The following is a 53,957-nucleotide window of genomic DNA, read 5'->3' as shown; positions in this document are numbered from 1 at the left end:
CTCGCAGGCCTGAACGCGGTCGCGAGTGTGGTGGCAGGTCTCGGGGCGGCGTACGCGGGGGTGGCATTGGCCGAGGCGTGGTGGGCCTGACCGGCTCCGCACTCAGGCCTCAGCCGGTAGATCCACCCGGGCCCTCAGTCGGCAGATCCCCCGGGCCCTCAGCCAGCAGGTCCCCCCGGCCCTCAGCCAGCAGATCCACCCGGAGCTCGCTCAACCGGCCCGGCTCGGCGATGACATCGATCCGGGAGACGTCCCCGCCCGTGGCCTCGAAGACCAGCGCGACCGCGAGCCGGCCCTGACGCACCATCACGAGCCCGGCGGAACCGTCGATCAGGGCCGTGCCCGTGAACCGTGCCCGGCCCATCGCGGCCATCGCACCCTCGGCGACCCGGCGGGTACCACGTACGACGACGGGTTCGGGCGTCGGGACGACGGCGGGGTCGGCGTGCAGGACGACGTCCGGGTGGAGGAGCGCGACGAGAGAGTCGAGATCGCCGTGACGCGTGGCGGCGAGGAACGCCTCGACGACCTCCCGCAGCCGCCGCGCATCGGTACCGGCACCCGTACCAGTACTGGAACCCGTACCCACTCCCGCACCGCCACCCGCCCCCGAACCGCCATCGCTCCCCCGGACCCGTCGCCGTGCCCGGCTCGCCAACTGCCGTGTGGCGTCCGGTGATCGCTCGACGAGAGCACTGATCTCGTCGAACGGCACGGCGAACAGATCGTGCAGCACGAACACCACCCGCTCGACCGGCCGCAGCGTGTCGAGCACGACGAGCAGCGCGTGCCCGACGGCATCGGCAAGCAGCGCCTCCTCCTCCGGACCCGACCCCCGCCCCTCGGCAACAAGCGGCGCACCCACCGACGTACCGACCGACGTACCGACCGATGTACCGACCGATGTACCCACCGATGTACCCACCGACGAACCCACCGACGAACCCGCGGGCGCACCCACCCCCGTACCGCCCGACACCTCGGCGTCCAGCGGCTCCTCGCGCCGCGCCTGCCGCGCCCGCAGCATGTTCAGGCACACCCGGGACACGACGGTGGTCAGCCAACCGCCGAGGTTGCGTACGGCGTCCACATCCGCCCGGTCGACCCGCAGCCAGGTCTCCTGCAAGGCGTCGTCGGCGTCACTGAGCGAACCGAGCATCCGGTACGCGACGGCCCTGAGCCGAGGCCGCTCCTCCTCGAACCGCCGCACCAGCACGTCATCCCGCATCCGGCGATTCTGCCCGAGCCGTACTCTTGGGGCGAGCGCCCAGGGGTGGGGAGGAATCGGCATGGTGGAGTGGCGGTACGTCTCCCGCGAGGCCAGGGCCGTCCCCCGACCGTGGGCCGCACCTTTCATCTGGACGGCGGCCTACGCGGGCGCGTTCGGCCTGGTCCACGTCCTCGACCTGCTCGGCGCCCTCGACAGCACGGGCCTCGCCCTCGCCGCGCTCTCCCTCTTCGCGGCCCTCCTCGGCGTCCGCGGCAGCTTCGTGGCGGCCCCGGGCACGGCCGTCCTGTGCTGGGGCTTCCTCAACTTCTTCGGCACGTACCCCACCGGCGAGATCTCCTGGGCAGGCGGCCGCGACCTGGAGTGGATGGCCTGCCTCCTCGCCGCGGCCCTCATCGGCACGACCACGGCCCGAGTCCTGCACGCCCGCGCCGCGTACCGCCGCATCACGCCGTACGAGAACTGACCAGGCCTCAGCGGCGCCAGCCTCTGGCCGGACAGCCGGACAGCCGGACAGCCGGTCAGCCGGTCAGCCGGTCAGCCGGTCAGCCGGACAGCCGGACAGCCGGTCAGCCGGATCGCCAGCCCGATCGCCGGATCGCCAGCCCGATCGCCGACCCCAACCGCTAGCCCGATCGCCGACCCCAACCGCTAGCCAGGATCGCCCCATTCGCATGCTAAACAACCCTTATGTCGCACCCGGGAACCCTCGTCCTGATCATGGCCATCGCCGTGCTCGCGCCGCTGCTGTCGTACGGGCTCGGGCGCTGGGTCCGGATTCCGCTCGTGATCTTCGAGATCGTCCTGGGTATCGTCATCGGCCCCGACGTACTCGGCTGGGCGCACCACGACCACGCCGTGGACATGCTGTCCGACCTCGGCCTCTCCATGCTGATCTTCCTCGCGGGGTACGAGATCGAGTTCGCGGCGGTACGCGGGGACACGCTGCGGCGGTCGGTGTGGGCGTGGCTCGTCTCGCTCGTCCTCGGCCTCGGCCTCGCCCTCGCTCTGACCGGCGCGGACGTCTCCAAGACGGTCGTCATCGGCACCGCCCTCACCAGCACCGCACTCGGCACGGTCCTGCCGATCCTGCGCGACAGCGGCGATCTCAAGGGCCGCTTCGGCACCGTGATGATGGCGTTCGGCGCGGTCGGCGAGTTCGGGCCGATCATCGCCATGGCGCTGCTGCTCAGCGGCCGCCAGCCGGGCCGGTCGGCCGCGGTTCTCCTGGTGTTCGCCGCGATCACCGCCGTCGCCGTCTTCTGGGCGCTGCGCCCGCGCCCACCGTGGTTCGCCGAGGTCATCGCCAACACCCTGCACTCCAGCGCCCAGTTCGCGATGCGGTTCGTGATGCTGCTGCTCGTCGCGATGCTCGCGCTCGCCGGGGCGTTCGGCCTGGACACGCTGCTCGGCGCGTTCGCCGCCGGCATCCTCACCCGCCTCGTCATGCACGGCGCGGCGCCGCAGAGCAGCCCGGAGATCCTCGGCAAGGTCGAGGCGATGGGCTTCGGCTTCTTCGTACCGGTCTTCTTCGTCGTCACCGGCATCGAGTTCGACCTCGCCTCGCTCCTCGACGGCGGCCGCGCCCTCGCCCTCCTCCCGGTGTTCCTGCTGCTCTTCCTCCTCGTACGCGGCCTGCCCGCCTACGCACTCGCCCCCCGCGACCTCACTCCGACCGACCGCCGGGCCCTCGCCCTGTACGCGTCGACCTGCCTCCCCCTGGTCGTCGCCATCACCACGATCGGCCTCGACGAGAAGGTCATCGGCCAGGGCGAGGCGGCAGCTCTGGTCGGCGCGGCCATGATCTCGGTGCTCGTCCTGCCGCTGGCCGCCCTGCGCTTGCGCACGCGCGGGGGCTCGGCGAAGCCGTCGAAGACCCCGGTGCAGGGGACGGAGGCCTGGTAGCCCGAGCCCCACGCGCCCGCTCCGCGAGCCCACGCCGCGAGGCCACGCCCTGCCGCCCCGGAATTCGTCATTGCCGCAGCGGGCGCCGGTCGGTCCTGTAAGGCTGAGAGCCGTGACGTACGCGGTGACGGTGGATACGAGGATTCCGAGCGGTGCGCCGGAGATGGACGAGCTGCAGGGGGTCGGCGCCGCGGCCCTGCTTGAGGAGGGGCTGCGGGGGATCGGACTGCTCGAAGGGCCGGACGGGGTGGAGGTGGAGGTCGACGACACGTTCGTGGGCGTCCATACCGGCGGGGCGCTGTTGAAGATCTTCGTCACGGCACCGGCCCTTGAGACAGCGGAGCGGACGGTGCGCTCGCTGGTGGAAGAGGTCCTGGAGAGTTCGGAGCTGCTCGCTGACTGGAGCGTCGAACGGTGCGAGGTCGAACTGCACCCTGACCTCGTCAAGGAGAGCCTGGACGCGGCCGACGGCCCGGAAGCGCCCCCGGCGGATGTGGCCGCCCGACGTGCCCGCCTGGCGGAGCCCGAGGGAGGGACCGCCGCCGACCCGGCCCGTGCCGCTGCCGCGTCGAGGGCCGCGGAGGCGCGGATGCGCGCACTCGCCGCCCAGTTGAGGGCTTTCGGGCCGGGCACGTTCGGTGCTGCCGACGAGGAGTGCGAGGTCCCCGAGACCCTTGAGGCCCCCGAGGCCCCCGAGGCCCCCGAGGTCCCCGAGGCCCGCGAGGCCCGCGAGGCCCCCGAGACCCCCGAGGCCCCCGAGACCCCCGAGATCCCCGAGGCCCCCGGGACCTCAGCCGCCTCGGTGTCGTCCGAGGACGCGGAGCTGGCCGCGGGAGCGCTGGTCCGGGCGGCGGACGTCGTCCTGGACGAGCTGTTCCAGGACGCCTTCACGCTCGACCAGGAGGAGACGAACGTCGCCGAGTGCGACGAGCTGCTGTGGCTCCTCGACGACCTGCCGCCGCGGTACGCCCTGCGCTACGACGCGCACTTCGCCCGCCGGTTCCTGGTGACGGCCGTGGCACTGACCACGCGCTTCACCGACGGCGGCTTCGTGCGGCTGAGCTGCGTCGCGGAGGAGCTGGCGCTGAGACTCCTGCTGAACACCGCGCGGGTCACCTTGGACACCTTCGGACTGCTGAGCGGCGGAGTCTCGTCGGCGTTGGAGCGCTTCTCGGAGGCGGTCCAGGAGGGCAGGGACCACACGTGGCTGTACGACGACACGCAGGACGGGACCGACGGGACCGACGGGAGCGCGGTGGGCGAGTACCTGCGTCGCAGGGCGACCGCGGGGCCGGGCACGTGGTTCACGCCGTTCGACGACGGCAGCTACGTGCATCCGTACGCGGCCGACGAGCCCGACGAGCTCGACGAGCCTGAGGAGGGCCGCGAGGGCTGACCGGAAGGCCGCGAGGGCTGACCGGAGGGCCGCGAGGGCTGACCCTGCTTGATCACGGCAGGTGACGGGACTGGCTCCCGGTCGTGGACCGGCCGACGAGGAGGTCGGTGACCAGGGCGAGGGGTGGCCAGTCCAGCCGGCCGTGGCGGGCCACGGCGTAGGAGCGCAGTTCGACGTCGGGGGCGGTGAGCGGGACGAGCCGCACCGCCGGGAACGTGGCGGTCCCCATGGGGAGCAGGCCCACGCCGAGCCCGGCGGTGATCATTCCCTGCACGAGGTCGAGGCTGTCGGCCTGGTGGGTGATGCGCGGGGTGAAGCCCGCCATGGAGGCGAGGGTGCGGATGACGGTCTCGTCCGCGGTGTTGCGCGAGTTGACGATCCAGTCCTGACCGGCGAGCTGGGCGAAGACCTCCAGCGTGCTGCCCGGGCGGATGTCGGCCCGCGCGGGGACGCCCAGGCCCCAGCGCGCAGTCCACAGGGCGGTGGCGCGCACCACGGGGTCCTCGGCCGCGGGTGCCAGGTTGTAGTCGTAGGTCAGGGCCAGGTCCGTCGCGTCCTCGGCCAGGAGCCGCAGTGCCTCGGCGGGTTCGTGTTCGCGGACCAGGATGCTCAGGCGGGGGTGGCTCGTGGTCAGGGCGGTGACGATGGGCAGCAGGTGGGCGCGTATGGCGGTGGCGAAGCCCGCGACGCGCAGGGTGCCGTTGGGCTCGCTCCCCGGGGCGAGGTCGTGGCGCGCCGTCTCGACGGCGGTGAGGATCGTCACCGCGTGCTCGGCAAGCCGGCGGCCGGCGGGCGTCAGCCGGACCAGGCGCCCGTGCGGTTCCGTCAGGGCGGTGCCCATGTCGTCCGCCAGGGCGGCCATCTGCTGCGAGACCGTCGAGGTGGTCGTGCCGAGCATGTCGGCCACCGCGCGCATGGACCCCAGGCGGGACAGTTCCACCAGCATGCGTAGGCGTCGGGTCTCCATGGCCTCATTGTCCATGATCTGCTGACGGATTGTTCAGGATCGGCACGTGGACGCGAACGGTCCGCGGCTCGTCTACTGGCCTCCATGAGCTTGCTCGAACACCGCGCACGTCTGCGCATGCCCTCGGCCACCACCGGAACCGTGATGGCCGTGGCCGCCATGTCCACCATCCAGCTCGGCCTCGCGCTGTCGGTCTCGCTGGTCGACCAGCTCGGAGCCCTGGGTACGACAGGGCTGCGCCTTGCGTGGGCCGGTGTGCTGCTGCTTGCCCTGGTACGGCCGCGCCTGCGGGACTTCAGCGGCCGCGACCTGTTCGCGTGCGCCCTGTTGGGCACGGTCAGCGCGGGCATGATGGTGTTCTTCATGCTCGCCGTGACCCGGCTGCCGCTCGGCACGGCCAGTGCGCTGGAGTTCCTCGGCCCGCTCGCCGTGTCCCTCTGCGGCCCGGGTCGCGGTCGTAAGCGCTGGACCTTGCTGGCCGCCATCGGTGTCGTGGCGCTGACCGAGCCGTGGCACGGTGGCATCGACGCGGTCGGCGCGGGCTACGCCCTGACCGCCGCGGCCTGCTGGGCGGCCTACATCGTGCTGACCCAGCGCGTGGGCGACTCCGTGACCGGTCTGAACGGGCTGGCCGTCTCCATGCCCGTCGCCGGGTGCATCGGCCTCCTCGTCGCGGCACCCTCCGACCTGGGACACGTCACGTGGAAGCTGCTCGGAGCCACTCTCGGGCTTGCGGCCCTGAGCGCCGTACTGCCCTTCGTCCTGGAGTTCCTCGCCCTGCGCCGCCTCACGGCCTCCGCGTTCGGCACCCTGATGAGCCTGGAACCGGCCATCGCGCTGCTCGCCGGGCTGCTGGTGCTCGGCCAGATACCCGGCTTCGCCGCCGCGGCCGGTGTCGCCTTCGTCGTGCTCGCCGGCATCGGCGCCACCCGCACCGGCGGCCGCCCCGCTCCGCCGCCCCCTGACCCCCGGCACGCCGTGGCGCCCGACGGCGAGCACACCGCCGCCCCACGCCCCACGGCGACCGGGAGCACGTGGTGAACTGCGGCATCTCCACCGCCAGTGCCGTGGCTCCGCACCACCGGCCCGGCACACCGAACGAACGGAAGGAATCGTGATGACGACCACGGCCCGGGCAACGGTGCAGCAGGACGACGCACGCGTACGTGTCACCCGATGGGACTTCGAGCCCGGAACCAGCACAGGCCCGCATCTGCACGAGTACGACTACGTCGTGGTGCCGCTCACCGACGGCACGACCAGGATCCTTTCCCCCGGCGGAGCAGAAGCCGTGTCAGAACTGCGGGCCGGTGAGTCCTACGCACGTCCCGCGGGGGCCGAGCACGAGGTCGTCAACGCGGGCGACTCCTTCCTGGCCTTCGTCGAGGTCGAGCTCAAGGAGCCCGCGGGGCAGGAACGTCCGCCTGTCGCCCCCTGAGGATTCCTGTCTACGGGGTGGGTGGTCCGGAGCCGCCCGAGGCAGCCGTCAGAGGCAGCCGTCAGAGGCAGCCGTCAGAGGCAGCCGTCAGAGGTGGCTGGCGATCGAGGGCATCAGGTCCTGGAAGGTACGGCCGGTCGCGGGCTCGCCGATGGCCTTCAACTGCCAGCCGCCGCCCACCCGATGGACCTTGGCCATGATCTGCGCGGTGTGGTTGCCGCCACCGGTGAGGGTGTAGCGGGCGAGTTCCTGGCCGTTGGTCTCGTCGACGAGGCGGCAGAAGGCGTTCTGGACCTCGGTGAAGGTCTGCCCGGTGAAGGAGTTCACGGTGAAGACGATCTGGTCCACGTGGACCGGGACCCGCGCCAGGTCGACGAGGATCGCCTCGTCGTCCCCGCCCTGGCCCGCGCCGCCCACGAGGTTGTCGCCGGTGTGGCGCACGGAACCGTCGTCGCTGACCAGGTGCTGGAAGAAGACGACGTCGACGGGCTTCTGTCCGGCGAAGAGGACGGCCGAGGCGTCCAGGTCGATCTCCCTGGCGCCGGTGAGCTTGGCGAGGAAGCCCTTGCGGGGCGCGGACTGCCAGCCGAGACCCATGCGTACGGCGGTCAGCGAGCTGCCGTCGGACTTGCTGAGGCTGATCTGCTGGCCCTTGCTGAGGTTCACTGACACGAGGGTGGGTCTCCTTGGCGGAATGAGCGGTGCTCAGGGCGAGTGGAGCGAGTGGACAGTTCGGCGCGAGGACATGGCAGCACGCCCAGCCTCGGCGGAGCCCGCTGCCACGCCATGGTCTCGCTCCCGCTGCCGCTCCCGCTGCCGATGCACGCGTCAGTAGTGGGTGAGCGTCAGAAGTTGACGAGCGTCATACGTTGACGAGAGTCAGTTGACGAGCGTCATACGTTGACGCCGAAGTCCTGGGCGATGCCGCGCAGTCCGGAGGCGTAGCCCTGGCCGACGGCGCGGAACTTCCACTCCGTGCCGTGCCGGTAGAGCTCGCCGAAGACCATGGCGGTCTCGGTTGAGGCGTCCTCGGACAGGTCGTAGCGGGCGATCTCCTGGTGGTCCGCCTGGTTCACGACACGGATGAAGGCGTTGCGGACCTGCCCGAAGGAGTGTCCGCGGTTCTCGGCGTCGTGGATCGAGACCGGTACGACGATCTTGGCGACCTCGGCGGGCACGCCGGCCAGGTCGACCTTGATGACCTCGTCGTCGCCCTCGCCCTCCCCGGTGAGGTTGTCGCCGGTGTGCTCGACCGAACCGTCCGGGCTCTTCAGGTTGTTGAAGAAGACGAAGTGCTGGTCGGACAGGACCCGGCCGGACTCGTCGCACAGGAGCGCCGAGGCGTCGAGGTCGTAGTCGGTGCCGGTGGTGGTGCGTACGTCCCAGCCCAGGCCGACCAGGACGGCGGTCAGCCCCGGGGCTTCCTTGCTGAGGGATACGTTGCCGCCCTTGGCGAGGGAAACTCCCACTGCTCTCCTCCTAGTTGCGTGATGACTCCCGGCCCGCCGCGGGGCCCGGGATCCAGAATCTACAGAAGTGTAGAAGATGCGGCTAGGGCGCGCCACGGCGCACGGGGGGCGGGCGCGAGGGCTGCCCGGACGGCCGCCCGGGTCGCGGCCCGCCCGGTGGAGACCTGTCAGGGCCATTACGATGAGCGCCGCCCGCGTGGAGCCGCGGGGGCGGCGCGGCCGGAGGGAGGCAGGGATGGCACACCGTGATCGGGGCGGCCGGGACGAGCAGCCGAGATCCCGGCGTGGGCAGGGGGAGCTGGAGGCGCAGGTGCTTTCGGCCCTGCGGCAGGCCCCGGGCCCGGTGACCGCCGGCTGGGTGCAGGAGCGGCTCGGCGCCGATCTCGCCTACACCACCGTGATGACGATCCTGACCCGTCTCCTCGCCAAGGAGGCCGTGTCCCGCAGGCGCGAGGGGCGCGCGTTCGTCTGGACCCCCGCCGCCGACGAGGCGGGGCTCGCGGCCCTGCGGATGCGCAAGGTCCTGGACGGGGAGAAGAACCGGGAAGCGGTCCTGGCCAGTTTCCTCACGGCACTCCCCGCGAGTGACGAACAGCTGCTGCGGGACCTGTTGAGCGCGGCCGAAGACGATCCGGAGGACTGACGCCCCGTGGGGATCTTCGTATTCCTGCCGCTCGTGCTGCCCCTGACCGCCTGACCGCCTGACCGCCTGACCCATCGCCCGACTCGCCGAGCAGCACGTGCATCCGCGTACCGCCACCCGCCTGCGTGCGGCGGTGCCCTACGACGAGATCGCGGGCCGGGCCTCGATCCCCGTTCTCATGCTCGTCGCCGCCGCCTGCGGCAGGACGCTGTGGCGCCACCGGCGGGTGCGCCGCGGGGCGTGGGCCGCGCTGTCCGGTCTTCCGGACTCGCCGGTGGCGGTCCTGCCGGACGAGGCCCCGTACGCGTACGCGCTGCCGGGCGCGGCCGCGCGAGGCGGCCGGATCATCGTGACGACGGGCATGCCGGCGTGCCTGAACTCCGTCGAGCGCCGCGCCCTGTTCGCCCACGAGCGGGTGCATGTCGAGGGGCGTCATCACCGGCACCTGCTGGCCGTGCGGTTGGCCGCCCACGCCAACCCCTCCTGCGCCCGCTGCGTACCGCGGTCTGCTGCACGGCGGAGCGCTGGGCCGACGAGGAGGCCGCCCGCGCGGGTGCGCAGCCGCAAGGTCGTGGCCCGTGCCATCGGCAAGGCGGCCGTGGTCTCGCGGGGGACGCCGGTCCGACGCGGTCGCCTTCGCCTCGCCCGGGCCGGTCCCGCGCAGGGTCGCGGCGCTGCTCGGGCCCGCGCCCGTCCAGCGGATCCGGCCGCCGGTCTGGACGGCGGCGGGCGGTACGGCGCTGTCCGCGATGTCCTCGGCGAACTCGGCGAACTCGGTGAACTCGGCGGTCACGCTGTTCCTCGTGCTGCACGCCGCGACGCCGCTGTAGCGGGAGCGGCGCCCTGACGCGTCCCGCCCGCGTCCGCTCAGAGGCCGATCTCATGGCAGAGGCCGAACTCGTGTCAGAGATCGAACTCGCGCGGCGGCAGGTCGAGGGCGTAGCAGGCTTCGCGTACGACCTGCTGCTCGTCCTTGTCGAAGTCGCCGTCGGCGCCGCCGATGACGATGCCGATCTGGATCACGGCGCGCGCCTCGGCGGGCTTCTTCCTCGCCTTGGCGACCTGCTGGAGGACGCCGACCTTGCCGAAGTCGAAGTCCGCCGCCAGCCTGTCGCAGTTGTCGTCGAAGCGGCGCTGCAGTTCCTCGGCCGGGAAGTTCGCCAAAACGTCGTTGGTGGCGATGAGTTGGGCGACCTTGCGGCGCTCGGATGGGTCGATGGTGCCGTCGGCGGCGGCGACCAGTGCGCACATCGCCATGCTCGCGTCCCTGAAGGCGCCGCTCTTGAGGTCGTTCTTCTTCGCCAGCAGCTGCGTCTGCATCTGTGCGGCGGACTCCTTGAAGCGGTCGAACAGGCCCATGAGAACTCCGTACGGGGTCGGGTGCGTCCGGGCCGGAGACTCCGGGCCCGGACGTTACTTCTACAGCAATGTAGAAGTTACCAGTTCCGAAGTCGCCGAAGGCTGGAGCCGTTCTTTGCGGTTCCTTTACAGTGGGTGTAGAAACACGTCGCCGCGCCACCGCGTCATCGTTCCGAGTACGAGAAGGAGCCACGGTCCCGCAATGGGTGAGCCTCCCAGTACCAGCCGTGCCACGTCCTGCCCGCACCACATGCGTGAGCGTCGGGGGGTGGCACGGTGACCGAGTTCCTGCTTCTCCTGCTCGCCCTGCTCCTCACGCTCGCGTGCGCGGTGTTCGTCGCGGCCGAGTTCTCCCTGACCACTGTCGAGCGCGGCGAGCTGCAGCGGGCCGTCGACGCGGGGGAGCGCGGAGCCGACGGCGCCCTGAAGGCGGCCCGCCGCCTGACCTTCCAGCTGTCCGGCGCCCAGCTCGGCATCACCGTGACCTCCCTGGTGATCGGCATGCTCGCCGAGCCGTCGCTCGCCGCGCTGCTGCGCGGGCCGCTGGAAGCCGTCGGCCTCGGCCCGGCCGCTCCGTCGGTGGCGACCGTCCTGGGCGTGGTCGTCTCCACGGTCGTGCTGATGGTGATCGGCGAGCTGGTGCCGAAGAACTGGGCCATCGCGCGGCCGCTGGCCGTCGCGAAGGTGGTGGCGGCCCCGCAGCGCGGCTTCACGGCAGCGTTCGCGCCGTTCATCCGGCACCTCAACAACACGGCCAACCGTTTCGTCCGCCGCTTCGGCCTGGAGCCCGCCGAGGAGCTGGCCTCCGCCCGCGGCCCCGAGGAACTCGTGGCGCTGGCCCGGCACTCGGCCGCGGAGGGCGCCATCGAGCAGGACTCGGCGGAACTGTTCGTACGCACCCTGTACCTCGGCGAGCTGACCGCGGAGAACGTGATGACGCCGCGCGTCGACGTCTGCGCCCTGGAGGCGCACGCCACCGCGGCCGACGCCGCCAACCTCAGCCACGCCACCGGGCTCTCCCGCTTCCCCGTCTACCGCGACAGCCTCGACGACGTCATCGGCACCGTCCACATACGCGACGTCCTCGCCCTGGAGCCCGAGAAGCGGGCCGTCACCCAGGTCACCGTCCTGGCCGGCGAGCCGCTGCGGGTCCCCGACAGCCTCACCGCGGACCGCCTCCTGGGCCGGCTCCGCGAGAGGCGCACCATGGCGATCGTCATCGACGAGTACGGCGGCACGGCGGGCGTGGCCACGGTGGAGGACATCGTCGAGGAGGTCGTCGGCGAGGTCCGCGACGAGCACGACCCCGTCGAGGCCCCCGACCTGCGGCCCGCCCCGCCCGCGCAGGACGGCCGGCCCGCCTGGGAGGCGGACGGCAGTGTCCGCACCGACCAGCTCGCCGCGATCGGGCTCGCGGTGCCGGACGGCCCGTACGAGACGGTGGCCGGACTGATCGCGACGCGGCTCGCCCGGATACCGGCCGAGGGCGACCACGTCCTGGTCGAGGGCTGGCGCCTGGACGTGCTCGACGTGGACCACCACCGCGCCGAGCGGGTCCACCTCACCGCGCCCGCCGCGACCCGCGCGCGCGTCCCGCAGCCCGAGCCGCACACGAAGGAAGCCGTCCGATGACCACGCTGCAGCTCCTCATCGGCGCCCTGACGCTGCTGACCAACGCGTTCTTCGTCGGCGCCGAGTTCGCGCTGATCTCCGTACGCCGCAGCCAGATCGAGCCGCGAGCCAAGGAGGGCAACCGCCGGGCGCGCATCACCCTGTGGGGCGTCGAGCACATCTCCGCGATGATGGCGACCGCCCAACTCGGCATCACCGCGTCCTCGTTGGTGCTCGGCGCCGTCGCGGAACCGGCCATCGCGCACCTCCTCGAACCCGGCTTCGAGGCCGCGCACGTGCCGCACGGCCTGGTGCACCCGATCGCGTTCGTCATCGCCCTGACCCTGGCGACCTACCTGCACATGCTGATCGGCGAGATGGTCCCGAAGAACATCGCGCTCGCCGCGCCGGTGCCGACGGCCCTGCTGCTCGGCCCGCCGCTGGTCGCCCTCACCCGCGCGCTCAAGCCGCTGATCTTCGGCATCAACGCGCTCGCCAACGCCCTCCTGAAGCTGCTCAGGGTCGAGCCGAGGGACGAGGTCGAGGCGGTCTTCACCGACGACCAGCTGGCCCGCATGGTCGAGGACTCCCGGCAGGCCGGGCTGCTCGCACCCGAGGACGGCGAACGCCTCCGGGACGCGCTTGAGCTGGGCACGCGCCCGGTCGGCGAGATCCTCGTCCCGGCGGGCGGCATGCGCACGGTCGACCACACCATCACCCCGGCCCGCCTCGAACGGGTGGCGGCGCAGGCAGGTTTCTCCCGCTTCCCGGTGACCGGCGAGAGCGGCGCCCTGCTCGGCTACCTGCACATCAAGGACACTCTCGGCGTGACCGACCGCGACCAGCCGTTCCCGCGCACGTCCCTGCACCCCGTCACGCGGGTACGGATCGACACCCCCCTTGACGACACCCTCACCGCGCTCCGGGCGGTCGGCAGCCACCTCGCGGCGGTCACCAGCGCGAGCGGCACCGTCCTCGGTTTCGTGACCATGGAGGACGTGCTGTCCGAACTGGTCGGCCCGACCCCGGCCACCGCCTGAGCCCCTCTACCCTCCACCTTCAATGATCGGAGCAGCCCGTGTCCGCCACATCGACGGACCCCGCAGCCCCAGGACGCTCGTCCGGGCCGTCCCGCCCCGCCGTACGGGGCCGTACCACCCAGCAGGCCGGTGAGCGGTGAGCGCGCTCCTCGGCCTGCTCGCCGTGCTCGTCCTGACCGCCGGCACCGGCTACTTCGTGGCCCAGGAGTTCGCCTACGTCGCCGCCGACCGCCTCGCCCTCGCCCGTGAGGCCGAGGCGGGCGACCGGCGGGCGGCCCGCGCGGTGCAGGTCCTGGGCAGGCTCTCGTTCATGCTGTCCGGCGCGCAGTTGGGCATCACGGTGACCGGTCTGGTCGTCGGCTTCCTCGCCGAGCCGTCCGTGTCCGCGCTGCTCACGCCCGCCCTGGAGGGCACCGGGATGCCGGCCGGAGCGGTCTCGGTGATCTCCGTCGTCACCGGCTTCGTGGTGGCCACCGTGCTGCAGATGGTGCTCGGTGAACTCGCCCCGAAGAACCTCGCACTCGCGGTGCCGGAGCGCCTCGCGAAGTCCCTTGCCGCTTCCACGCTCGCGTACCTGAAGGTCGTGGGACCGGTGGTGCACGTCTTCGACGGCGCCGCGAACAAGATCCTGCGCAAGGTCGGCATCGAACCGGTGGAGGAGCTGCACCACGGCGCCACCCTGGAGGAGTTGAGCCACCTCATCGGCGAGTCCCACGAACACGGGCAGCTGCCGCGCGAGACGGCCGAACTCCTCGACCACGCCCTCGACTTCTCCGAGCGCACGCTCGCCGAGGTGATGGTGCCCCGCGTCGACGCCTTCTTCGTACGCGAGGACGCGACGGCCGCCGAAGCGGTGGACCTGATCGCCCGGCACGGCCACTCCAACTACCCGGTGCTCGGGGACCACCCGGACGACGTCACGGGCGTCCTCGGCGTACGCGAACTCATGGCGCTGCCCGCCGACAGCATCGGCCGCACGACCGCGGCGGAGCTCGCCCGGCGCCCCCTGCTGCTGCCCGACACGCTGCCGCTGCCCGCTGCCGTGGAGCAGATGCGCGAGCGCGACGACGAGTTCGCCGTCGTCCTCGACGAACACGGCGGCGTGGCGGGCATCGTGACGTACGAGGACATCGCCGAGGAACTGGTCGGGGACATCGCCGACGAGAGCGACCGTGTGGTCCATGTCGCGGTGGCCGACGGCTCCGGCTGGCTCGTGGACGCCGGGCGCCGCCTCGACGAGGTGGCCGACGCGACCGGTGTCGCCCTGCCGGAGGAGGACGACTACGACACGGTCGCCGGGCTCGTCGTGGACCGGCTCGGCCGCTTCCCCACCATCGGCGACCGCGTCACCGTGGACCTCGACGACGGCGACCGCGCGCTCATCGCCGTACTGCGCCTGGACCGTCATGTGCCCGAACGGGTCCGCATCGAGCGTCTGCCGCACAGGTCCGGTGACGCGTCCGGTGACGCGTCCGGTGACGCGTCCGGTGACGCGTCCGGTGGCAGGCCCGGTGACAATTCCAGCGATACGCCCGGTGACACACCCGATGACACACCCGGTGACACGCCCGGTGAGGAGACCACCGTATGAGCTTCCCCTTGGCTCTCTTCGTCACGCTCCTGCTCCTCATCGGCAGCGGCTTCTTCGTCGCCGCGGAATTCGCGCTCGTCGCGGCCAAGCGGCACCGCATGGAACAGGCCGCAGCCGACGGCCGGCGCGGCGCGAAGTCCGCGCTCGCCGGCATGCGGGAGCTCTCGCTGATGCTCGCCGGTGCCCAACTCGGCATCACCATCTGCACGTTGGGGCTCGGCTCGATCTCCAAGCCGGCGATCTCGCACCGGCTCGACCCGCTCCTGGAGAAGCTCGGCCTGCCCGCCGGCCTCAGCTACGGCATCGCCTTCGCCGTGGCCATGGTCGTCGTGGTGTTCCTGCACATGGTGCTCGGCGAGATGGCCCCGAAGTCCTGGGCCATCGCCCACCCCGAACGCTCCGCGATGCTCCTCACCCCGCCCTTCCGCGCCGTGGTCACAGCGGTACGCCCCCTCATCCGGCTCCTCAACAGAGTCAGCAACGCGCTGGTACGGCTGTGCCGTGTGACCCCGCGCGACGAGCTGGCCTCGGTCCACAACCGCGAGCAACTCACGCACCTGGTCGAGGAGTCGGAGCGCCTCGGACTCATCACCGCGGACGACGCCGGGCTCATCACGAGCTCGCTCACCCAGCCGCAGACCCCGGTCAGCGACCTGATGACCCCGGCGGACCGGATCACCTCGGTACCGGCGACGGCGGGCATCGAGGAGATCCTCCGGGTGGCGACGGACAGCGACCGCACCCGGCTGCTCGTCCTCGACGCCGCCGCCGTCCTCGGCTCGGTGCACGCTCGCGACGCGATGGTCGCCCGCGCTCACGGCCGGGACCTCGACGCCCGCCATCTGGCGCGTCCGGTACCGGAACTCGCGCCCGGCGACACCATCGCCCGGGCCGTCGACGAACTGCGCAGGCGCCGCTCCACGCTCGCCGTCGTCAGCGACGACTCCGGCCGCCTGGCCGGCCTGGTCAGCCTCGACGACCTGCTGGCCCGGCTGATGGAGCCGAGCCCCGCCGCCTGAGCGGTCCGAGAACGCCGTGTCCCGCACAGACGCCCCGGGCCGGGCCCGGGGCGTTCCACACCACTTCTACATGCGTGTCGAAACCCACACGCACGGAGGATGTACGGAAGTTGGCGCCGCTGGCTAAGGTGCCGGGGATGTCTCGCGCCGAATCCAACCCCCAATTCCAAGAAGACGCAGCTTCACCGCTCCGGGTTGCCTCCGGGAGACCCCTGAGTGGGATGCCGCGCACACTCGACCGAGCCGGAGCGCCCCTGCCTCCGGCCCGCACGACACAGGGGAGCGAGACGCCCCGAAGAGCCGCGGCCACCGCGGCCGACAACGCTCCGGCACCGAAACCCGGCAAGCAGCGGGACGCGTTCTTCGACAACGCGAAGTACCTCGCGATCGTCCTGGTCGCGATGGGCCACGCCTGGGAGCCGCTACGCGACGACAGCCGTGCGGCCGCCGCGCTCTACATCGCCGTCTACACGTTCCACATGCCGGCGTTCATCATCATCTCCGGCTACTTCTCGCGCAGCTTCGACGCGTCACCGAACCGCCTCAAGCGCCTGGTCACCGGTGTCGCCGTGCCGTACGTCCTCTTCGAGGTCGCGTACTCGCTCTTCAAACGCTGGGCCAACGACGACCCGACCCACCCGATCAGCCTGCTCGACCCCTGGTACCTGGTGTGGTTCCTCGCGGCCCTGTTCATCTGGCGCCTGACCACACCCCTGTGGAAACTCGTCCGCTGGCCGCTGCCCCTCTCGCTCGCGATCGCGGTCCTGGCCTCCGTCTCGCCCGACATCGGCGACGACCTCGACCTCCAACGCGTCCTGCAGTTCCTGCCGTTCTTCGTCCTCGGCCTGTCCCTGAAGCCCGAGCACTTCCGCCTGGTCCGCCGCCGCGAGGTGCGCATCCTGGCCCTCCCGGTCATGGCCTCGGCACTCGTCTTCGCGTACTGGGCGGCCCCCCGCATGAACGCCGCCTGGTTCTACCGCCGCGACAGCGCCCAGGAACTCGGCGTCCCCGGCTGGGTCGGACTGCCGATGACGCTCGGCATGTTCGCCTGCTCGCTGATTCTGGTCGCCTGCTTCTTCGCCTGGGTCCCGGGCCGCCACATGTGGGTCACGGCCCTCGGCGCGGGCACGCTGTACGGCTACCTCCTGCACGGCTTCCTCGCCAAGGGCTCCCGCTTCTGGGACTGGTACGAAGTGGACTGGGTCCACACCCCCCTCGGCGCGATCGCCCTCACCCTCTTCGCCGCCGCCCTCATCACAGCCCTGTGCACCCCACCGGTCCAGCGCATGTTCCGCTGGGCCATGGAACCGAAGATGGAGTGGGCGTTCAGACGGGACGCGGCGGCGGTGGCACGGGGGGACGGCAGGTGAGTGGCGTACGGACGCGGCCCAGCCGCGTGAGGATCGGCCCGCGTGTCGCTCAGCAGCAGCCGCCGGCCTCCGGCGCCGCGGGCTCCTTGGCGCAACAGGCGCTCCGGGGTTGCCTGGTGAGGGTGTCGGCGTCCGCCTTGACGACGTAGACCTCCCAGGGTTCCTTTCCGGGGCCGTGCACCCAGACCTTGTCCTGGAGGGCGTAGCAGCAAGTGGTGTCGTTCTCCACCGTGGTGTCGAGCCCTCGGCCGCCGAGGCGGGTGGTGGCCGTGTGGACGGCCTCGGTGGAGGCGACTTCGACGCCGAGGTGGTCCATGCGGGTGTCCTGCCCGGGCTCGCCCTGGATGAGGACGAGCTTGAGCGGGGGTTCGGTGAGGGCGAAGTTGGCGTAGCCGTCGCGGAGTTTGGCCGGTTCGGCGTCGAACAGCTTGCCGTAGAAGGCGATCGAGGCTTCGAGGTCGGGCACGCGCAGAGCCAGTTGGACGCGGGACATGGCGTTCCTCCTGTGGTGGTCGTGGGCGCGGGCGGGCATGCCTTGTTTCGATAACTGTCGATGTAGCGTGTTCACCAGCATGGCACCCACTTCGATGAACGTCAACATAGACATCCATGGAATTAAGCGAGGGCGGGCCGGGCCCCCTCCTTACTTCGACATGTGTCAACATAGACGCATGTCGAACGCGAACGCCAAGGTGTTGCCGCTGCTCGAACCCGTCGGCCAGGACACCGCACCGTGCTGCCCTCCGCTGACCGAGCGGCCGTTCTCCGCCGAGGAGGCGGATACCGCGGCCCGCATGTTCAAGGCGCTCGGCGACCCGGTACGGCTGCGGCTGTTCTCGCTCGTCGCCTCCCACGAGGGCGGGGAGGCCTGCGTCTGCGACATCTCCGACGTGGGTGTCTCGCAGCCGACCGTCTCCCACCACCTGAAGAAGCTCAAGGAAGCGGGCCTGCTCACCTCCGAGCGGCGCGGCACCTGGGTGTACTACCGGGTCGAGCCGTCCGTACTCGCGGCGATGGGCAGGCTGCTGACCCTGCGTCCCGCCGCGTGAACACGATCAGCCGCCGGGGGCGAGGTCATGTCCGGGTGATCGCGGGCGGCGCGAACTTCTTGCGCCAGGCCAGCGCCACGTACACGAGCGCGACCAGTACCGGCACCTCGATCAGCGGCCCGACGACCCCGGAGAGAGCCTGGCCGGAGGTGACGCCGAAGGTGGCGATGGCGACGGCGATGGCCAGTTCGAAGTTGTTGCCCGCCGCGGTGAACGCGAGGGTCGTGGTGCGTTCGTACGTGAGGCCGATGGCCTTGCCGAGCAGGAAGGTGCCGAAGAACATGACCGCGAAGTAGACGAGGAGCGGAAGCGCGATCCGGATGACGTCGACCGGCTGCGAGGTGATCGTCTTCCCCTGCAGGGCGAAGAGGATGACGATCGTGAAGAGCAGGCCGTACAGCGCCCAAGGGCCGATCCTCGGCAGGAAGTCGGACTCGTAGCGCTCGCGGCCGAGCCGCTTCTCGCCGATGCGGCGGGTGAGGAAGCCGGCGACGAGCGGGACGCCGAGGAAGACGATCACGTTCAGGGCGATGTGCCAGACGGGGACGTCGAGCCCCTGGCCGTCGCCGAGGCCGAGCCACCGCGGCAGCAGGTCGAGGTAGAACCAGCCGAGCAGGCCGAACGCGATGACCTGGAAGACCGAGTTGAGGGCGACGAGAACGGCGGCGGCCTCGCGGTCGCCGCAGGCCAGGTCGTTCCAGATGATCACCATGGCGATGCAGCGGGCGAGGCCGACGATGATCAGGCCGGTGCGGTACGCGGGCAGGTCCGGCAGGAAGATCCAGGCGAGCGCGAACATCACCGCCGGGCCGAGGATCCAGTTGATCACCAGCGACGAGACCATCAGCTTGCGGTCGCCCGTGACGGCGTCGAGCTTGTCGTAACGGACCTTGGCGAGCACCGGATACATCATCACGAGCAGGCCGAGCGCGATCGGCAGCGAGATGCCGCCGATCTCCACCTTGGCCAGCGCGTCGTTCAGGCCGGGGATCAGACGGCCGAGCCCGAGGCCGACGGCCATGGCGAGCAGGATCCACACGGCGAGGAAGCGGTCGAGCGTCGACAGCTTCGCGACGACCGAGGACTCCTCGGTCGTCGTGGGAGCGGATGCTTCGGTGCGGGTCACGGACAGGCCCTCTTGTTGTCGGCGGCGTCGCGGGCGGTCTCGGCCAGCTCGGCGAACTGGCCGGCGAGCGAGGCGATGACGTCCGGGCGGAGCCGGTAGTAGGTGAAGCGCCCGCACGGCTCGGTCTCCACGACCCCGGCCTCGCGCAGCACTCGCAGATGGTTGGAGAGGTTGGTCTGCCGGGCGCCGGTCTCCTCCACGAGGTGGGTGGTGCACAGCGTCTCGCGCGCGAGCAGGGTCACGATCTGCAGCCTGAGCGGGTCGGCGAGGACTCGGATCAGGTCAGCGTCGACTGACGTCATCATGGGCTGATACTCTCACATCATTCGCAGCTGACACCAGCACGGCCTGATTCGTAGAGCCCCTTCGGCCGCTCAGCGTCTGGCCGCCACTCTCCTCGCGCACCGGACGGGCGGCCGGGGCGACGGGGTCGACCGGGCCGACTGGGGCGCGCCTGCTCCGCCGACTACGTCATCACCCTGCTCGGCACCCTCTGGAGCGCCTGAACTACCGGCCCTCGCATCGCCTGTTGAGCCACCCCTGATCGCCTGTTGAACCACCCCGGAAGGAAGAACGCATGCCCCCCGCTCCGCTCGCCTCCGTCCTCTTCGTCTGCGTCCACAACGCCGGACGCTCCCAGATGGCCGCCGGATTCCTCCGCCATCTCGCGGGCGACCGCATCGAGGTCCGCTCCGCCGGCTCGATCCCGGGCGACCAGGTCAACCCGGCCGCGGTCGAGGCCATGAAGGAGGTCGGCGTCGACATCGCCGACGCCGAGCCCAAGGTCCTCACCACCGAGGCCGTCCAGGCTTCCGACTACGTCATCACCATGGGCTGCGGCGACGCCTGCCCGATCTTCCCGGGCAGGAAGTACCTCGACTGGACCCTCGATGACCCCGCGGGCAAGGGCGTCGACTCCGTCCGCCCGATCCGCGACGCGATCAAGACCCGCATCGAGGCCCTCATCACCGAGATCGAGACCCGGCACGGAGCGTGAAACTCATCGCGGGAACCGGGCGGCCACAGACGCGGGCGCACGGACGCGCGGTTGTACGGATACACGGATGCATGGGCGCACGGGCGGAAGGGGCGCTCGAACTCCCGTGCTGCCGTGCGTAGTTCGGTCCTGGACAGGAGTTCAGGAAACCCCGACTGCCCGCGACAGCAGCCCTGTTGCAACCCGCATCCAGCTCGTGATCATGCTGTTGACCAGGGCGAACAATGCCTGTCGAGCGTGCCGTTCGAGGGTGCTTAGTACTCGCTGTTGACCCCGTGACACGTCGCGAATGGCACGCGAATGGCATGCCGGGCGGAACGGCCCCGTCAGGGGGGCTGATTGCGCGCAACGCGTCCTCAACGCCAGGATCGGCCGCGTCGTCAGCGCCTGGCGCGAGCGGGTCCACTTCGTCGATTGCGATTGCGATTGCGATTGCGACTGCGACTGCAACGGCGTCGAGCAGCTCGCGGCCGCCAGTATCGAAGTGATCCATCTGACCGAGTGGGCCGACGCGGGTCGCCGACCGAACCCCACATCGGCCAGGAGTGGCCGTGCGCCCGTTTTCACCGCGCCGTCGTCTGCCAACTCCGTTGTGAACGGGGTGAACGACGGGCCCGCGCCCTCTTGGAGGAGTGGGCTGCCGGAGTGCACGATGTCGGGCACTTCGGCGCTCAGCCTCGCCGAGTCAGCCGGTCCAGCGAGAATCCGGACCTCTTCCGCGCGTGCTGCGGTGGTGCGGGCGGCAACTTCGGCATCAACACCACCCTCACCATCGACGCCATCCCCATCGGGTCGCTGCGGGCCACCGCTCTTGCTCGGTCTTCTTGCCGGTCCACCGCCGGTGGCTCGGTCGAGTCCCCGCAGGTGCGGGGTCAGTACCTGAGGGTGGGGTGGTAGTGGTCGAGCCAGGTGGCTGTGTCCAGCGCGCGTTCCATGGCTGTGCGGGTGGGTGCGGTGGAGACGGTGCGTGCGGCGTCGAGTGCGTGATGGTCGCCGAGGTCGAAGACCGGCGAAGGGGCTGGCTCTCTCCCCATTCGGTGTGCAGCTGCACGGGCAGCAGACGGCGCCGGCCAGGGGCCCGTCGGTGCCGCACCGACACGTGCGGCGATGAGTGCTCCCGAGCGCTGGGCGGATGCGAGCATTCCGGGCTGTGGGACCCGGCCGGGGCACAGACGCTGCACTGCCGCCCCGGCCGGTACTCGTCCCCTCACATGTCAGCGGGACAGATGAAGGGTCGCCTCGTCCTTGTCGGCAGCGTCGAAGAAGGCGATCGCCTGTACGCCGCCCTCCGGGAAGGAGGAGCCGTGGTACGGCGTCACCGTGAAGTCCGCAGTGTGTTCGGCACCATCGAAGGTGACCTCACTACCGTGCTGGAGGTGCAGGCTGCCTGCGGCACTCTGGTCAGAAGCGGTGACGCTGAGGAACAGACCGGCCCGGTCGGTACCGGGGACCTGGTCGGCGACGCCGGACTCGTCGTAGGCGTAGGTCAGGTTCACCACGACCCTCTCGACGGACTGGGTCGATCCGTCCCCGGTCGGCTTGTTCTGCGTGCCCCCATAGGCGATGCGGTTCAGCTTGATCACAGTGAAGTCCTCTTCTTCTGCGTTCAGTTGGACTGAATTTGCCGGTCTTGCTCAGGAGTGCTTCCGTGACGCTCACGGGTCGATGGAGCGCCGGGTGCCCGGCGCATACGTTTCCCCGGATCCCGTGCGAGCAACGCCGGTTCTGGCCATTCACTCCATGCGGTCCACTCCGTTGACGTAGTCCGTCAAACCTGACCTCTGATGCCGCACCTGCGTACACGCAACGAGTGCGCGCCTGCCGCATGGCTGGCGTCCTGCCCGCTGGTTGTCACCGTGGTGCTCGGATCGCCACGGCCCCCGACCCGACGCCCACCGTTGGACCTCGTACGCACAGCTGAGCCGCCACTAGAGCCGTTCGCCGGAATTCAGGACACCGAGCGGCGGTGAGCGGGCGCCGCTTCCCCTGTCGCCGAGTTCAGGAGCGGGAGGATGCGGCGCGTCCCGCGATCACGGGAATAGCCAAGACGAGAGAAAAGGCAGGACAATCCCTTGAACAAGTTCTTCTCTGCAGCCGCCGTTGCCACCAGTGCGCTGGCCGCCGTTATCGCGTCGTCTCCTGCGCAGGCGCTCGCGAGTGAGCCGGTTCCTGTTGTCGGCGAGGCCGCGGTCTCAGAGTCGGCGATGGCGGAGAGCACGGCGTTGTCCCCGGACGGAGCGATCGTGATCCGGTCAAAGTCCATGACCTCCACCGGCCGGCACAATTGCCCGGCCGGTTCGGCACCGAGTGGCGACGGATGTGCACCGGTCGTGAAGCTCTGAGAGAGCGGTTCTGTCGCCGCCTGGTGGTGCGAGCGCGGGCGAACTCCGCTGGTCCAGGGGGTGTGGCCCGTGGGGGGGGATGGGGTCGGCGAACGCAAGTGCCCGTTGCTGATGCGCCTTCAGTACCTGAGGGTGGGTTGGTAGTGGTCGAGCCAGGTGGCGGTGTCCAGGGCACGTTCCATGGCTGCGCGGGCGGGGCGGGGCGGGGTCGATGCGTGCGGCGTCGAGTGCGTGGTGGTCGAAGAGGCCGAAGACCGGGTGGCCGGGCTGGTCGAGCAACTGGCGAACCTGGTTGAGGAGTTCAGTGGCGTAGTGGGTACCGAAAGGGCTGGGGTAGTGGCTTTGAGGGGCACGTCGGCGACAAGCTGGCCCGCCACGGCGTCCTCCAGCAGTACCCGTACGGATTCGACAGCGGCGTCCGCGTTGTCGGTGTGCAGCTGGTCGGGCAGGGACCAGTAGCGACGGTGGCGCAAGCCTGAGGGACCTATGGTGAGAGTGTGGCCGGGCAGGAGCTCGTGCATGCCTGCCCATACGGCGTGGCCTGGGGTGCCGCTGAAGGTGAACAGCTCGCGCAGTCCGTCCAGTTCGACGACCGGCCTCGTGTCCGGGTGGGCCAGGATGGCCTTCGGTTCGGAAGCGAACAGCGTCCCGTCGCCCGCGAGTTGGTAGAACAAGGGCTTGATGCCGAGCCGGTCGCGTACGAGCGTCAGCGTGCGGTGTCGCCCGTCCCACACGACGTAGGCGAACATGCCCACCAGCCGTTCGGGTAGCCGATCGCCCCATTCCAGGTGTCCGCGCAGGACGACTCTGTGTCGGAGCGGATGGTGAAGTGGTGGCCGCGGGCGCGGAGTTGGGTGCGGAGTTCGGCGAAGTTGTACACCTCGCCGGTGTGGACGAGGACCACCGGTCCGGCGTCGGTGTCGGCCTGCATGGGCTGAGCGCCGCCCGCCGGGTCGATGACGGCGAGCCTTCGGTGTGCGAGGACCACGTCGCGCGCTGCCCAACTGCCGCTGGAGTCGGGCCCGCGGCGACGCAGCGCCTGGGCCATGCGGTCCACCGTAGAGGCCTCCTGGGAGAGGTCCCGTTCAAAACTCACCCAGCCGGCCAGCCCGCACATCGGCCCGTTCTCCTGTCGTCGGCAGTGAGGCGGGGGAAGTCTGGCAGGTGGGTGAGGTGGCCGGATGCCGCGGGGTCGTCTCCGAGCGTGGTGTGGTGGGCGGAGGGCGGGGCGTCAGGGGGTGGGGTCGGTCCATTCGCCCGGCTGCCAGTCGACGTTGTCGGGCCAGTCGCACTGGCCCCAGGGGCGCGGGTAAGGGTTGTAGAGCAGGCCGGGCTGGCAGTCGAAGACGTAGGCGAGTTCGCCGGAGCACTGGACGAAGGCGTCGGGGCGCTCGGGGTGCGGGTAGTTGGCGTCAGCCCGGCCCTCGCAGAACGAGTCCGGGACACTGACGGGGCCGGCCAAGGGCGCGGAGTGGGCCGTGGTCGGGGGCACGGCCAGGGCGAGGAGGGCGGCGGCGCCTGTCACGGCGGTCTTGAGCGGAGTGATCACGTCCAGGGGAACGGCCTACGGGCGGACGTGGTTACGGACGTCACCGGAGCGGCCCCTCGGCGGTGTCGGCCCGGTCCGCGCGGCGTCCGGGAAGAACACCGGCCACGGCAGCGACGGGTGGCGGGTCGGGGCGCGGTGCGAGTGCCGGTGAGTAGGACAGTGGCGAGGAGCGTGAGGGCGGCGCGGCGCCGCATACAAGGTCCGTGGTCCGCGGGAGGGGCGCAGAGCGCGGGTGCCGACGGGTCACAGCAGGAAGACGGCGATGGTGACGGCGAGCAGGAGGCCGGTCATGGTGGGCCAGTACAGGAGGCGGGAGGCGGCGTTGCCCTGCCAGTCCAGGAGGCGGAAGCGGTGGGTGGAGGTGTGCTCGACGACGTTGATCGCGACGAGGGCGATCACCAGGTAGAGGATGAAGTAGAAGTACTCGGCGTAGACGACGCCGGAGGAGCTGGTCTCGCCGCGCAGGGAGCCGTGCTGGACGGCGACGATGAGCATCTGCGCGCCGCAGAAGCCGAGGACGGCCCAGGTGGAGAAGCCGGACAGGGCGCGGCGTTCGCTGTCCTTGGTGATGACGAACAGGGAGGCGAAGACCAGGCAGGCGATGACGATGAGGGGGACGAGCCGGTCCAGGAGCGGGCTGAGGAACTCGCGGGACAGGCCGGTGGAGAAGTGCAGTTCGGGCATGGTGGAGTCGACGCTGGCGCCGGGCTGCCCGTAGTTGGTGCGGTCGTCGACCTCGCCGAGGCTGAACGCGGTGAACTGCGGGTGCCACTGCGCGGTGACGATGTGCTGGTACAGGCCCAGCTCGTGCCGGGTGTCCCAGGGCGGGTAGGCGGAGAAGTCGGGCACGAGGACGGTGTCCGCGTCGCGCGGCCACATCGACAGCCGTACGACCTGCCGGTCCAGTGGATAGTGCCCGTAGTCGAATGCCTCGCGCAGGGTGGTGCGCAACCGCCAGCCGACGACCTGCTGGTCACCGTCGGTGTAGCGGTAGACGCGCTCGGCGGGGCCGCCGTCGATCGCGTCGGGCAGTTCGACGGCCGGCTCGTCCGGGTCGGCGGAGGCGGGAAGGCGCTGCCACAGGTAGCCGGTCAGGCGCACGTTGTGGGTGTCGGTGAACTGCAAGGTCTCGATCAACAGGCCGGTGGGGACGCGCCGTTGGGACGCACGGTCCTGCGCGGCGAGCTCCCGTCCGGTCTGGGCGTCGGTGGTGACGACGGTGCCGGGCACGCCCTTGAGGGAGTCGTCCGAGGACACGCACGCCCACACGAAGACCGTCGCCCCGATGCACAGCAAGCTGAAGCAGGCGCTCAGCCAGACCAGCCGCCGCCCAGGTCCCGGGTTACCGGCACCCGGAATCAGCAGCGCGAACGCGGCGAGCACCAGCCCCAGCACCCCGCTCGCCAGCATCAGCGCCGTACGCCCTCCCTGGTTCTGCAGCGCGTGCACGGGGTCGCGCAAACCGGCGCCGGCCACGACCGCCACCGCCAGCAGCACGACGGCGAGGGCGAGCAGGACGCCGCGCACCCGCCTCGACCGGACGACACCCGACATGGAATCACCTCACAAGATCATTACGTACCGTGATCTTTGTCGGGCGCGACGCCCGGTAGGCTCTGCGCGCGCCCACCGTCCGCCGGTCAGCCGATAAGTCATCCCACCTGCGAATACGGCCGACCGGGAGCGGGAGTGGGACGAGGAGGGGGCCACGGCTCGCCGGTTCTACGCAATGCCGCAAAGTCACACATCGTTACGCGATCATGATCATCGCCGAGGCCGGACGGTGACCCTCGCCGAGCCCGGCACCTCCCCTCGCCCTAGCTCGGACCACTCTCCTCCGGGGCCAACTGGGCTTGTTGCGGCCGCACTTCTGCTTCCCCTCTGCTTCCCCTCTGCTTCCCCCGTCCCTCAGCGGGCCCCCTGCCGAGCGCACGCCCGGCCCAGCCCGTACGCAGAACTCGGAGTGAACCCATGACCCGCACCACCCGTACCCGCGCGCTGGCCCGTGCCGCCACCGTCGCGGCCACCGCCCTCGCCCTGACCGGCGCGTTCGTGACCACCGCAAGCGCCGAAGCCTTCGCCGGCAAGGACGTGCCGACGACCGCGACCATCGCCCCCGGCGCCACCGGAACCGCCCACTGGACCTACCAGAACACCGGCTCGGCCGGCGTCTTCCCCCCGAGCGGCTCGACCGTGGTGTTCACCGCGCCGGGCAACTCCACCTTCCCCGCCCAGTCCACCGTCCCCACCAAGTACAGCACCGACAACGCCGACTGGAAGGACAACAACCTCGGCCTGCGCAGCTGCACGCTCAGCGAGGCCAATACCAAGCTGACCTGCGAGGGCTACGGAAAGAACGGCGGCCGCAGCGGCTGGCCGGCCAACTCCTACTTCCGTTTCTCGCCGAAGGTGACCGTCGTCCGCTCCGCCCCGGAAGGCACGAGGCTCACCGCCGGACGCGGCACCGTGCGCTACACCGACGTGAACACTCGCCGGGTCCACACCATCGACGACGGCACCCTCAACGTCGCCACTTCAAGGGCGCCCAAGCCCATGTGCCTCGACGCCGGCAACGGGCGCACCAACGGCAAGAACGTCCGGATCTGGTCCTGCAACAGCAGCTACGCCAACCAGAAGTTCGTGATCGACGAGGGGCGGATCAAGGTCGCCGACACCGTTGGCAAGAACCCCGAACTGTGCGTCTCCACCCTCAACTCCCGTAATAACGGCGACAACGTCCACATGTGGGAGTGCAAGAACACCGCCCAGGCGGCCGCCAACCAGCGTTGGGCCGCCCGGGGCGGCCAGTTCGTCGTGGAGAACACCCTCGGCACCGACAACGAGATGTGCCTCGACACCGGCAACTCCCGTGAGAACGACGGCAATGCCCGGATCTGGCGCTGCATGGACACCGGAAACCAGAAGCTCGTGGTCCAGCGCGGCCAGATCAAGGTGCAGGACACCCTCTGACCCGGCCTGACGAGGTCGGCCGCCGCAGCGCACTGCGGGGGCCGACCTCAGGGTGCGCAGTCCAGGGGCGGACCGTCCTGAGCAGTCTCCGGCGCACGATCACGGTCAAGTTGACGACCAGCGGCGGAGATGAGGGTCAGCAGGATGAACTCCCTGCAGACCTCTTCGAGTGACTCCTCGTGACCAAGTAACCGCACGCCCGTTTCTTCCTCCGGAAGATCATCTTTCGCTTCCCGTGCCCTCTCGTTCAATGAGGAGAACCGCATGAACAGCAAGATTCCTTCCGCCGTCCTCGCCCTGTCGATGGCCGGCGTCATCGGCGCCGCCACGGCCACCACGGCGCAGGCCACCGTGTCCGGTGACGGCGGCAACCGCATCGGCATCGTCAAGGCGGACGACAGCGGACACGTCAAGGAAGGCGGCCTCAGCTCCACTTGGGTCGAGCAGTCCTCGGGCATCAAGCAGGTCGTCGTATCCGGCAAGCGCATCGGCGTCGTCAAGGGCAACGGTGATGCCTACGTCAAGGAAGGCGCCGTCGACGCCCAGTGGGTGAAGGAGGCGACGAACGTCAAGCAGCTGGCCCTGTCCGGCAACCGCATCGGCATCGTCAAGGCCGACGGCAGCGCGCACGTCAAGGAAGGCGGCCTCAGCGCCATCTGGATGAAGGAGGCGACGAAGGTCAAGGAGTTGGAACTCTCCGGCAAGCGCATCGGCATCGTCAAGGGCAACGGCGACGCGCTCGTCAAGGAAGGTGCCCTCGACGCCCTCTGGGTCAAGCAGTCGACGAACGCGATCGACATCGACCTGGCGGGCAACCGCATCGGCGTCTTCAACGGCCAGGGCACTGCCTACGTCAAGGAAGGCGCCCTCGACGCCCAGTGGGTGAAGGAGGCGACCGATGTGATCCAGCTGGAGCTGTCCGGCAACCGCATCGGCATCGCCAAGGACGACGGCAGTGCCCACGTCAAGGAAGGCGGTCTGAGTGCGCGCTGGGTGAAGGAGTCGTCCGACGCGATCCAGATCGCCCTGTCCGGCAAGCGCATCGGCGTCGTCAAGGGGAACGGTGATGCCTACGTCAAGGAGGGCGCCCTCGACGCCCAGTGGGTGAAGGAGGCGACGAACGTCACCCAACTCGCCCTCTCCTGAACCCCAGCGGCCATAGAAGGGAATATGGCCGTACGTCCCCAGCGAATTCCTCCTGGGCGGTAGTGACGGCACCGCCCAGGGGGAGCACCGTCCCGTCCGATCGCGTGTCGACAAGCCAGATGGTTTCCGGGCTGGTTTGTGTCACCGCGGCCGGAGCAAGGATTCACGGCGGGCTCGTGCAATGGCCACCATCCCACGACGACCTCGGAGTGACTCATGAGTGACAGCCAGAACGCCACACCGGAAGAGCAGCCGGAGGGCAGTGCGGAACCAGACAGTGTCACCGACGAGGTGACGGCTCCCGATCCGGACGGGAATGACGTGAAGCCGCAGCCTCGGAACCAAGTCATCGAGGTCATGCAGATCATTGGTCAAGATGATGAGGACAATCCCGATAACGACGTCACCCTGTTCCCGAAAAAATGATCCAGGCAGGCCTGATTCGGTGGCGTCTCCTGTCGGCCTCAGACCGGCGGGCTTCGCCCCGGGTCTGAGGGCGGTTCGCTTCAGGCGATACAGGTAGGCGGCGCGCCTGGACTCCGTCGCCGGACCGTATCGCCAGTTCGGCTGGATCTGCTGGTTTCTGCTGGAGCAAGAACTGGGGCAGGCGTTAATCACCTGCCCCAGACACCTGCCGCCTGAGGGATTCGCTGCTGGTCGCCGGTGGAAACATCCAGCTTGGCACCGGGGTTGCTGGAGTTGCCGTCGCTGGTGTCGAGAGCCGATAGGGCCTTCGAGACAGGCGCCATTGTCGTCGCCGTGCCCCTCAGTTGACGTGGATCGTGAACGGGCAGCGGGTGACCATTCCTCCTGCCAATCCCGCCTCACGATGCCCCAGTGGGCACCCATTTTCATGGGGTGGGAGTAGCCGTGAGGTACCTCGCAGTGGGCGTTTGCTTGGTGAGTTGGTACTCGGCGACCACAGCGCCGTTGCAGTCCCTGACCGGAAGCAGCGGCGGCAGTACTGCGCCCTCCCTCACAGTGAGCACGGTCAAGCCGTCAGCCCTCCTCGGCAGCTCGGGTTCATCTACGAACTCCAGCTCCGCATGCTCCGGTGCTGACTGCGCATCCTTCATGCAGGGCTTCAGCCATCGGCGAAGCGCCGTCGGTCACGTAGGCGCGGATCGAGCCGAGGTACTCGTCGCGGTCAATGCGCCCGTCGCCGTTGGTGTCCAGTGCGTCGAATGCCGTCTCCGCGTTCTCGGCGGGATTGCCGAGTGCCACACGCAGCCGTGTGAACTCCGCCCGGCTCAAGGTTCCGTCGATCTCGGTGTCAGCGAGGTCGAACAGCGATCCCAGCGCCTGCCGGCAGACGTCGTCGAAGGCTTCGGCGCCTGCCCACGTCGCGTACTCATCGAAGGTCACCCTGCCGTCTCCGTCCGAGTCCATCGATGCGTATACCCGCTCGTGAGCCGTGAGAGCAGCCAAGACAAGAGGGTCGTCCCCGCCGCGTCCGAGCGCCGCTGCGGCACGTTCGGGACGAGCGAGGTACTCCTGCCTGGAGATCACACCGTCGCCGTCCACATCCAGCATCGCGAAGATGTGGCCTTTGGCCGTGACGGCGGCTGGAGCGTTGCTCGTGGTCATGAGGTCATCCGATCGATGATTGAAGGGTGTGGTCGGGCGTAACATGCCCCGGCCTGCGAACTTGAGCCGCCGCTTCCTCAGGACGAGTGACCGCCCGCGTTGTGCTGACGTGACGCCAATGACCGCATCACGGTCACCGGATCTTTCACCGGCTGGTTGAAGAGCACCACACCGACAAGAACTCGGCTGTTGCGGGCCGGGTCGGTCAGGAGCCCTCGGAACTCCCGTTGTTGTTGCCAGTGCCACTGTTGTGCTCAGCCCGGCTGGTCCCCGCCGTAGCGGTAGATGTTGCCGTCGTTGTTCACGCCCCAGACGGTCCCGTCGACGCCTGCCCCGATGTCGGGCCTGCGGCCCCTTCGGTGCGGCGCTGGGTGCTGTGGCAAGGTCCTGGGTCCTGCGCCGCCGGGACTTTTGGCCCTCCCCGCGGGCACGCCCGCCGGAGAGGGTGAGGGAAATCGGAAGGGGGAGAGAAGGAGGCGACCGAAGATGCGTGAGGCTCTGGTCGCCGGGTTGTGGGGGCTGCTCGCGGGTAGCGCCCTGCTCGCCGGGGCGGCGTTGGGAACGTACCTGACGTTGCCACGGCGGCTGATCGGCCTGGTGATGGCCTTCGGCAGTGGCGTGCTCATCGCCGCGGTCGCCTACGAGCTGGTCGCCGAGGCCCACGACGGCGGCGGGATGCTCGCCGCCGCCCTCGGTACGGCAGTCGGCGCGCTCCTCTACTCCGCTGGGAACGCCGTGCTCGCCCGGCGCGGGGCACGTCACCGCAAGCGCACCGGCGGCAGACAGCCGTCCGAGACGGAGCAGCCCGGCTCCGGCGGGGCCATCGCGCTCGGCTCGGTCCTCGACGGGATACCCGAGTCCGTGGTGATCGGCGCCTCGACGATCGGCAGCGGCAGCGTGAGCGCAGCCACGGTCGGGGCCGTCTTTCTCAGCAACCTGCCTGAGGGCATGGCCAGTTCGACCGGCATGCGCGACGCAGGCCGCAGCCGTCGCTACGTCTTCGGCCTGTGGTCCGCGATCGCCGTGCTCTGCGGGGTCGCCGCCCTCGTCGGCCGGGCCCTGCTCGGCGGTGCGCCACCGCTCGCCCTCGCCCTCGTGACCGCCGTCGCCGCCGGGGCGATCCTGGCGATGATTGCCGACACGATGCTTCCCGAGGCACACGAGCAGTCCCACCTGCTCACCGGCATGGCCACGGTGACTGGCTTTCTCACCGCCTTCGCCCTCACCGAAGCGTGATGAAAGGTGCGCCCTGGTCTCGCTCCCTCATGGCCCTGCGTTGGCACACCGGCCTGGCTTGCCGCGGCGGCCTGTTCCAACAGCGGAGCTGCCGTAGGGAGGATGTCTTGGCGTGACAACCTCTTCTACGGCAGCTCCGCCACGGCGTCGGTCGCGTCGCTCTCCGGCGGCCCGGGGGCTCAGTAGCCCAGAACCATGGGAGCGACCTCAGCCCCGAACCCTTGTCAGTCATGCCCCCAGGGGCTCTGCGGGCGGTGGAACTCGAACCCGGTGAACCTCCGCGATTCCGCGGGCGCGGAGGCATCGTCGGCGCGGGCGGCACGATAAGTGACGATGAGTTTGCCGTCGCCGTCGACGAGCGGGATGTCGGCAGGCAGGGAGGTGCCGCTCGCGGCCTTGAGGACGTAGGTGTCGCCCTTTGTCTCCAGGCTGAGCGTGGCTGGGTTGGCCGGCGCGGCTGCCTGCGAGGGTTCGATCACCGTGAGGCCGGGGTTCTGTGGAGCGGGTTCTTTCTTACTCATGTCTGGCCTTCCTGTTGGGTGCGGATGCGTGGCGGACAAAGAGATGCCCGTCCCTTGAGAACGATCTTGCGCAACCGTGAGCGACGGTGCAATTACCCAACGCGTTTCAATCCGCGTGCATCCGGCTGACCGGGCGCCGAGTCTGATCAACTTCCGGGAAGGCGTGACCGCCCGTCACCGCCGTCTTTGCCTAGACGTGTTGAGGGATCACGCCTCGGGCAGCTGCCCTCGTCTCGACAATGTGGTGGTCGAGGACGGGTCGGCGCCGACGAGCCGGTGCTTCTCGCAACGTGCGTCCGGTCCGGGCCAGATGGCCGGGCTGTCCAGCGCACGCCCCGCCGGTGCAGTACGTGAACACGCCCAGCGGACGGGCGCGTGGGCGCATTCGATGGCGTTTCCGGTGGCCGCGGCGGCACGGGCTATCTGCGAAACAGACGGAGACCCCAGGTGCGACATGATGACAGCCGTTCCCGAGGTCGGCGGTTCTTCGGCTTCTCGGCTGCCATCACCGGGCAGCGGGGGACAAGAGCCCCGCCAACCGTCGGAAGGAGCAGTCGATTCAGGCGAGGACGACAGGCTCACCGCTCAGAACGACGCCTGCCCGGCGCAGCTCGCTGATCGCGGTGGCAGTGGTGCCAGCGGCGACCCCGGCGGTGTAGTCGAGCAGGACCCGTACGGCGAAGCCTTCTCGTACGCCGTCCAGGGCGGTGGCCTTGACGCAGTGGTCGGTGGCGATGCCGACGACGTCGAGCTCGCTGACGTCGCGGGCGCGCAGCCAGTCGGCCAGGAGCGTGCCGCCCTCGGTCGAGCCCTCGAATCCGCTCTTGGAGGCGGAGTGAGCTCCCTTGAAGACGACCTCGTCGACGGCCCCGGAGGCGACGGCGGGAACGAAGTTCGGGTGGAACTCGCCGCCCTCGGTGCCGACAACGCAGTGCACGGGAAAGGACGTATCGAAATCTGGGTGCTCGGAGAAGTGGGTGCCCGGATCGATGTGATGGTCGCGGGTGGCGATGACGTACGAGTACTGACCGTCGGCTCGGCGCGCCAGGTCAGCGATGGCAGCGGCCCGATCCGCACCTCCCTTGACCGGGACACTGCCGCCCTCGCAGAAATCCTTCTGCACATCGACGACGAGCAATGCGCGACGCATCGAGAAGTCCTTCCCTTGGTGAATCAACCCCGGGATGGTCGCCCGCTCCGCGTCCTGGCGCACTCAGAACTCGCCGACCAGTCACCCGACCGGCACCCGGAGTCGCCGCTCCGCCAGGCCGACCGGCGGCAGAGGTCGACCTTGCTGTTGAGGCCGAAGTCCCCCGGCAGGGTGCGGCCACCAGTAAGGTGCCCCAGCCCCAGCCCCAGCCCCAGCCCCGGCCCCGGCCCCGGCCCCGGCCCCAGCCCCAGCCCCTGCTCGTCGCGTACTCGCGGTAACGCTGAACTGCATGGGTGGGCCCGGCGCGCCCAATCCAAGAACCGAACCGGTTGCAATGCCGGAGCCAATCCCAGCTGGGGTCCTCGGAGCGCGGCGCGGTCCCCAGGAGTGTGGACAGCTGTCGTGATCCGTGGCCACAAGGTGGCGTGCCGCACCGGCGTTTCGATGGAGGCACGAGGGCTGCGCATTCTCCGGCGGAGATGGCGGTGAAGGCCGAGGGGCCCGTAGTCACGCCGCCGCCAGCTGGGCGTCGATGCCGCGGTACCTATTCGGTTCGGCGGCGACAGCACTCCCGACGTCCGGTATAGGCGCAGCCTCATCGTCGATGGACGGGTCGGCCCATCCATCAGTTTCCGGGTGCCTCCGGGGCTCTGCTGGACCAGTACTCGATCACGGCGGGGGTGAATTCCTCGGCGGACAGGTAGCCGTCCCCATCGATGCCCGTGCGGCCTCCCGGTCGTCGGCGAGCGTGAGTGTGGACTGCAGGAACTGTTCCTTGGGGGTTCGAGTCGCCGCCGCCCGTGATGTGCGGCAGGTGCAGCTGGCGGCAGATCCGGACGTAGGCGTCGACGATGCGCTGCTCTGCGTCCGAGCCGGACGCGTGCCTCAGGCGCGTCGCGACCCGTGGTCCGCAGATGATGTGGTCGTGCTCGGTGAGTTCGCCGTCGGCATCGATGTGGTCGAGCCGTGGTTGATCTCGGCGATCAGGAGGGTGGAGTCAGCCATGTCAGGTCCTTTTCCCATGGTGGCCAGCGCATTCGCAATCACCCCGGTTTGCGCCACCGGTGGATGGAGTAAAGATCCATGGCAGGCATACGACACCCACCATGCCACGAGCGCGCTGGAGTGACTCATGAGCAACCGTCAGAACGACAAGTCGGACGGGCAGTCGGCGAGCAGTGCTGACCCCGACAAGCTGACCGACGACGCTACGGCTCCCGCTCCGGACACGCACCCCGGCGGGTACGTCGGAGAATCCCCTGAGGCGGAGCCGGCAACACAGGCGATGTCCAGCGACGACGCGGAGGCCGACCAGGGCGAGGCAGCAGAGGTGCGGCCCGAGGCGCGCAAGGCCAAGCTCAACGAGGTGTGGATCATCGAGTAGGGCCATCGGGCAGCCCAGACCGGACCGGTTCGTCCGACACCCGGGTGCAGGATGCGGCACGCCGCCTCCGCTCCGCCGCAGGGCCGTGTCGCCGCCGCTGCGAAGCCGGTTCAGCTGAATCGTGCAGCAATTGGGCGATGTGGTGGGGGCGAGACCGCAGGTTCCGTACGCGGGCGGGGCCGATGTCGTCGTATGGGGGACACACCGTGGCGGAGATATCTCCGATACGGCGGGCGTCGTAGCGGACTCCATGAAACGGGCTCAGCTGCAAAGCAGTTGATGCCGGCAGGGCAGGGCAGGGCAGGGGAGGGCATTCGTCACTCCTGGGAGAACTGGGCACGGCCGGGTAGAGGGGCGGGCCGTCGTGCTGCCCGCCCCTCTCCTACGGGGCCGTCGGGGATTTCAGGGCCGTCGAGTCAGGCCCTGGCAGTGGTCAGACCTTCACGAGCTCGGGCTGCGGATCCGGTGCGGGCGGCACCAGGCGACCGCTGCGGTGCAGCCCGTACAACGCGGTGGCGCAGGCGATGCCCAGGACGGTCAGCGCGAGCCACGGAATCGCGGCCATGCCCGCTGCTCGGGCCGAGTCGAGGGCGGCGCCGGTGCCCAGGTTGCCGAGGGTGATGCCGATGCCGCAGATGGTGTTGTAGAGCCCGTAGTGGGTGGCGACGAGCCGGTCACCGGAGAGCCGGACAATGGTGTCCATCTCGAAGGGGTAGGCGATCATCGTGCCCACCGCAAGGAGGAACGCGGCGAGCGTCGGCGGCCCGGCGGCGAGCAGCCACAGACCCATGCCGCCCTCCGGTACAGGGACCACGGTGGGCACGATCAGCGGCACGAACGCCAGGCCCATGATGAGCAGCCCTCGGCTCAGCGCCTGGCCCGGCTCCATGCGGGCCTTGCACCAGGCGGTCACCTTGGTCTGGAAGAGGATCGTGCTCAGGCCCGAGACCGCGAACATCACCGCCACCGCCGCAGTGCCGAACTCCCCGTCTCCGCCGAGGCGTCGGACCTCAAGGGGCAGGGAGAGGTAGACCTGGAACTGCAGGACGTAGAAGCCGATCATGGCCGCCGAGAACAGCAGGAACGGCCGGTTGGCCACGATGCCCCGCCACTGCGACAGCACGCCCTCCTGTGCTCGCCTTGCGTGCCGCCCATGCTTGGCGCGCCGCGTGTGCTTCGAGGTCTGTGCCGCCTGCGGGTTCAGCGTGTTCTGTGCGTCGTCGGCCCTGCGGGCGGGCAGAGCACGCATCTGGACGATGCTCAGGAGCGCGAAAATCCCGGCGGACACCAGACAGGTGACGCTGAAGTCGACGCCGGTCAGGAGCATGCCGACCAGCGGGCCGAGCAGGATTCCGGCCTGGTAGAAGACGTTGAACAGGGCGAAGGCGTCGATCCGGCGCTCGCCCGTCTCCACCGACACGTACGCCCTGACGGCCGGGTTGAAGAGGGCTCCCGCAAGCCCGGTGGCTGCGGAGGCGGCCAGCAGGGCGGGGACGGAGTCGACCAGTCCGAGGGTGGCGAAGCCGACGATGCGCAGGACGAGTCCGGTGATGATCACGGGCTTGTAGCCGAGCCGGTCGGCCAGGGTGCCGCCAACGAGGAACATGCCCTGCTGGCTGAAGTTCCGTACGCCCAGGATGAGTCCGACGGTCCAGCCGGCCAGGCCGAGCGATCCGGACAGGTGCTGGGCGAGGTACGGCATCAGCATGTAGAAGCCGAGGTTGATGGTGAACTGGTTCACCATCAACAGCTGCACACTGCGCGGGTAGGTGCGCACCTGCGCGATGGTGGCCTTCACTTGCTCTTCTCCTCCGCGCCGGAGCCGTCCGCCTGTTCGGCGAGGGCCAGTGGGTCGACCACTGCCGTGCACCGGGTCCAGCGGCTGACCTGCTTCTCGTCGGGCCGGCCGATCACGTCCGGTTCGAGGGCCGGCGGGAAGTCGAGCAGTCCGTGGGCGGCGCAGTAGTCGTCGTCGTAGACCGTGCCGAGGTAGCGCTGCGGGCCGTCGGGGAAGATCGCCGCGATACGGGTGTCCGCGGGCCGGGTGCGGGCCAGCCAGCCCGCGACGAGCGCGACGGCGCCGACGCTCCAGCCGCCGGTGGCGTAGTGCGAGGTGGCGAGCTGTCGGCAGGTCCACACGGCCTCGGCCGGGGCGACCCAGTGCACCTCGGAGAAGTTCTCGTAGGCGACGTTGCGGGGGTGGATGCTGTTGCCGAGGCCACGCATGAGACGCGGCCCCGCGGTCTGCCCGAAGAGGGTCGAGTTCACGGTGTCGACGCCGACCAGCTGCAGCTCAGGGTAGAGCTGCTTCAGGACACGGGAGACACCAGCGGAGTGGCCGCCTGTGCCGACGCTGCACACCAATACGTCGATGTGGCCCAGTTCGGAGGCGAGTTCGAGGGCGAGCGGGGTGTACGCGGACACGTTGTCCGGGTTGCTGTACTGGTCCGGGCTCCAGGATTCGGGGTGCTGCTTGAGGAGTTGGGCCACGCGTTCGCGGCGGGCCTGCTGCCAGCCGCCGGTCGGGTGCGGCTCGGAGACCATGTTGACCCGCGCTCCGTACGCGGTAAGGAGTTGGGTCATGGAACGTTCCAGGCCCGGGTCGGTGACGAGGGTGACCGGGTGGCCGTAGACCATCCCGGCCAGGGCGAGTCCGAGTCCGAGGGTGCCGCTGGTGGACTCGATGATGCGGCCGCCGGGCTTCAACTCGCCGCGTGTGCGGGCGCGTTCGACCATGTGCAGGCCGGGACGGTCCTTGATGCCGCCGGGGTTGAAGCCTTCGAGCTTCGCCCAGAACCCGCGGCCTGCCGGGACCAGGGGTTCAGAGACGTGCAGTACGGGGGTGTTGCCGACGAGGCCGGACATTCCTTGACCGCGCAGCAGAGTCGCGGCGGACGCGGGTTCGGTGTTGGGGGTGGCTGAGTCGGTGGAGATCGTGAAGGTTTGAGATCGCATGGCTTCGCTTTCGCTCTACGTACGGGTGCTGTGGGTCGCTCGATGCGTGCGGCAGCACGCGGGGAGCGGCCTAGACGAGCCACCGGCAGAGGCGGGAATGTGCTCTTCGGGCACACAGCGGTACGCGGGAGGCGCGGCTGGCGGAGGGCTGTGCTTCGGGCTCGGCCGGCGCGTGTGCCAGGGCAGCGAGCGGCAGGGCGTCGAGAGCCCACGACTGCGGGGCCGACGTGCCCTGACCGGCGTGAGGCAGGACCTCACAGGCCGGCTCGTGGTGCTGGGAAGACCCGTCCTGCGGCGATGCGACGTCGGCAGACGCGGACAGCACCGGCCGAGAGGAGGCGGCATGTTCGCCGCTTTCGCCAGGAAGTAGGCAGCCGGCGAGGACGAAGAGAAGGCCACCGAGGAGAAGCCACGGCCGGAAGCGCGATCGCGCAACTGGAATGGCCGGGGCGTGGCCCTCTGTGTGCGCAGAATTGCGTACTGGATTTCTTCCCAAGGGAAGTTTGGCAGGGGAGATGTGCGTCACAGCACTCCGTACGGCAGGCCGTGCATTTCGAACACCGAAATGCGCGGTCAGAGGAGGTCGGTCGGACGACAGAAGGGGGTGCCGAAAGGGCTCGACTACTTACCGGCGCCTTATATGTGCAGGCAGTGCGAGATTTCGGTCACGCGGCACAGGTCGTGATACATCGTGATACCCCGACGGCAGAAGTGCCGTTGTAGCGCTGGCTAAAGAGGGGTGACGGGGTGACCTGTATGTCGTGGATCGGCCTAGACCCGGAGAATCGCTGGATCTCTCCCTGCTGCGGGCGAGCCGGTGGCGTCGGCCGAGCGAGAGTTCGCGAGGGGGTCGAGAGGTGCGGGGCGAACGCCGTCGAGCGGCGTCGAGCACGGAGCCGGCAGGTCAACGCCCTGCTGGGGCTGGCCCGAGAGGCATTCCTCGGCTGCGTGATCGGTCGATCCGCCGTCATGCCCGGCGGGAGGGGCGGCTGGTTCGTCCTGTGCGGCCGACGTCGTGGCCGCGATGGAGGCGCTGGGGGCGCTGGGGGCGACATGGTGTGCGGCGGTTTCACTGCTCACGCCATGCGTATACAAAAGGCCCAGAATGAGCGCGGCAAACCAGAACAGCCGCAACGGGCCCGCAACTTGCCTGCGGGCCCGGAGCGGTGTAGTTGTCCGGGTGGCCGTGACCATGCCGTGATCGTAGCGGCAATTCACGCGTGCTGCACAAGCAACTCGGCTGAACAGTGTGTGAATTGGCCTACGTGTCCCGTCGGACACGGCCGCACTTCTGGGCCGGCTCGGAGTGGGCTCGTCGGTTCACGGGCTCAGTGCCCGCCGGTGGACTCCACCGCGAGCCGCTTCGTGAACGACTTGCCGCCGTCCTTCGATTCGTAGACGCCGTTCTGAGTGGCGGCCAGGACGCGCTCGGCGCCCGCCGCGGTCAGGGCCTGCGGCTGTCCGCCGGGCACGGTGCCGGCCTTCTTCCAGGTCGAACCGCCGTCTTTGCTGCGGTACAGGGCACCGGTGGGGTCGATGCCGAACAGGGCGTCTTCCGTCTTCCAGGAGACGAAAGCCATCGTGGGCTGCTCCCCCTTGGCGAAGGTCTTGCCGCCGTCGGTGCTGCGGGCGACGCCGTCGGCGGTGGTGGCGAGGACGAGGTCTCGGTCCTCGGGGGACACGGCTATGTCGAGGGCCTGGAGCTTCGCGCCGTCGGTCCAGGCGGCACCGTCTTTGCTGGTGCGCAGCAGGCCGTTGGTGGCGTCGTAGCCGTAGACGGTGTTGTGGGCGTACTCCAGTGCGTGGAAGTCGGACTCGCCGGACAAGGACAGCGACTTCCAGGTCTTGCCGCCGTCGGTGCTCTTGATCAGCCCTTTGTTGCCCGGACCGGCTGAGCCCGGTGCGGGGTGGCCGCTGGCGTAGAAGGTGTTCCTCTGGGCCACGGTGAAGCCCATGAAGTCGTCCTTGCTGTCGCCCACCAACTTGGGCTTGCCGTCGGCGTCCGGGGTGTAGACGCCTTCGTGGGTGGCGACGTACAGGCGCTGGTCGGACGGGTCGAGACCGAGGCCGTGGATGTGGCTGATGGCCAGGTCGGAGGACTGGTTCCCGCCGGACGAACCGGGCGAGTCCGACTGGTCTTTGCCTGCGCAGGCGGCCAGGAGGGTGGTGAGAGTGAGTGCTGCGGCCGCGGCGGCGGCACGGTGCTTGTTCATGGGTCCTTCGGAGCGTGGGGCGCGCGCATCCCTGCGGCGCGTGGAGGCTGAGTGCCACGGGACCCGCCCGGGCCCGCGCGGCCGAAGGGCGAAGCGCGGAGCCCGGGCGGGCAGTCGGCCGTTGAGGATGAGGGTCAGATCCGGTCGAGGATCTTCTCGAACTGGTCGACCTCGGCGGACTGGCCCTTGATGATGGCGTCGGCCATCTTCTTCGCGTCCGCGCTCTTGCCGTTCTTCTTCTCGTCCTCGGCCATCTTGATCGCGCCGTTGTGGTGCTCGATCATCATCTCGGCGAAGGCGCGGTCGAACTTCGTGCCCTTGGCGGCCTCAAGATCCTTCATGTCCTGCTCGGACATCATGCCGTCCATGCCGTCCATGCCGTCCATGCCGCCGTGCTCGGAGTGGTCCATGCCGGACCCCGCCTCGGTGGGCTTGCCCCAGGACTTCAGCCAGCCCTGGAGGGTCTTGATCTCCGGGTCCTGGGCCTTCTTGATCTGCCCGGCCAGCTTCTTGATCTCCGGGTCAGAGGCGCGGGTCTCGGCCAGCTCGGACATCTCGATGGCCTGCTGGTGGTGCGGGATCATGCCCTGAGCGAAGGTGACGTCCGCGTCGTTGAAGTCGGCGGAAGCGTCCGTGTCCTTGCCCGGCTCCTTGGAGGCCGCGGCGGTGGAGTCCGAGCCGTGGTCCATGCCGTCCATTCCGCTGTCGTCGTTGCCGCACGCGGCAAGCAGCAGGGACCCGGCGGCGATCACGCCGACGAGCGCGGTACGGCGGCGCACGGAACGGCGGGCCGTGCGAGTGCGGTTGGTGGAGCTCATGTCGATACACCTCTGGTGTCGGTACTGCGGGTCTGTTGGCGTACGTGGGTGCACGCGGCGCAGCACGAAGCGCGCCCGTGCGGACGGTTCGGCCTAGATCCGCAGGACTGACAGCTGGGTGAGATCGGGTCTGAGGGGTGGCGCATGGGGCCGCAGCGCGACGACAGTGCGCGCCAGCAGGTCCGCCAGCCACGCAGGACGGCGCGCGAACGCCGCGTACAGCAGCGCTGCGAAAGCCCAGACGCCGAGCACAGCGACGCACAGCGACGTCATGTCCATCGCCATCCCGGAGGCGGGTTCGTCCGCCGACCGGTGGTGGGCGCCGACGGACTCGTGTCCGGCAGCCGTCGTCATGGCGGCATCGGTCGTGGCAGCGTCGCCGTTGGCACCGCCGTGCATGGCGGACGCGTGTGCTCCGGCGCTCATGCCGGCCCCGCCGTGCATGGCGGACGCGTGTGCTCCGGCGCTCATGCCGGCCCCCGAGGGCTCGTCCGGATGCCCGACGGTGTGCATCACGAACACACCGAACGCAAGCACGACGACCAGCAGGAGGTGCGCCAGGGCACCACCCGCTCGTACGTACTTGCTCACCTTCATCGCCGGACCTCCGCTGCCGAGGCTACCGAAGCGACTGACGGTGCGCGCCACGGGACCGGGTGCCCGGCCTCCGGTACGAGCCCCGGCGCGGGTGAATCCGGTGATTACGATGAGTGGTCGTTGGTGCTGGAGGGGCGAGCGGGTCGGACTCCGGGAGTGGAGCGAGCGGCGGTGCGTCAGCCGGGTGAGCTGGAGGCGGAGATCATGCACCGCCTGTGGGCCTGGGGCCGGCAAGCGACCGCGCGTGAGGTGCATCTCCCGTGGGTGTGTTGCGCCTTCTGGCGTTGTCCGCCGGGGCGTTGATCCGAACCATATACCCCGGGGGGTATATGCCTAGCGTGGGTGATCGGAATTTCGAGGGAGGGCCTGCCGGGCCGGATTCGCCAGGTGGAGTCACTCAACTGCCCCTCGGTGATGACCGGTTGCGTGTCGCGCGCCGACTGGGGCTTTCGTCGCCGACGGGTTAATGCCGGTGCGAGGGGGTGGAGCCTTTCGTCGCCCTGGGTGCAACGCCGTCGGCGCGCCATCGCGGTTGGTGCTCCAGTCGCTTGAGGCGTGCGCCTGAGTCGGGCCGCCCCTGTCGCTGTCGCGCCGTACCCCTGTCCTCCCTGGCGGGCTCCGCCGACTTCAGTCGCCTGGACTGCTGGTGCACCGTCGCCCCCCATGCCTCGATCGAGCCGGAGGGGTGGTGTGGGGTGGCGGGTGCATACCCCCGGGGGGTAGTTGACTCATCGGTGTCGAGCGTCCTAGTCTCACGGTGTCGAGTACCCCCTAGGGGTATCCGACGCCGCAACTGCTCCACGCCCGTCACCCACCCTGGAGGTCTCCATGTGCACGACGCCCGCCACATCAGCGCCCCTCCCTGCTCCGCGCGTCATCGACGCCGGCAAGGCCCCGGAGGTGAAGGGCGACGCTGTACCCGACTGGCACTTGCGCGGTGAGTGGTTCGACGTGTGCAGCTGTGCGCTGCCGTGCCCCTGCACCTTCGCCCAGTCGCCGACGCACGGCGACTGCCTCTTCACTCTCGTCTGGCAGGTGCACGAGGGGTACTTCGGTGACGTACGCCTCGATGGCCTGGGGGTTGTGGCGCTCGGCGAGTTCGCGGGGAACATGTGGGTCGGAGACCCGGACGCGACGATGAAGGCGATGCTGTACATCGACTCGAAGGGCGACGAGGCTCAGCGCGACGCTCTGGAGCAGATTTTCGCCGGCCGCGCCGGCGGCTGGCCCGGCGAGTTCGGCTCTCTCATCAGCGACCTGCGCGAAGTCCGGTACGCACCCATCCACTTCGAGGCCCCCGAAGACCTTTCGTACTGGCGGGCAAGCGTGGCCGACAAGGTCGCCGTCGGTGCCAACGCGCTCACCGGCCCCACGGCCGACCCCAACCGCCGCGTCCAGCTCATCAACGCACCAGGAGCCGAGGTCGGGCCTGGGCAGATCGCGACCTGGGGCGTCGTCGACGGTGACCACGCGGAAGGGTTCGACTTCTCACACGAGTACCGGGGCGGCTCCAGCAAGCACTTCCCCTTCGACTGGCGCCCCTGACCGGCACCGGTCACCCGCAGATCACGTACGGCTCCCGCGCGAGCCGTACGTGATCTGCGTCGGCGCGGAACCCTCGCAGGCGCCGCGGGAGCGACAGTCGTCGATGGGCCTCAGGCAGTCGTGCGGGAGCCAGGGGCGATGCCGATGCGCCCCGCCACCAGCTGCTGGAAGTCGGCGCACTGAGTGAAGTCCTCATGGTCGCAGTCCAGGGCGCATTCGATGAGATCGAGGGACGCCTGCGCGGCCGTTATCCGGGAGCGGAGCAACTCGGCCTCCTCGCCGAGGATTTGGCGTCGCCGTACCGGATCGGAGGCGGTGGCCAGGGAGCGGATCGTGTTGAGGGAGAGCCCTGCCTCCTTGGCTCGCATGGTGACGGCGACGCGAGTTCGGTCGGTGATGCCGTAGCGACGCCGCCCGGCGGCATCGCGTACCGGAGTGAGAAGCCCCATCGACTCCCAGTGGCGCAGAACATGGGTGGCCAGTCCGAAATGCTGGGCGATCGCGCCGATGCTGACCGGTTCACGATCGACGGAAAGCGGCGGCCCGTGCTCGCTTGACTTCATGCTGACATTAAGTCGCAGCCTGGGTCTCATGACCAGGGAAACGGATCAGGCACTCCAGTTGACGGACGAACTCATCGCACTGCTCGACGCGGCGGACCAGCTACCGGAAGTCCGTGAACTACGAGCTCTCTCCTACGACTTGCTGGGCGCCGCAGCCGGAAAGTCAGTGGTGGACGTGGGGTGCGGCGCTGGACGGGCCGTGGCGGAACTCGTCGACCAGGGCGTGGAGGTCACCGGCATGGACCCGAGCGAGCGGATGATCGCCGTGGCCCGCGACCGGTGGCCCAAGGCCCTCTTCCGGATCGCCGGAGCGTACGACCTGCCGTTGCCGGACGCCTCGGTGGACGGCTACCGGGCCGACAAGGTGTTCCATGAACTGGTCGCTCCTGAAGGGGCGTTGGCAGAAGCCCGCCGGGTTCTGACGCCGGGAGGGCGGATCGTGCTGGTCGGGCAGGACTGGGACACGTTCGTCATCGACTCCGCCGATCCCGCCCTCACGCGGACTGTCGTGCACGCCCGAGCAGATATGACGGCAGGACCTCGTGCTGCTCGCCGGTATCGCAACCTGCTCCTTGACGCCGGCTTCGACGATGTGACGGTCCAGGTGCACACAGGCGTCTTCACCGGGCCGACGATGCTGCCCGTGCTCGTCGGACTGGCCGAAGGAGCCTGCTCCACCCATGCCGTCACGCGCGAGCAGGCAGACAGATGGATCGCTGAACAGCGCGCGAGGGCCGAGGCCGACCGGTTCTTCCTGGCACTGCCGATGTTCGTGGCCGCGGCGACCGCACCACGGTGAAGGGCCCACCTGACCAGGGGTGGAGGTGCGACGGCCCAACAGCCTTGTTGCGCCGAGGGCGCGCGGCAGCTAATACAGGACTTCCTGAATTCAGGATTCTCTGTATTGTTTGGGTGTGCTGACTCTCGCGACCGACATCGAGGCTCTGGCGCGGTTCGGCCGCGCCCTCGCCGACCCGATCCGCTGCCGCATCCTGCTGAAGCTGCAGCAGGGGCCCGGCTATCCCTCCGACTTCGCCGACGCGTTGGGCATCTCCAGGACCAGGCTCTCCAACCACCTTGCGTGCCTGCGCGACTGCGGCCTGGTCGTCGCGACCCCGGACGGCCGCCGTACGCGGTACGAGCTGTCCGACGCCCGACTCGGGCACGCCCTCGGGGACCTGCGTTCGGCGGTCCTGGCAGTGGAGGCCGACAAGACATGCGTCGACGCGGAGACGGAGGGCTGCTGCCCGTGAGTCTCCTATCGCTCGCACCGTCGCCCGCTCGCCGGGACGCGCTGGCGCGGCGGATACGGTTCCTGGTCGCTGTGACCATCGCCTACAACGTGATCGAGGCGATCGTCGCGATCACCGCCGGGACGATCGCCTCCTCGACCGCGCTGGTCGGCTTCGGCCTGGACTCGGTCATCGAGGTGTCCTCCGCCGCCGCGGTCGCCTGGCAGTTCTCCGCCCGCGACCACGCCGTACGCGAGGCGCGGGAGAAGACGACGCTGCGGATCACCGCGGTCTCCTTCTTCGCGCTCGCCGCTTACGTTTCCGTTGATGCCGTACGCGCGCTCAGCGGAACGGGCGAGGCCGAGACGTCCCTGCCGGGCATCGTCATCGCCGCACTGTCGCTGGCGGTCATGCCGTTCCTGTCGGCCGCGCAGCGCAGGGCGGGTCGCGAACTCGGCTCCGCCTCCGCGGTCGCCGACTCCAAGCAGACGCTGCTGTGCACGTACCTGTCCGCCGTTCTGCTGATCGGCCTGGTCCTCAACGCGACCCTCGGCTGGTCCTGGGCCGACCCGTTCGCCGCCCTGGTGATCGCGGCCGTCGCGGTGAAGGAGGGCATCGACGCCTGGCAGGGCAAGGGCTGCGCCTGCGGTCCCGCGCCGACCCTCGCAGCACCTGGGGCCGACGAGAAGAGCAGTGCTTGCGGCAGCTCCGGCGACACCTGCTGCACCGGTACAAAGGACACGGCGACGTGACGTGACCGGGTGGGCGTGGGCGGCACTGGCTCTGTTCACCGGCTGGGCCGTGACCGCCTTCGGGTTCCGGGCCGCGCTCCAGGCCCGCCGAACCGGCGACGCCGGGTTCCGCGGCCTCTCCGGCCGAGCGGGCTCCGCCTCGTGGTGGGCGGGCGTGCTGTTCGTCCTCGCGCTCCTCGGCGGCGGCGCCGCTCCGATCGCCTCACTCACCGGCCTCCCGGATCTGCCAGGCACCGGGTCGCTGCTGCTGCGCGGGGCGGGACTCGTGATCACCGTCACCGGGATCATGACCACGCTGCTCGCACAGAGCGCGATGGGTACGTCGTGGCGGGTGGCGTCGAGGCGGGGGAACGCACCGCCCTGGTCACCTCGGGGATGTTCGCCGCCGTACGCAACCCGGTCTTCACCGCGATGGTCGCGACCGCGACCGGCCTGGCCTGGCCCTCATGGTGCCCAACACGGTCGCCCTCCCCGCCCTGACCGCCCTCGTCACGGCGGTCCAACTGCAAGTACGCATCGTCGAGGAGCAGCCCTACCTCCGCTCCGTGCACATCGAGGCGTACGACGCGTACGCCCGCAGGGCCGGTCGGTTCTTGCCCGGCGTTGGACGCCGCGCCGCCGGAGAGTCAGGAGGCCGGGGGTGTCTGGATAGCATCACGGACGTGCCCGTCCACCCCACCCGGCGCCCCCGGCCCGCGCTCGCCGCCCTTGTGGCCGGTGTCCTGCTGGCCTGCGCCTACCTGATGTGGGGCCCCGCGTACACCACCATGGCCATGGCCGAGCCCATGCCCGTCATGACGACCCCTGCCGTGATCGCCGAGGTGGCCCACGCGGAGAGGGAACAGGGCCTGCATGCGGCGGCTCCCGCGCCCGACGAGTGTCCGGCCATGAGCATGGACTGCCCGCTCACGACTGCGCACACGCCGCTGTTTGTCGCACCCGCCGCCGCCCCCGGCACGGACACCCTCGCGGTACCTCCGGTCCCCGCCGAACCGCTGAGCGCTGCAGCAGTCGACGACGGGTGCGCCTGGCCCCGGGCACCCGATCCCGTCGTGTTCCTCTGCGTCAGCCGGACCTGACAACACCCGCACCCTGCCTGCCCGTTGGGCCTCCGGGTGCCTCGTCATGTCCTGATCCGGCCATCTCAGCAGAGAGAGTCCTTACCTCATGGCCTCCACCACCACCTTGTTCGTCACCGGCTTGACCACCGGTCTCTTCGCGGGCGGCGCCTCCTGCGCCGCAGTCCAGGGCGGCCTGCTCGCCAGCGCCGTCGGCCGCCGGGCCACCGCCTGGAGCTCCGAAGCATGGGAGCGCAGCGGCCTGTTCGCCCCCGTGGGCGCATTCCTCGGCGCCAAGCTCGCCTCCCACACCCTCCTCGGCGCCGCCCTCGGCCTGGTCGGCGCAGCCATCCAGCCCGGCCCGCGCGCCCGCGCCGTACTCCTCATCGCCAGCGCGGTGCTGATGCTGCTGTTCGCCCTCGACATGCTCGGCGTCCGTGCCGTGCGCCGCTTCGTCCCGCGGCCGCCCGCCTCGTGGGGACGGCGAGTACGCAGGTCGGCGAAGTCGACCGCCGTCACCACCCCGGCCGTCCTCGGATTCCTCACCGTCCTCATCCCCTGCGGCGTCACCCTCAGCGTGGAGCTGATCGCGGTCACCGCCGGATCCCCGCTCGCCGGAGCGGCCGTCATGGCCGGGTTCGTCCTCGGCACCGGCCCGCTCTTCGCCGTACTCGGCTTCCTGCTCCGCTCCGCAGCCCGCCGCTGGCAGGGCCGCCTCAGCATCGTCACTGCCGTGATCGTCCTCGCCGTCGCGCTGTGGACCGCAGGCTCCGGACTGCGCCTGGGCGGCTGGTGGCCCACCCCCGCAACCGCCCCCGCGGCAGCGGCCGCGCAGCCCCCGCAGAAGACAGTGACCACAACCGACGGAGTCCAGACCATCACCGTCCAGGCCCGCACCAACTCCTACGCACCCACCGCCATCACCGCGACCGCCGGCGTACCGACCAAACTCGTCGTCGCCACCGACAACACCAACGGCTGCGTCCGCTCCTTCGTCGTCCCCGACGAGGGCGTCCAAGAGATCCTCCCCGTCACCGGCAAGACCCCCATCGACCTCGGCACCCCCAAACCCGGCACCCTCAACTTCACCTGCGGCATGGGCATGTACGGCGGCGAGATCACCTTCCAACAGCCCACTGGCTCCCGCACCACCACCCCGAAGGAGACCGCCCGATGACCCTCCGCCTCGAATTCGCGATCACCGGCATGCACTGCAACAGCTGCGGACTCCTCATCGACGACGAGATCGAAGAACTCCCCGGCGTCACCACCAGCACCACCAACCTGCGCACCGAACGCACCGTCGTCGAACTCGAACGCCCAGTCCCGGCCCAGGAGATCGTCGCGGCCATCGCCGCCGCCGGCTACACGGCTACAGCCACCGCCTGACTGTCGGCTGCCGCCCTGGCCCGTGGCGCCGTCCTGGGCCTAGGGCGGAGCCACGCGGCCGGTCTGGCACCGACGCACCGCGTCCGCACACCTGCGACCCAGGTCACTGAAAAGCGTCTCGCGATTTGGAATGACGCCAGGTCAGGTCACCGGGCAAGGTCCGGAAACCCTCAACTGCCAGCGTCGGCCGCCCCGTTATGGCACGCGAATGGCACGAGCGCCGAAATTGGACTAGACAACAAACTAGCCCCAGGTCGATGACCTGGGGCTGAGCTGTGGAGCGGGTGACGGGAATCGAACCCGCGCTCTGAGCTTGGGAATCGCGGGGTGATCTCAGCGGATTTGGCCTCTGACCTGCAGCTATGGCTTCTAGGGATGAGTCAGTGGTGGTTGGTGTTTCGCCGCCGTTCCCCGGGGTGCCCCGACAGGCCGGGCACGGATCGGGCACGGGCCGGAATCGTGAGGTGGACTCGCGGCCCCCATTTGAGTGTCCTGTACATTTCATTAGAGTCCATCACGTCCCATGAGGGACGTGTGTACGCGGTAGCTGGGGGAGATCATGGGCGAGCCAGTCGATCCGAGGGCAGCATACGCATTGACCGCGGAGCCATCGCCGGGCCCCACCCCAAGCCCCTCGCCCTCCGGGCCAGGATCTGGCGGCGATCGCCCCACCCCCGAGCCGTCGCCCTCTCCGAATCCCAGCCCGACCCCGCCGGCTCCGTGGGGCAAAGACCCGGACCTTGGTGTCACATCATCGTTCCTGCGTAAGAGGGCTGAACACTGCGAAACAGCGTCCGAGGTCATCCGTAAGACACGGGGCTTGGGGGAGGACGCGAGTGTCGACTTGGCCCGAGCTGCCGAGGGGTGGGACTTCGTCGGCAGCCTCGACGAGCTTGAAGGGCGTTGGGAGGACCTGAATCGGTTCGTCGTTCAGCGGCTCGACCAGGCAGCGGACAACTTCCGTCTCAGCGCGGATGCCTACGACGCGAACGAGACGCGCACGGCCTCTCAGTTCTCCTGACATCCACAGACTTCAACGGCACACAGGAATGGGACATGCCCAGCTTCACCGCGCTGCTGCGACTTGACGTCGCAGGACTGGAAACGTTCGCTGACGAGTGGGCGACGATCCACAAGAAGCTGAAGGAAGCCCTGACGGGCTTTGAAAATGACGTGGTGGTGCCTCTCAGCAAGGACCACTGGCGTGGCGATGGCGGCCGCGCTGCGCAGAAATACTGTGATCGCGTCCAGATGAACATAGAAGCGCTGGACAAAGAGGTCAGAGCGCTGCGGAAGTTCCTGGACACAGAGGCTGACGGCGACACCGGCCGTGGCGGTGTGAAGGGGCTGGCGGGGCTGAAGCTGCGAGCCGAGAAGCTTCAAGAAGAGGCCCAGCGGGAAGTGATGACGATCTCCGATACGGGCAGCGTCGCATGGGAGGCGTTCTACGACCGGAACGACCCGGAGGCCGACAGGAAGCTGGCCGAGCGTAGGGCAACTGCAGACTCACTCGAAACCCGTGCGCGGAAGCTTCTCGATGATGCTGCGGAAGACGACGAATGGCTGACGAAGAGCCTCAAGGTGATCTTCGGCACGGTCGACAACTTCGAGACCGAGAACCGTGAATTCGGCGTTGTGGAGCCCACTGCCAAAGACCGCCAGGTCCATAACCAACTCAACAACGTGGCCGCCTACTTCGCCACGATCAAGGGCTGGCCGACGGCCGCTGGCCTGGTTCAGCATTACTTGGAAGGCACCGGGAAGCCAGTCGAGGTCGACCCGCAACAGATGATGGATGAGATCCCTGCTTTCCAAAAGGACGTCGACAACACCCTGAAGAACGACGTCCGTAAGCGAGAGGACGGGCCGTTTACCACCGACTGGTCCTCCACCGCGCCCAAGCCAGAGCACGGTGACAGCAGCATGGAGTGGTACTACGCGCTGAACCACTTTCAATACCGTCTCGTTGGGGAGAAGGAGGACGGCGAGATCACGTACCACGTCGAGGTCAAAAAACGGTACGACTGGGGCATCCCCAGCGAGCACCGTGCCACGGTGTCCGGCGGCGGACCGGGGCCGTTGGGCATGGAGTTGGAGCAGGCCGATATCGCTCATCTGCACACTTCCGGAATGGCACGGGACTTCAACGTGTCTGGCTCGTCGGGTGACATGACGGCCCGCTCATGAAGGGCCGGCACACGGGAGCACGGCCACCGCTTCCGGAACCGTCGGACACCGCCCGTCCGGGGCGCCAGGGTGCTGCCCGGGACGGGGGCCGCGGACCTGGCTCCCACGAGAACGGCACAGGCCGAGGCGCCCTTCTGAAGAAGGTGGCGCTGTGGGGCGGACTCGGCCTATGTATCGCCTTCATTGCCTGGGTTGCTTGGGGAATCCTTCAGTTCGACCACGACATCGAGAATCCCCGCGAAGGCGGCTTCTCGGGCTGGCAATGTGATGCCGGCCGCGACTGCGGTTCCTGAGTAAACAGAGCCCAGTTGGGGCCCTTGCTCCGAACACCGTACGGGCGATGGCGGGGACCTGTCGCCACCGGCCGGGTGCCATGAGGAACACGGGCTATCGCTTGAGGGCGCGGTAGCGCTTCATGAGGGCGGTGATCTTCTCGAGGTTGGCGCCGCTGTTCAGCTCTGCGAGCAGATCGTCAGGGCAGAGTTCGTACAGGTCGCCCCACCAGCGTCGGGCCTTGTTGTCCCAGATCCGGTACCCGCCGGGTACCCCCCGGGCAACGTAGCGCCGCTTACTCAACTGCCCTGCCTAATCCGCGCTATCCCGTGCTAACGACTGATCGGGACTTCGTACACGATCTCGCAGCGGCTGGCGGGCACCACGATGTCCGCCGTCTCGACTGGCCGCCCGTCGTCGCTGTAGTAGGTCCGCCGGATGTGCGTGACGAGTGCGGCCTTCTGGATGCCGAGCAGCGACGCCTCCTCGGCGGTCGCCTGCCGGGGTTCCGGTTGCTCGACGGCGTGGCTGACGGTGATGCCGATGGCCGCCATGCGGTTCACGACTCCGGCGCCTGCATGCGGTCCGCCTTCGGGGAGTACGACGAGGGTGCCGGCGGTGAGGTCGTACGGCTCCCAACTCGTCGACAGCTGAACGGGCTTGGCGTCCGCCAGGAACTCGTACGTGGTCCGGACGCACAGCTCGCCCTCGGAGATCCCGAGCCGCACCGCGATGTCTGTGGGGGCCGGCACTTTGGCGTCGGTCCTGCTCTCCCAGTCGCCCTGTCTGCCGACGGCCTTCATGTCGGCGCGGAACGGCGACCCTTCGGGCTGCTCGCGTGCGGACGACCGCACCACGCGTACGCGTTGCCGGGGCTCGGCGACGTACGTACCCGAACCGGCACGTCCCTCAAGCACGCCTTGCGAGATCAGCAACTCCTGGGCCCGGCGCACCACGTTCTCGCCCACGCCGCACTCCTGGCCGATCTGGGCGCGGGAGGGCAGGCGGTCCCCAGGTTCCCACTCGTGGTCCGCGATGCGCCGCCGCAGTTCGTCGGCGATGCGGAGATAGGGCGGCTGCTCAGGCATATGGAAAATCTAGTCCACTAGCTCCAATCTAGTTAACTGGCTTCACTGAACGTGATTGTCGAGCAACGGAGGCTGCCCTGTGCCCAGTTCGGGAGTGGTTCGGGAGTGAGCGCGGGGTCCATCGCTGCCCGGTTGTCCGCCCTGGGGCTCTCCGTACGAGTGGAGGAACACCCAAGGCACACATCGGTGGAAGCGGAAGTGCCCGGTGAACCCTCCGCCGAGTTATGGCGGGAGGTCCTGGACGTGGTGGCCGAGGCCGATCAATTCGGGCTTCTCGCCGCCAGCTTGAACGGCCGCACCCTCTGGGCGGTCGTACGCAGAACGGTCCCCTCGACGGGCGATGTCGGGGGACCGAGCCGTCAGCGATAGGAGCTGAACAGCGTGTTCAACCGTATCTGCCGCGCCCTGTCCCTTGCCAGGGTGCGGAATTCCTCTAGGGGCAGGCACCGGCGAACCCGTCCGTTAATGCCCTCCTGCCTTCCGGCCTCTTCTCCCGCTCTACGGGCAGGTGTTGGCACCCCCGCCCGCCCGGTGCCTCATTGCTCTCTGCTCGCTGGGGAGGACGTCGCACTCGTCCGTCCGTACGTGCTGGCGTGTGAAAGGCGGGTCCGGGCGCTTTCTGTGTTCGTCGCCCCTCACCTGCCCGCGGATGCCCGGTCGGCCCTGGTGGGAGGCCGCTGATGGCATCCCGTCGACAGTCGAGGATCACGGACGCCTCCCCCGCTTCGTATCGCTCGGCCGCATGCAGGGTCGGTACGCACTCCGACTGCGCCGAGTCCGACCCGGCTCCGACCCCCGCCGGTATCCCGTTGATCTGCGAAGCGTGCGGCTGCCGTTGCCATGCGGCTGGCGACCTGCCCGCGCTCATGGAGGTGACGCGGTGAGCTCCCCAACCCCAGCTGGTGCACTGGTCTCCAACATCGAGGTCAACGCGGCCACTGTCCAACGCGGCGATGTCATCCAACTCGGGGGCCATGCCTACCGAGTTGGAGACCTCTTCCAGCTCCCCCAGGGAGCGAAGCAACTGGTCTTTGAGTCAGGCGAGTTGCTGACCATACATGCGCGTACTCGGCTCGTCGCCGTGCGCATGCGGGGAAGGCGGTGACCGGCTCCATGCGCTCACGCCGCCACACCATCGCCGCCGACCTGCGGCAGCAGATCACCAGCGGCCGCATCCGGCCCAGTGAACGCCTGCCGTCCGAAGCCGACCTGGCCGACCGGTACAAGGTCAGCACGTTGACCTTGCGGCACGCCCTGGCCGTACTCCAAGGCGAAGGCCTCGTCGAGAAGATCCACGGCAAGGGCAACTTCGTCCGCCGCCCGCTCCGCAAAACCATGTACGTCGGCGGCTGGGGAATCCTGGACCCGTGGATGGCTGCCGAGCCGGTATTGCGCGTCACCGTTCGCAGCAACACGGTTGAGGCTCAAGCGCACTTGGCAACCCTGCTGGGGGTTCCTACGGGCAGTCCCCTCGCAGAGTTCACGTGCCTCAGCTACGAGGGGGAGTCTCCGCACGGCCTGGCGCGCATCTACCTGCCGCGTGACCTGGCCCCGGCCGGAGTGCTCGACGACAACTCCGCCTCCCGGCAGACAGCCGCGAGATTCGCCCAACTCGGCCCGACTCCCGCTGCTGTCCGAGAGACGGTGTGCGCTCGCCCACCGACAACCGTCGAAGCGTCGTCCCTCCGGCTCGCCACCGCGTCGGTCGTCCTCTCCATCACCCGCATCTCCACCGACTCCGCCGGCCGCATCGTCGAAGCCGCGCTCCTGACCTTCCCCGGAGACCGCATCGACGCCGTCTTCACCACGCACACCATGACCGACGAGAGGCAGGCCCGAGCATGACCGAGCCGAACGAACTGCGTCTCCTCCCGTGGTCGGGCCCAGAGGGCAAGCCCTGCTACCTGAGCACCGACGACAGGGGCGGCTACATGTCCCGGCTGGCCGACAATATGGAATCGGTCCAACTTGACTCAGCGGAAGAGCTGTTGGAAGGCGCGACCGAGACCGTCAACGACCAGGACACGGCCATCGAAGAGCTGCGGCACCTGGCAAGGGACCTGACCGGCGCCTTGCGCGACGTCCTCCGCGTCGCCGCCAGCCGCGGCCACCTCCTGACGCTGACCGAACCGCGCGAGCCCACCTACTGACCTCGCTCCCGACAACCTGCACAAAAGAAGCCCACGGCTGAAAAACTCAGCAGTCGTGGGCTTCTTGCCTAAGCTTGGAAGGATTTTTGACGCTTCAGGTAAGCGTCATCCATGGTGAATAGATAAAAGAACTCGACAAAATGCGGGACGGGTATTTCGTTCGGAATCTGGCCGCCCCGGGCTACTAGTATAGAAATTGCGTGGCGTGCGATTCTGGCGCAGAGAAATGTGCCTTCCTTGGCCACGTATTCACTCTCGTTTGCAGCCTGAGCGGCTGCGGCGAACCCCTGGATGGGGGACCCATCTTCTGTCTCGAACTGAAACACTGCTGCATTCGCATGGGCGTCCAGCTTTCGAGCCCAGTCCACGTCGCGCCACGGACGCTTCCGCTTGCTTATGAGTAGTCTTCCAACTTCAGAGAACCACCGCTCCACTGGGTCCTGAGTCTTCGCTTTCCCGGTGAGAACGTCAATGTTGTAGTAGCGAGCCCTGATTGCGAAGTCTGAGAGGAATGAGATAGCTGCGTTAGTCAGATCTGCATCCGGCAGTTCCCAAACACGTGCCGATGGGGCAAGGCGATTCCGGACGTCTGTGATGCCCGCAAGGAGCTCCGTGAGTCCGTGCCCGTACTTCTTCGCGAACTGCCGGTCGGACGGAAACCTACCGTTCTGCACAATATAGTCAACGATTAGAGCGAGCTTCATGACACGTTCGAGACCGATGGTGTATTGAAAGAATCCGCCGTAGTAGAGTTGAGGGTCGGCGTAGTTGGCTTTCCTGAGACTTGCCAGACCACCCCTCAGCGAGTATGAGGCAAGCCCAGCCTCGTGGGAAAGAGGCCGCCATTCCGGAGTGATCACGACGTTTCCTTCTGTCATCCCTCAGTGCTGTCAGGTTGCACGCATTGTGCCTGGAGGAGGGTGCCGTTCGCATCGCTTTTGGGTTTGGACATGTACGCGATCCCCAGGCGCAACAGGGGCAGATGTTCTTGATGGTTCGCCTCATAACGATGGACGTCGCCACCGTGCAGGACGTGGAACCCTT

60 protein-coding genes and 2 pseudogenes (1 of these 62 running past the window's edge) are annotated in these 53,957 nt (G+C 69.2%); 35 read left to right on the top strand and 27 right to left on the bottom strand.

The window, feature by feature from the left end; all coding sequences use genetic code 11:
- Positions 1-90, top strand: the 3' portion of a protein-coding gene (locus QIT00_RS20600; protein WP_282536795.1) for a fluoride efflux transporter FluC. The gene continues 300 nt to the left of window position 1, outside the view; only the last 90 of its 390 coding nucleotides appear in the window; the start codon falls outside the window, past its left edge; the stop codon is at positions 88-90.
- Between the two features lie 19 nt (positions 91-109).
- Here QIT00_RS20600 and QIT00_RS20595 read toward each other — a convergent pair whose 3' ends face one another.
- Positions 110-1,228, bottom strand: coding sequence for a sigma-70 family RNA polymerase sigma factor (locus QIT00_RS20595; RefSeq protein ID WP_282536794.1), 1,119 nt, complete (start codon positions 1,226-1,228; stop codon positions 110-112).
- Positions 1,229-1,289: 61 nt separating this feature from the next.
- Here QIT00_RS20595 and QIT00_RS20590 point away from each other — a divergent pair, with 61 nt between their 5' ends.
- The 3 genes from QIT00_RS20590 (at position 1,290) to QIT00_RS20580 (ending at position 4,529) form a co-directional block, all read left to right on the top strand.
- Positions 1,290-1,694, top strand: coding sequence for a hypothetical protein (locus QIT00_RS20590; RefSeq protein WP_282536793.1), 405 nt, complete (start codon positions 1,290-1,292; stop codon positions 1,692-1,694).
- Between the two features lie 224 nt (positions 1,695-1,918).
- On the top strand, positions 1,919-3,133 hold the full coding sequence (locus tag QIT00_RS20585) for a cation:proton antiporter (RefSeq protein WP_282536792.1): 1,215 nt from the start codon (positions 1,919-1,921) through the stop codon (positions 3,131-3,133).
- Between the two features lie 112 nt (positions 3,134-3,245).
- Positions 3,246-4,529, top strand: a complete 1,284-nt coding sequence (locus QIT00_RS20580; protein ID WP_282536791.1) for a hypothetical protein — start codon at positions 3,246-3,248, stop codon at positions 4,527-4,529.
- A gap of 52 nt (positions 4,530-4,581) precedes the next feature.
- On the opposite strand, the gene QIT00_RS20575 is transcribed toward QIT00_RS20580, so the two are convergent.
- Entirely contained in the window at positions 4,582-5,496 is a 915-nt protein-coding gene (locus QIT00_RS20575; protein ID WP_282536790.1) for a LysR family transcriptional regulator, read from the bottom strand.
- Between the two features lie 84 nt (positions 5,497-5,580).
- On the opposite strand from QIT00_RS20575, the gene QIT00_RS20570 reads away from it, so the two are divergent.
- Both QIT00_RS20570 and QIT00_RS20565 read left to right on the top strand, forming a co-directional pair.
- Positions 5,581-6,537 carry an EamA family transporter gene (locus QIT00_RS20570; protein ID WP_282536789.1) on the top strand — a complete coding sequence of 319 codons (957 nt, stop codon included), beginning with the start codon at positions 5,581-5,583 and terminating at the stop codon, positions 6,535-6,537.
- 76 nt (positions 6,538-6,613) lie between these two features.
- Positions 6,614-6,934 (top strand): cupin domain-containing protein, encoded by a 321-nt coding sequence (locus QIT00_RS20565; protein ID WP_282536788.1) that lies wholly within the window; start codon positions 6,614-6,616, stop codon positions 6,932-6,934.
- Between the two features lie 87 nt (positions 6,935-7,021).
- Here QIT00_RS20565 and QIT00_RS20560 read toward each other — a convergent pair whose 3' ends face one another.
- Both QIT00_RS20560 and QIT00_RS20555 read right to left on the bottom strand, forming a co-directional pair.
- On the bottom strand, positions 7,022-7,606 hold the full coding sequence (locus QIT00_RS20560; protein WP_282536787.1) for a TerD family protein: 585 nt from the start codon (positions 7,604-7,606) through the stop codon (positions 7,022-7,024).
- 221 nt (positions 7,607-7,827) lie between these two features.
- Entirely contained in the window at positions 7,828-8,403 is a 576-nt protein-coding gene (locus QIT00_RS20555) for a TerD family protein (protein ID WP_282536786.1), read from the bottom strand.
- A 235-nt stretch (positions 8,404-8,638) separates the two neighbouring features.
- Here QIT00_RS20555 and QIT00_RS20550 point away from each other — a divergent pair, with 235 nt between their 5' ends.
- Together QIT00_RS20550 and QIT00_RS20545 are read left to right on the top strand one after the other, a co-directional pair.
- Entirely contained in the window at positions 8,639-9,046 is a 408-nt protein-coding gene (locus QIT00_RS20550; protein WP_282536785.1) for a BlaI/MecI/CopY family transcriptional regulator, read from the top strand.
- A 6-nt stretch (positions 9,047-9,052) separates the two neighbouring features.
- A pseudogene (locus QIT00_RS20545) lies at positions 9,053-9,876 on the top strand (M56 family metallopeptidase).
- A gap of 73 nt (positions 9,877-9,949) precedes the next feature.
- Here QIT00_RS20545 and QIT00_RS20540 read toward each other — a convergent pair.
- Positions 9,950-10,405, bottom strand: a complete 456-nt coding sequence (locus QIT00_RS20540; protein ID WP_282536784.1) for a tellurite resistance TerB family protein — start codon at positions 10,403-10,405, stop codon at positions 9,950-9,952.
- A gap of 276 nt (positions 10,406-10,681) precedes the next feature.
- Here QIT00_RS20540 and QIT00_RS20535 point away from each other — a divergent pair, with 276 nt between their 5' ends.
- The 5 genes from QIT00_RS20535 (at position 10,682) to QIT00_RS20515 (ending at position 17,036) form a co-directional block, all read left to right on the top strand.
- Positions 10,682-12,037, top strand: a complete 1,356-nt coding sequence (locus tag QIT00_RS20535) for a hemolysin family protein (protein WP_282536783.1) — start codon at positions 10,682-10,684, stop codon at positions 12,035-12,037.
- Positions 12,034-13,056, top strand: coding sequence for a hemolysin family protein (locus tag QIT00_RS20530; RefSeq protein WP_282536782.1), 1,023 nt, complete (start codon positions 12,034-12,036; stop codon positions 13,054-13,056). Before QIT00_RS20535 ends, QIT00_RS20530 begins: the two co-directional genes overlap by 4 nt.
- A gap of 136 nt (positions 13,057-13,192) precedes the next feature.
- On the top strand, positions 13,193-14,647 hold the full coding sequence (locus QIT00_RS20525; RefSeq protein ID WP_282536781.1) for a hemolysin family protein: 1,455 nt from the start codon (positions 13,193-13,195) through the stop codon (positions 14,645-14,647).
- A complete protein-coding gene (locus QIT00_RS20520; protein ID WP_282536780.1) occupies positions 14,644-15,666 on the top strand; it encodes a hemolysin family protein in 1,023 nt (340 codons plus the stop codon). The genes QIT00_RS20525 and QIT00_RS20520 overlap by 4 nt, the downstream gene beginning before the upstream one ends.
- A 221-nt stretch (positions 15,667-15,887) precedes the next feature.
- Entirely contained in the window at positions 15,888-17,036 is a 1,149-nt protein-coding gene (locus QIT00_RS20515; RefSeq protein WP_282536779.1) for an acyltransferase family protein, read from the top strand.
- 49 nt (positions 17,037-17,085) lie between these two features.
- Here QIT00_RS20515 and QIT00_RS20510 read toward each other — a convergent pair whose 3' ends face one another.
- Positions 17,086-17,529, bottom strand: coding sequence for an ArsI/CadI family heavy metal resistance metalloenzyme (locus tag QIT00_RS20510; protein ID WP_282536778.1), 444 nt, complete (start codon positions 17,527-17,529; stop codon positions 17,086-17,088).
- Positions 17,530-17,707: 178 nt separating this feature from the next.
- Between QIT00_RS20510 and QIT00_RS20505 the strand changes: the two genes are divergently transcribed.
- Entirely contained in the window at positions 17,708-18,085 is a 378-nt protein-coding gene (locus QIT00_RS20505) for an ArsR/SmtB family transcription factor (RefSeq protein ID WP_282536777.1), read from the top strand.
- A 25-nt stretch (positions 18,086-18,110) separates the two neighbouring features.
- On the opposite strand, the gene arsB is transcribed toward QIT00_RS20505, so the two are convergent.
- Complete coding sequence (arsB, locus tag QIT00_RS20500) at positions 18,111-19,211, bottom strand: ACR3 family arsenite efflux transporter (RefSeq protein ID WP_282536776.1); 1,101 nt, start codon at positions 19,209-19,211, stop codon at positions 18,111-18,113.
- Positions 19,208-19,516 (bottom strand): ArsR/SmtB family transcription factor, encoded by a 309-nt coding sequence (locus QIT00_RS20495; protein WP_282536775.1) that lies wholly within the window; start codon positions 19,514-19,516, stop codon positions 19,208-19,210. Before QIT00_RS20495 ends, arsB begins: the two co-directional genes overlap by 4 nt.
- Positions 19,517-19,788: 272 nt before the next feature.
- On the opposite strand from QIT00_RS20495, the gene QIT00_RS20490 reads away from it, so the two are divergent.
- A complete protein-coding gene (locus tag QIT00_RS20490; protein ID WP_282536774.1) occupies positions 19,789-20,208 on the top strand; it encodes an arsenate reductase ArsC in 420 nt (139 codons plus the stop codon).
- An 872-nt stretch (positions 20,209-21,080) separates the two neighbouring features.
- On the opposite strand, the gene QIT00_RS20485 is transcribed toward QIT00_RS20490, so the two are convergent.
- Together QIT00_RS20485 and QIT00_RS20480 are read right to left on the bottom strand one after the other, a co-directional pair.
- Positions 21,081-21,242 (bottom strand): hypothetical protein, encoded by a 162-nt coding sequence (locus QIT00_RS20485; protein WP_282536773.1) that lies wholly within the window; start codon positions 21,240-21,242, stop codon positions 21,081-21,083.
- Positions 21,243-21,422: 180 nt separating this feature from the next.
- Positions 21,423-21,791 carry a hypothetical protein gene (locus QIT00_RS20480; protein WP_282536772.1) on the bottom strand — a complete coding sequence of 123 codons (369 nt, stop codon included), beginning with the start codon at positions 21,789-21,791 and terminating at the stop codon, positions 21,423-21,425.
- A 489-nt stretch (positions 21,792-22,280) separates the two neighbouring features.
- Here QIT00_RS20480 and QIT00_RS20475 point away from each other — a divergent pair, with 489 nt between their 5' ends.
- A complete protein-coding gene (locus tag QIT00_RS20475; protein WP_282536771.1) occupies positions 22,281-22,550 on the top strand; it encodes a hypothetical protein in 270 nt (89 codons plus the stop codon).
- Positions 22,551-23,221: 671 nt separating this feature from the next.
- Here the strand turns inward: QIT00_RS20475 and QIT00_RS38970 are convergent.
- From QIT00_RS38970 to QIT00_RS20460, 3 genes and pseudogenes are all read right to left on the bottom strand, one after another.
- A pseudogene (locus tag QIT00_RS38970) lies at positions 23,222-23,598 on the bottom strand (asparagine synthase (glutamine-hydrolyzing)); the annotation flags it as partial.
- Positions 23,599-23,781: 183 nt separating this feature from the next.
- Complete coding sequence (locus QIT00_RS20465) at positions 23,782-24,099, bottom strand: carbohydrate-binding module family 14 protein (RefSeq protein WP_282536770.1); 318 nt, start codon at positions 24,097-24,099, stop codon at positions 23,782-23,784.
- A 243-nt stretch (positions 24,100-24,342) separates the two neighbouring features.
- Complete coding sequence (locus QIT00_RS20460) at positions 24,343-25,653, bottom strand: hypothetical protein (RefSeq protein WP_282536769.1); 1,311 nt, start codon at positions 25,651-25,653, stop codon at positions 24,343-24,345.
- A 417-nt stretch (positions 25,654-26,070) separates the two neighbouring features.
- Between QIT00_RS20460 and QIT00_RS20455 the strand changes: the two genes are divergently transcribed.
- The 3 genes from QIT00_RS20455 (at position 26,071) to QIT00_RS20445 (ending at position 28,641) form a co-directional block, all read left to right on the top strand.
- Entirely contained in the window at positions 26,071-27,069 is a 999-nt protein-coding gene (locus QIT00_RS20455; protein ID WP_282536768.1) for an RICIN domain-containing protein, read from the top strand.
- A 264-nt stretch (positions 27,070-27,333) separates the two neighbouring features.
- Positions 27,334-28,215 carry a leucine-rich repeat domain-containing protein gene (locus tag QIT00_RS20450; protein WP_282536767.1) on the top strand — a complete coding sequence of 294 codons (882 nt, stop codon included), beginning with the start codon at positions 27,334-27,336 and terminating at the stop codon, positions 28,213-28,215.
- A 216-nt stretch (positions 28,216-28,431) separates the two neighbouring features.
- Entirely contained in the window at positions 28,432-28,641 is a 210-nt protein-coding gene (locus tag QIT00_RS20445) for a hypothetical protein (protein ID WP_282536766.1), read from the top strand.
- Positions 28,642-29,238: 597 nt separating this feature from the next.
- Here the strand turns inward: QIT00_RS20445 and QIT00_RS20440 are convergent.
- Positions 29,239-29,802 carry an EF-hand domain-containing protein gene (locus tag QIT00_RS20440; RefSeq protein ID WP_282536765.1) on the bottom strand — a complete coding sequence of 188 codons (564 nt, stop codon included), beginning with the start codon at positions 29,800-29,802 and terminating at the stop codon, positions 29,239-29,241.
- A gap of 254 nt (positions 29,803-30,056) precedes the next feature.
- Positions 30,057-30,185, bottom strand: a complete 129-nt coding sequence (locus tag QIT00_RS20435; protein ID WP_282536764.1) for a hypothetical protein — start codon at positions 30,183-30,185, stop codon at positions 30,057-30,059.
- Positions 30,186-30,288: 103 nt separating this feature from the next.
- Between QIT00_RS20435 and QIT00_RS20430 the strand changes: the two genes are divergently transcribed.
- Positions 30,289-31,038 carry a ZIP family metal transporter gene (locus tag QIT00_RS20430; RefSeq protein WP_282536763.1) on the top strand — a complete coding sequence of 250 codons (750 nt, stop codon included), beginning with the start codon at positions 30,289-30,291 and terminating at the stop codon, positions 31,036-31,038.
- 224 nt (positions 31,039-31,262) lie between these two features.
- On the opposite strand, the gene QIT00_RS20425 is transcribed toward QIT00_RS20430, so the two are convergent.
- Entirely contained in the window at positions 31,263-31,559 is a 297-nt protein-coding gene (locus tag QIT00_RS20425) for a hypothetical protein (protein ID WP_282536762.1), read from the bottom strand.
- A gap of 559 nt (positions 31,560-32,118) precedes the next feature.
- Complete coding sequence (locus tag QIT00_RS20420) at positions 32,119-32,709, bottom strand: isochorismatase family protein (RefSeq protein WP_282536761.1); 591 nt, start codon at positions 32,707-32,709, stop codon at positions 32,119-32,121.
- Positions 32,710-33,484: 775 nt separating this feature from the next.
- Here QIT00_RS20420 and QIT00_RS20415 point away from each other — a divergent pair.
- Both QIT00_RS20415 and QIT00_RS20410 read left to right on the top strand, forming a co-directional pair.
- A complete protein-coding gene (locus tag QIT00_RS20415; RefSeq protein WP_282536760.1) occupies positions 33,485-33,838 on the top strand; it encodes a hypothetical protein in 354 nt (117 codons plus the stop codon).
- 3 nt (positions 33,839-33,841) lie between these two features.
- Entirely contained in the window at positions 33,842-34,093 is a 252-nt protein-coding gene (locus QIT00_RS20410; RefSeq protein ID WP_282536759.1) for a hypothetical protein, read from the top strand.
- A gap of 433 nt (positions 34,094-34,526) precedes the next feature.
- Here QIT00_RS20410 and QIT00_RS20400 read toward each other — a convergent pair whose 3' ends face one another.
- The 6 genes from QIT00_RS20400 to QIT00_RS20380 form a co-directional block, all read right to left on the bottom strand.
- Positions 34,527-35,891, bottom strand: coding sequence for an MDR family MFS transporter (locus QIT00_RS20400; RefSeq protein ID WP_282536757.1), 1,365 nt, complete (start codon positions 35,889-35,891; stop codon positions 34,527-34,529).
- Complete coding sequence (locus tag QIT00_RS20395; protein ID WP_282536871.1) at positions 35,888-36,958, bottom strand: PLP-dependent cysteine synthase family protein; 1,071 nt, start codon at positions 36,956-36,958, stop codon at positions 35,888-35,890. The genes QIT00_RS20400 and QIT00_RS20395 overlap by 4 nt, the downstream gene beginning before the upstream one ends.
- An 861-nt stretch (positions 36,959-37,819) precedes the next feature.
- Positions 37,820-38,242: a DUF6153 family protein gene (locus tag QIT00_RS38965; protein ID WP_408909807.1), complete on the bottom strand. Its 423-nt coding sequence runs from the start codon at positions 38,240-38,242 to the stop codon at positions 37,820-37,822.
- A gap of 134 nt (positions 38,243-38,376) precedes the next feature.
- Complete coding sequence (locus QIT00_RS20390) at positions 38,377-39,261, bottom strand: F510_1955 family glycosylhydrolase (RefSeq protein ID WP_282536756.1); 885 nt, start codon at positions 39,259-39,261, stop codon at positions 38,377-38,379.
- A 134-nt stretch (positions 39,262-39,395) separates the two neighbouring features.
- Positions 39,396-40,079 carry a DUF305 domain-containing protein gene (locus QIT00_RS20385; protein ID WP_282536755.1) on the bottom strand — a complete coding sequence of 228 codons (684 nt, stop codon included), beginning with the start codon at positions 40,077-40,079 and terminating at the stop codon, positions 39,396-39,398.
- A gap of 93 nt (positions 40,080-40,172) precedes the next feature.
- Complete coding sequence (locus QIT00_RS20380; RefSeq protein WP_282536754.1) at positions 40,173-40,676, bottom strand: hypothetical protein; 504 nt, start codon at positions 40,674-40,676, stop codon at positions 40,173-40,175.
- A gap of 828 nt (positions 40,677-41,504) precedes the next feature.
- Between QIT00_RS20380 and QIT00_RS20375 the strand changes: the two genes are divergently transcribed.
- Entirely contained in the window at positions 41,505-42,221 is a 717-nt protein-coding gene (locus tag QIT00_RS20375; protein ID WP_282536753.1) for a DUF1326 domain-containing protein, read from the top strand.
- 110 nt (positions 42,222-42,331) lie between these two features.
- Here the strand turns inward: QIT00_RS20375 and QIT00_RS20370 are convergent, their stop codons facing one another.
- Positions 42,332-42,784, bottom strand: a complete 453-nt coding sequence (locus QIT00_RS20370; protein ID WP_282536752.1) for a helix-turn-helix domain-containing protein — start codon at positions 42,782-42,784, stop codon at positions 42,332-42,334.
- A 28-nt stretch (positions 42,785-42,812) separates the two neighbouring features.
- Between QIT00_RS20370 and QIT00_RS20365 the strand changes: the two genes are divergently transcribed.
- The 8 genes from QIT00_RS20365 (at position 42,813) to QIT00_RS20330 (ending at position 49,402) form a co-directional block, all read left to right on the top strand.
- A complete protein-coding gene (locus QIT00_RS20365; RefSeq protein WP_282536751.1) occupies positions 42,813-43,583 on the top strand; it encodes a methyltransferase domain-containing protein in 771 nt (256 codons plus the stop codon).
- Positions 43,584-43,698: 115 nt separating this feature from the next.
- Positions 43,699-44,037, top strand: coding sequence for an ArsR/SmtB family transcription factor (locus QIT00_RS20360; RefSeq protein ID WP_282536750.1), 339 nt, complete (start codon positions 43,699-43,701; stop codon positions 44,035-44,037).
- Complete coding sequence (locus tag QIT00_RS20355) at positions 44,001-44,768, top strand: cation transporter (protein ID WP_282536749.1); 768 nt, start codon at positions 44,001-44,003, stop codon at positions 44,766-44,768. Before QIT00_RS20360 ends, QIT00_RS20355 begins: the two co-directional genes overlap by 37 nt.
- Positions 44,769-45,214: 446 nt before the next feature.
- Entirely contained in the window at positions 45,215-45,847 is a 633-nt protein-coding gene (locus QIT00_RS20350) for a hypothetical protein (RefSeq protein WP_282536748.1), read from the top strand.
- Positions 45,848-45,935: 88 nt separating this feature from the next.
- Positions 45,936-47,003 (top strand): urease accessory protein UreH domain-containing protein, encoded by a 1,068-nt coding sequence (locus QIT00_RS20345; RefSeq protein WP_282536747.1) that lies wholly within the window; start codon positions 45,936-45,938, stop codon positions 47,001-47,003.
- Positions 47,000-47,215, top strand: coding sequence for a cation transporter (locus tag QIT00_RS20340; RefSeq protein ID WP_282536746.1), 216 nt, complete (start codon positions 47,000-47,002; stop codon positions 47,213-47,215). The genes QIT00_RS20345 and QIT00_RS20340 overlap by 4 nt, the downstream gene beginning before the upstream one ends.
- A gap of 820 nt (positions 47,216-48,035) precedes the next feature.
- The gene (locus QIT00_RS20335; protein ID WP_282536745.1) at positions 48,036-48,236 is read left to right on the top strand and encodes a hypothetical protein; all 201 of its coding nucleotides are present in this window, start codon (positions 48,036-48,038) and stop codon (positions 48,234-48,236) included.
- Between the two features lie 35 nt (positions 48,237-48,271).
- On the top strand, positions 48,272-49,402 hold the full coding sequence (locus QIT00_RS20330; protein WP_282536744.1) for a hypothetical protein: 1,131 nt from the start codon (positions 48,272-48,274) through the stop codon (positions 49,400-49,402).
- A gap of 387 nt (positions 49,403-49,789) precedes the next feature.
- Here QIT00_RS20330 and QIT00_RS20325 read toward each other — a convergent pair whose 3' ends face one another.
- Both QIT00_RS20325 and QIT00_RS20320 read right to left on the bottom strand, forming a co-directional pair.
- Positions 49,790-49,978 (bottom strand): hypothetical protein, encoded by a 189-nt coding sequence (locus QIT00_RS20325; protein WP_282536743.1) that lies wholly within the window; start codon positions 49,976-49,978, stop codon positions 49,790-49,792.
- 29 nt (positions 49,979-50,007) lie between these two features.
- Entirely contained in the window at positions 50,008-50,763 is a 756-nt protein-coding gene (locus QIT00_RS20320; RefSeq protein ID WP_282536742.1) for a GntR family transcriptional regulator, read from the bottom strand.
- Between the two features lie 72 nt (positions 50,764-50,835).
- On the opposite strand from QIT00_RS20320, the gene QIT00_RS20315 reads away from it, so the two are divergent.
- The 4 genes from QIT00_RS20315 to QIT00_RS20300 all read left to right on the top strand — a co-directional run bounded on the left by QIT00_RS20315 (position 50,836) and on the right by QIT00_RS20300 (position 52,913).
- A complete protein-coding gene (locus QIT00_RS20315; protein ID WP_282536870.1) occupies positions 50,836-51,132 on the top strand; it encodes a hypothetical protein in 297 nt (98 codons plus the stop codon).
- Between the two features lie 511 nt (positions 51,133-51,643).
- Positions 51,644-51,868: a hypothetical protein gene (locus tag QIT00_RS20310; protein ID WP_282536741.1), complete on the top strand. Its 225-nt coding sequence runs from the start codon at positions 51,644-51,646 to the stop codon at positions 51,866-51,868.
- 8 nt (positions 51,869-51,876) lie between these two features.
- A complete protein-coding gene (locus QIT00_RS20305) occupies positions 51,877-52,608 on the top strand; it encodes a GntR family transcriptional regulator (protein WP_282536740.1) in 732 nt (243 codons plus the stop codon).
- Positions 52,605-52,913 (top strand): hypothetical protein, encoded by a 309-nt coding sequence (locus QIT00_RS20300; RefSeq protein WP_282536739.1) that lies wholly within the window; start codon positions 52,605-52,607, stop codon positions 52,911-52,913. The genes QIT00_RS20305 and QIT00_RS20300 overlap by 4 nt, the downstream gene beginning before the upstream one ends.
- Positions 52,914-52,981: 68 nt before the next feature.
- On the opposite strand, the gene QIT00_RS20295 is transcribed toward QIT00_RS20300, so the two are convergent.
- Entirely contained in the window at positions 52,982-53,773 is a 792-nt protein-coding gene (locus QIT00_RS20295; protein ID WP_282536738.1) for a hypothetical protein, read from the bottom strand.
- Between the last annotated feature and the right edge of the window lie 184 nt (positions 53,774-53,957).

The organism is Streptomyces luteolus, assembly GCF_029968015.1.
GTDB classification, from domain to species: domain Bacteria; phylum Actinomycetota; class Actinomycetes; order Streptomycetales; family Streptomycetaceae; genus Streptomyces; species Streptomyces luteolus.
Note: the sequence above shows the minus strand (reverse complement) of the source record. Positions and strands in the feature narration are given on the sequence as shown.

Coding starts and splice junctions, on each gene's coding strand:
- QIT00_RS20595 (WP_282536794.1), bottom strand. CDS start 1,228: ATGCGGGATGACGTGCTGGTGCGGCGGTTCGAGGAGGAGCGGCCTCGG.
- QIT00_RS20590 (WP_282536793.1), top strand. CDS start 1,290: ATGGTGGAGTGGCGGTACGTCTCCCGCGAGGCCAGGGCCGTCCCCCGA.
- QIT00_RS20585 (WP_282536792.1), top strand. CDS start 1,919: ATGTCGCACCCGGGAACCCTCGTCCTGATCATGGCCATCGCCGTGCTC.
- QIT00_RS20575 (WP_282536790.1), bottom strand. CDS start 5,496: ATGGAGACCCGACGCCTACGCATGCTGGTGGAACTGTCCCGCCTGGGG.
- QIT00_RS20570 (WP_282536789.1), top strand. CDS start 5,581: ATGAGCTTGCTCGAACACCGCGCACGTCTGCGCATGCCCTCGGCCACC.
- QIT00_RS20565 (WP_282536788.1), top strand. CDS start 6,614: ATGACGACCACGGCCCGGGCAACGGTGCAGCAGGACGACGCACGCGTA.
- QIT00_RS20550 (WP_282536785.1), top strand. CDS start 8,639: ATGGCACACCGTGATCGGGGCGGCCGGGACGAGCAGCCGAGATCCCGG.
- QIT00_RS20540 (WP_282536784.1), bottom strand. CDS start 10,405: ATGGGCCTGTTCGACCGCTTCAAGGAGTCCGCCGCACAGATGCAGACG.
- QIT00_RS20530 (WP_282536782.1), top strand. CDS start 12,034: ATGACCACGCTGCAGCTCCTCATCGGCGCCCTGACGCTGCTGACCAAC.
- QIT00_RS20520 (WP_282536780.1), top strand. CDS start 14,644: ATGAGCTTCCCCTTGGCTCTCTTCGTCACGCTCCTGCTCCTCATCGGC.
- QIT00_RS20515 (WP_282536779.1), top strand. CDS start 15,888: ATGCCGCGCACACTCGACCGAGCCGGAGCGCCCCTGCCTCCGGCCCGC.
- QIT00_RS20510 (WP_282536778.1), bottom strand. CDS start 17,529: ATGTCCCGCGTCCAACTGGCTCTGCGCGTGCCCGACCTCGAAGCCTCG.
- QIT00_RS20505 (WP_282536777.1), top strand. CDS start 17,708: ATGTCGAACGCGAACGCCAAGGTGTTGCCGCTGCTCGAACCCGTCGGC.
- QIT00_RS20495 (WP_282536775.1), bottom strand. CDS start 19,516: ATGATGACGTCAGTCGACGCTGACCTGATCCGAGTCCTCGCCGACCCG.
- QIT00_RS20490 (WP_282536774.1), top strand. CDS start 19,789: ATGCCCCCCGCTCCGCTCGCCTCCGTCCTCTTCGTCTGCGTCCACAAC.
- QIT00_RS20485 (WP_282536773.1), bottom strand. CDS start 21,242: ATGGGGAGAGAGCCAGCCCCTTCGCCGGTCTTCGACCTCGGCGACCAT.
- QIT00_RS20460 (WP_282536769.1), bottom strand. CDS start 25,653: ATGTCGGGTGTCGTCCGGTCGAGGCGGGTGCGCGGCGTCCTGCTCGCC.
- QIT00_RS20455 (WP_282536768.1), top strand. CDS start 26,071: ATGACCCGCACCACCCGTACCCGCGCGCTGGCCCGTGCCGCCACCGTC.
- QIT00_RS20450 (WP_282536767.1), top strand. CDS start 27,334: ATGAACAGCAAGATTCCTTCCGCCGTCCTCGCCCTGTCGATGGCCGGC.
- QIT00_RS20445 (WP_282536766.1), top strand. CDS start 28,432: ATGAGTGACAGCCAGAACGCCACACCGGAAGAGCAGCCGGAGGGCAGT.
- QIT00_RS20440 (WP_282536765.1), bottom strand. CDS start 29,802: ATGACCACGAGCAACGCTCCAGCCGCCGTCACGGCCAAAGGCCACATC.
- QIT00_RS20430 (WP_282536763.1), top strand. CDS start 30,289: ATGCGTGAGGCTCTGGTCGCCGGGTTGTGGGGGCTGCTCGCGGGTAGC.
- QIT00_RS20425 (WP_282536762.1), bottom strand. CDS start 31,559: ATGAGTAAGAAAGAACCCGCTCCACAGAACCCCGGCCTCACGGTGATC.
- QIT00_RS20420 (WP_282536761.1), bottom strand. CDS start 32,709: ATGCGTCGCGCATTGCTCGTCGTCGATGTGCAGAAGGATTTCTGCGAG.
- QIT00_RS20410 (WP_282536759.1), top strand. CDS start 33,842: ATGAGCAACCGTCAGAACGACAAGTCGGACGGGCAGTCGGCGAGCAGT.
- QIT00_RS20395 (WP_282536871.1), bottom strand. CDS start 36,958: ATGTCCGGCCTCGTCGGCAACACCCCCGTACTGCACGTCTCTGAACCC.
- QIT00_RS38965 (WP_408909807.1), bottom strand. CDS start 38,242: ATGGTCACGGCCACCCGGACAACTACACCGCTCCGGGCCCGCAGGCAA.
- QIT00_RS20390 (WP_282536756.1), bottom strand. CDS start 39,261: ATGAACAAGCACCGTGCCGCCGCCGCGGCCGCAGCACTCACTCTCACC.
- QIT00_RS20385 (WP_282536755.1), bottom strand. CDS start 40,079: ATGAGCTCCACCAACCGCACTCGCACGGCCCGCCGTTCCGTGCGCCGC.
- QIT00_RS20380 (WP_282536754.1), bottom strand. CDS start 40,676: ATGAAGGTGAGCAAGTACGTACGAGCGGGTGGTGCCCTGGCGCACCTC.
- QIT00_RS20375 (WP_282536753.1), top strand. CDS start 41,505: ATGTGCACGACGCCCGCCACATCAGCGCCCCTCCCTGCTCCGCGCGTC.
- QIT00_RS20370 (WP_282536752.1), bottom strand. CDS start 42,784: ATGAAGTCAAGCGAGCACGGGCCGCCGCTTTCCGTCGATCGTGAACCG.
- QIT00_RS20365 (WP_282536751.1), top strand. CDS start 42,813: ATGACCAGGGAAACGGATCAGGCACTCCAGTTGACGGACGAACTCATC.
- QIT00_RS20355 (WP_282536749.1), top strand. CDS start 44,001: ATGCGTCGACGCGGAGACGGAGGGCTGCTGCCCGTGAGTCTCCTATCG.
- QIT00_RS20350 (WP_282536748.1), top strand. CDS start 45,215: ATGGTGCCCAACACGGTCGCCCTCCCCGCCCTGACCGCCCTCGTCACG.
- QIT00_RS20345 (WP_282536747.1), top strand. CDS start 45,936: ATGGCCTCCACCACCACCTTGTTCGTCACCGGCTTGACCACCGGTCTC.
- QIT00_RS20340 (WP_282536746.1), top strand. CDS start 47,000: ATGACCCTCCGCCTCGAATTCGCGATCACCGGCATGCACTGCAACAGC.
- QIT00_RS20330 (WP_282536744.1), top strand. CDS start 48,272: ATGCCCAGCTTCACCGCGCTGCTGCGACTTGACGTCGCAGGACTGGAA.
- QIT00_RS20320 (WP_282536742.1), bottom strand. CDS start 50,763: ATGCCTGAGCAGCCGCCCTATCTCCGCATCGCCGACGAACTGCGGCGG.
- QIT00_RS20305 (WP_282536740.1), top strand. CDS start 51,877: ATGCGCTCACGCCGCCACACCATCGCCGCCGACCTGCGGCAGCAGATC.
- QIT00_RS20300 (WP_282536739.1), top strand. CDS start 52,605: ATGACCGAGCCGAACGAACTGCGTCTCCTCCCGTGGTCGGGCCCAGAG.